At 41.7% G+C, this 57,671-nt stretch carries 51 protein-coding genes, 1 other RNA gene and 1 other annotated feature (1 of these 53 running past the window's edge); of the genes, 44 read left to right on the forward strand and 8 right to left on the reverse strand.

Translation table 11 applies throughout. The features are described 5' to 3' along the window. From ACQKMH_RS03555 to yajC, 10 genes are all read left to right on the forward strand, one after another. Positions 1-2,117 (forward strand): hypothetical protein (locus ACQKMH_RS03555; RefSeq protein WP_427586106.1); only part of this gene is annotated, 2,117 nt, incomplete at its 5' end. Further along, positions 2,107-3,054: a phosphotransferase gene (locus ACQKMH_RS03560; protein WP_427586107.1), complete on the forward strand. Its 948-nt coding sequence runs from the start codon at positions 2,107-2,109 to the stop codon at positions 3,052-3,054. The genes ACQKMH_RS03555 and ACQKMH_RS03560, both read left to right, overlap by 11 nt. Positions 3,055-3,156: 102 nt before the next feature. Further along, the gene (locus ACQKMH_RS03565; RefSeq protein ID WP_427586108.1) at positions 3,157-3,765 is read left to right on the forward strand and encodes a YhcN/YlaJ family sporulation lipoprotein; all 609 of its coding nucleotides are present in this window, start codon (positions 3,157-3,159) and stop codon (positions 3,763-3,765) included. Between the two features lie 111 nt (positions 3,766-3,876). Continuing rightward, entirely contained in the window at positions 3,877-4,377 is a 501-nt protein-coding gene (locus tag ACQKMH_RS03570) for a BofC C-terminal domain-containing protein (RefSeq protein ID WP_427586109.1), read from the forward strand. 363 nt (positions 4,378-4,740) lie between these two features. Further along, positions 4,741-5,355, forward strand: coding sequence for a Holliday junction branch migration protein RuvA (gene ruvA / locus ACQKMH_RS03575; RefSeq protein ID WP_427586110.1), 615 nt, complete (start codon positions 4,741-4,743; stop codon positions 5,353-5,355). Positions 5,356-5,366: 11 nt separating this feature from the next. Continuing rightward, positions 5,367-6,365: a Holliday junction branch migration DNA helicase RuvB gene (gene ruvB, locus ACQKMH_RS03580; RefSeq protein ID WP_427586111.1), complete on the forward strand. Its 999-nt coding sequence runs from the start codon at positions 5,367-5,369 to the stop codon at positions 6,363-6,365. After that, entirely contained in the window at positions 6,362-6,568 is a 207-nt protein-coding gene (locus tag ACQKMH_RS03585; RefSeq protein ID WP_034308809.1) for a DUF2905 domain-containing protein, read from the forward strand. The genes ruvB and ACQKMH_RS03585 overlap by 4 nt, the downstream gene beginning before the upstream one ends. Before the next feature lie 38 nt (positions 6,569-6,606). Next, a complete protein-coding gene (queA, locus tag ACQKMH_RS03590; RefSeq protein ID WP_427586112.1) occupies positions 6,607-7,635 on the forward strand; it encodes a tRNA preQ1(34) S-adenosylmethionine ribosyltransferase-isomerase QueA in 1,029 nt (342 codons plus the stop codon). Positions 7,636-7,671: 36 nt separating this feature from the next. Further along, positions 7,672-8,811 carry a tRNA guanosine(34) transglycosylase Tgt gene (tgt, locus tag ACQKMH_RS03595; RefSeq protein ID WP_427586113.1) on the forward strand — a complete coding sequence of 380 codons (1,140 nt, stop codon included), beginning with the start codon at positions 7,672-7,674 and terminating at the stop codon, positions 8,809-8,811. Between the two features lie 41 nt (positions 8,812-8,852). Further along, positions 8,853-9,137, forward strand: a complete 285-nt coding sequence (gene yajC, locus ACQKMH_RS03600) for a preprotein translocase subunit YajC (protein WP_427586114.1) — start codon at positions 8,853-8,855, stop codon at positions 9,135-9,137. A gap of 46 nt (positions 9,138-9,183) precedes the next feature. On the opposite strand, the gene ACQKMH_RS03605 is transcribed toward yajC, so the two are convergent. Then, positions 9,184-9,555, reverse strand: a complete 372-nt coding sequence (locus ACQKMH_RS03605; RefSeq protein WP_427586115.1) for a TIGR04086 family membrane protein — start codon at positions 9,553-9,555, stop codon at positions 9,184-9,186. Positions 9,556-9,723: 168 nt separating this feature from the next. Between ACQKMH_RS03605 and ACQKMH_RS03610 the strand changes: the two genes are divergently transcribed. After that, the gene (locus tag ACQKMH_RS03610) at positions 9,724-10,395 is read left to right on the forward strand and encodes a DUF421 domain-containing protein (RefSeq protein WP_427586116.1); all 672 of its coding nucleotides are present in this window, start codon (positions 9,724-9,726) and stop codon (positions 10,393-10,395) included. Between the two features lie 41 nt (positions 10,396-10,436). Here the strand turns inward: ACQKMH_RS03610 and spoVB are convergent, their stop codons facing one another. After that, positions 10,437-11,999, reverse strand: a complete 1,563-nt coding sequence (gene spoVB, locus ACQKMH_RS03615; protein ID WP_427586117.1) for a stage V sporulation protein B — start codon at positions 11,997-11,999, stop codon at positions 10,437-10,439. A gap of 164 nt (positions 12,000-12,163) precedes the next feature. Here spoVB and ACQKMH_RS03620 point away from each other — a divergent pair, with 164 nt between their 5' ends. The 6 genes from ACQKMH_RS03620 to dtd all read left to right on the forward strand — a co-directional run bounded on the left by ACQKMH_RS03620 (position 12,164) and on the right by dtd (position 20,924). Continuing rightward, the gene (locus ACQKMH_RS03620; RefSeq protein ID WP_427586118.1) at positions 12,164-12,469 is read left to right on the forward strand and encodes a post-transcriptional regulator; all 306 of its coding nucleotides are present in this window, start codon (positions 12,164-12,166) and stop codon (positions 12,467-12,469) included. Between the two features lie 197 nt (positions 12,470-12,666). Then, positions 12,667-14,928 (forward strand): protein translocase subunit SecDF, encoded by a 2,262-nt coding sequence (secDF, locus tag ACQKMH_RS03625; RefSeq protein ID WP_427586119.1) that lies wholly within the window; start codon positions 12,667-12,669, stop codon positions 14,926-14,928. Positions 14,929-15,072: 144 nt separating this feature from the next. Then, a complete protein-coding gene (recJ, locus tag ACQKMH_RS03630; RefSeq protein ID WP_427586120.1) occupies positions 15,073-17,448 on the forward strand; it encodes a single-stranded-DNA-specific exonuclease RecJ in 2,376 nt (791 codons plus the stop codon). Then, positions 17,439-17,951, forward strand: coding sequence for an adenine phosphoribosyltransferase (locus ACQKMH_RS03635; RefSeq protein ID WP_230155007.1), 513 nt, complete (start codon positions 17,439-17,441; stop codon positions 17,949-17,951). The genes recJ and ACQKMH_RS03635 overlap by 10 nt, the downstream gene beginning before the upstream one ends. Positions 17,952-18,266: 315 nt before the next feature. Further along, on the forward strand, positions 18,267-20,465 hold the full coding sequence (locus tag ACQKMH_RS03640; RefSeq protein WP_427586122.1) for a RelA/SpoT family protein: 2,199 nt from the start codon (positions 18,267-18,269) through the stop codon (positions 20,463-20,465). A 15-nt stretch (positions 20,466-20,480) separates the two neighbouring features. Next, positions 20,481-20,924, forward strand: coding sequence for a D-aminoacyl-tRNA deacylase (dtd, locus tag ACQKMH_RS03645; RefSeq protein WP_427586123.1), 444 nt, complete (start codon positions 20,481-20,483; stop codon positions 20,922-20,924). 70 nt (positions 20,925-20,994) lie between these two features. On the opposite strand, the gene ACQKMH_RS03650 is transcribed toward dtd, so the two are convergent. Continuing rightward, positions 20,995-22,764 (reverse strand): SH3 domain-containing protein, encoded by a 1,770-nt coding sequence (locus tag ACQKMH_RS03650; protein WP_427586124.1) that lies wholly within the window; start codon positions 22,762-22,764, stop codon positions 20,995-20,997. Between the two features lie 128 nt (positions 22,765-22,892). Between ACQKMH_RS03650 and ACQKMH_RS03655 the strand changes: the two genes are divergently transcribed. From ACQKMH_RS03655 to ssrS, 4 genes are all read left to right on the forward strand, one after another. Continuing rightward, on the forward strand, positions 22,893-23,066 hold the full coding sequence (locus ACQKMH_RS03655) for a hypothetical protein (RefSeq protein WP_427586125.1): 174 nt from the start codon (positions 22,893-22,895) through the stop codon (positions 23,064-23,066). A 79-nt stretch (positions 23,067-23,145) separates the two neighbouring features. Then, positions 23,146-23,382 (forward strand) — a binding site (T-box leader). A gap of 96 nt (positions 23,383-23,478) precedes the next feature. Continuing rightward, positions 23,479-24,750: a histidine--tRNA ligase gene (hisS, locus tag ACQKMH_RS03660; RefSeq protein ID WP_427586126.1), complete on the forward strand. Its 1,272-nt coding sequence runs from the start codon at positions 23,479-23,481 to the stop codon at positions 24,748-24,750. A 12-nt stretch (positions 24,751-24,762) separates the two neighbouring features. Further along, on the forward strand, positions 24,763-26,532 hold the full coding sequence (aspS, locus tag ACQKMH_RS03665; RefSeq protein WP_427586127.1) for an aspartate--tRNA ligase: 1,770 nt from the start codon (positions 24,763-24,765) through the stop codon (positions 26,530-26,532). A gap of 86 nt (positions 26,533-26,618) precedes the next feature. After that, positions 26,619-26,804: non-coding RNA, 6S RNA (gene ssrS, locus ACQKMH_RS03670), on the forward strand. 409 nt (positions 26,805-27,213) lie between these two features. Here the strand turns inward: ssrS and ACQKMH_RS03675 are convergent. Next, the gene (locus ACQKMH_RS03675; RefSeq protein ID WP_427586128.1) at positions 27,214-28,128 is read right to left on the reverse strand and encodes a TauD/TfdA dioxygenase family protein; all 915 of its coding nucleotides are present in this window, start codon (positions 28,126-28,128) and stop codon (positions 27,214-27,216) included. A 617-nt stretch (positions 28,129-28,745) separates the two neighbouring features. On the opposite strand from ACQKMH_RS03675, the gene ACQKMH_RS03680 reads away from it, so the two are divergent. From ACQKMH_RS03680 to ACQKMH_RS03775, 20 genes are all read left to right on the forward strand, one after another. Next, a complete protein-coding gene (locus ACQKMH_RS03680; RefSeq protein ID WP_427586129.1) occupies positions 28,746-29,789 on the forward strand; it encodes an ABC transporter substrate-binding protein in 1,044 nt (347 codons plus the stop codon). Between the two features lie 12 nt (positions 29,790-29,801). After that, positions 29,802-30,629, forward strand: coding sequence for an ABC transporter ATP-binding protein (locus ACQKMH_RS03685; protein WP_427586130.1), 828 nt, complete (start codon positions 29,802-29,804; stop codon positions 30,627-30,629). A 34-nt stretch (positions 30,630-30,663) separates the two neighbouring features. Continuing rightward, positions 30,664-31,494 carry an ABC transporter permease gene (locus tag ACQKMH_RS03690; protein WP_427586131.1) on the forward strand — a complete coding sequence of 277 codons (831 nt, stop codon included), beginning with the start codon at positions 30,664-30,666 and terminating at the stop codon, positions 31,492-31,494. Between the two features lie 18 nt (positions 31,495-31,512). Continuing rightward, the gene (locus tag ACQKMH_RS03695; protein ID WP_427586132.1) at positions 31,513-32,868 is read left to right on the forward strand and encodes an LLM class flavin-dependent oxidoreductase; all 1,356 of its coding nucleotides are present in this window, start codon (positions 31,513-31,515) and stop codon (positions 32,866-32,868) included. A gap of 118 nt (positions 32,869-32,986) precedes the next feature. Next, positions 32,987-33,601 (forward strand): nitroreductase family protein, encoded by a 615-nt coding sequence (locus tag ACQKMH_RS03700; RefSeq protein ID WP_427586133.1) that lies wholly within the window; start codon positions 32,987-32,989, stop codon positions 33,599-33,601. 202 nt (positions 33,602-33,803) lie between these two features. After that, positions 33,804-34,082 carry a DUF2325 domain-containing protein gene (locus ACQKMH_RS03705; RefSeq protein WP_427586134.1) on the forward strand — a complete coding sequence of 93 codons (279 nt, stop codon included), beginning with the start codon at positions 33,804-33,806 and terminating at the stop codon, positions 34,080-34,082. A gap of 78 nt (positions 34,083-34,160) precedes the next feature. Then, on the forward strand, positions 34,161-34,925 hold the full coding sequence (locus ACQKMH_RS03710) for an alpha/beta hydrolase (protein ID WP_427586135.1): 765 nt from the start codon (positions 34,161-34,163) through the stop codon (positions 34,923-34,925). A gap of 326 nt (positions 34,926-35,251) precedes the next feature. Next, entirely contained in the window at positions 35,252-36,400 is a 1,149-nt protein-coding gene (locus ACQKMH_RS03715) for a M20 family metallopeptidase (RefSeq protein WP_427586136.1), read from the forward strand. A gap of 111 nt (positions 36,401-36,511) precedes the next feature. Then, on the forward strand, positions 36,512-37,273 hold the full coding sequence (locus ACQKMH_RS03720) for a tRNA threonylcarbamoyladenosine dehydratase (protein ID WP_427586137.1): 762 nt from the start codon (positions 36,512-36,514) through the stop codon (positions 37,271-37,273). 189 nt (positions 37,274-37,462) lie between these two features. Beyond that, positions 37,463-38,650: an ABC transporter substrate-binding protein gene (locus ACQKMH_RS03725; RefSeq protein WP_427586138.1), complete on the forward strand. Its 1,188-nt coding sequence runs from the start codon at positions 37,463-37,465 to the stop codon at positions 38,648-38,650. A gap of 76 nt (positions 38,651-38,726) precedes the next feature. After that, positions 38,727-39,605, forward strand: coding sequence for a branched-chain amino acid ABC transporter permease (locus ACQKMH_RS03730; RefSeq protein ID WP_427586139.1), 879 nt, complete (start codon positions 38,727-38,729; stop codon positions 39,603-39,605). A gap of 13 nt (positions 39,606-39,618) precedes the next feature. Beyond that, entirely contained in the window at positions 39,619-40,590 is a 972-nt protein-coding gene (locus ACQKMH_RS03735; RefSeq protein ID WP_427586140.1) for a branched-chain amino acid ABC transporter permease, read from the forward strand. Then, complete coding sequence (locus tag ACQKMH_RS03740) at positions 40,565-41,344, forward strand: ABC transporter ATP-binding protein (RefSeq protein WP_427586141.1); 780 nt, start codon at positions 40,565-40,567, stop codon at positions 41,342-41,344. The genes ACQKMH_RS03735 and ACQKMH_RS03740 overlap by 26 nt, the downstream gene beginning before the upstream one ends. After that, entirely contained in the window at positions 41,344-42,051 is a 708-nt protein-coding gene (locus tag ACQKMH_RS03745) for an ABC transporter ATP-binding protein (protein WP_427587499.1), read from the forward strand. The genes ACQKMH_RS03740 and ACQKMH_RS03745 overlap by 1 nt, the downstream gene beginning before the upstream one ends. Positions 42,052-42,608: 557 nt before the next feature. Beyond that, positions 42,609-43,787 carry an ABC transporter substrate-binding protein gene (locus tag ACQKMH_RS03750; RefSeq protein ID WP_427586142.1) on the forward strand — a complete coding sequence of 393 codons (1,179 nt, stop codon included), beginning with the start codon at positions 42,609-42,611 and terminating at the stop codon, positions 43,785-43,787. A gap of 165 nt (positions 43,788-43,952) precedes the next feature. Beyond that, positions 43,953-44,831 carry a branched-chain amino acid ABC transporter permease gene (locus ACQKMH_RS03755; protein ID WP_427586143.1) on the forward strand — a complete coding sequence of 293 codons (879 nt, stop codon included), beginning with the start codon at positions 43,953-43,955 and terminating at the stop codon, positions 44,829-44,831. Positions 44,832-44,844: 13 nt separating this feature from the next. After that, complete coding sequence (locus ACQKMH_RS03760) at positions 44,845-45,807, forward strand: branched-chain amino acid ABC transporter permease (RefSeq protein ID WP_427586144.1); 963 nt, start codon at positions 44,845-44,847, stop codon at positions 45,805-45,807. After that, the gene (locus ACQKMH_RS03765) at positions 45,782-46,561 is read left to right on the forward strand and encodes an ABC transporter ATP-binding protein (RefSeq protein WP_427586145.1); all 780 of its coding nucleotides are present in this window, start codon (positions 45,782-45,784) and stop codon (positions 46,559-46,561) included. Before ACQKMH_RS03760 ends, ACQKMH_RS03765 begins: the two co-directional genes overlap by 26 nt. Next, positions 46,561-47,268 (forward strand): ABC transporter ATP-binding protein, encoded by a 708-nt coding sequence (locus ACQKMH_RS03770; RefSeq protein ID WP_230155035.1) that lies wholly within the window; start codon positions 46,561-46,563, stop codon positions 47,266-47,268. The genes ACQKMH_RS03765 and ACQKMH_RS03770 overlap by 1 nt, the downstream gene beginning before the upstream one ends. Positions 47,269-47,680: 412 nt before the next feature. Next, positions 47,681-49,564 (forward strand): S8 family serine peptidase, encoded by a 1,884-nt coding sequence (locus ACQKMH_RS03775; RefSeq protein WP_427586146.1) that lies wholly within the window; start codon positions 47,681-47,683, stop codon positions 49,562-49,564. Between the two features lie 99 nt (positions 49,565-49,663). On the opposite strand, the gene ACQKMH_RS03780 is transcribed toward ACQKMH_RS03775, so the two are convergent. Next, a complete protein-coding gene (locus ACQKMH_RS03780; protein ID WP_427586147.1) occupies positions 49,664-50,473 on the reverse strand; it encodes a hypothetical protein in 810 nt (269 codons plus the stop codon). 594 nt (positions 50,474-51,067) lie between these two features. Here ACQKMH_RS03780 and ACQKMH_RS03785 point away from each other — a divergent pair. From ACQKMH_RS03785 to ACQKMH_RS03795, 3 genes are read left to right on the forward strand one after another with little or no spacing between them, the layout of a single operon-like run. Continuing rightward, complete coding sequence (locus ACQKMH_RS03785; protein WP_427586148.1) at positions 51,068-52,933, forward strand: BglG family transcription antiterminator; 1,866 nt, start codon at positions 51,068-51,070, stop codon at positions 52,931-52,933. 17 nt (positions 52,934-52,950) lie between these two features. Next, the gene (locus ACQKMH_RS03790; protein WP_427586149.1) at positions 52,951-53,829 is read left to right on the forward strand and encodes a ketose-bisphosphate aldolase; all 879 of its coding nucleotides are present in this window, start codon (positions 52,951-52,953) and stop codon (positions 53,827-53,829) included. Between the two features lie 14 nt (positions 53,830-53,843). Further along, a complete protein-coding gene (locus tag ACQKMH_RS03795) occupies positions 53,844-55,772 on the forward strand; it encodes a PTS fructose transporter subunit IIABC (RefSeq protein WP_427586150.1) in 1,929 nt (642 codons plus the stop codon). Positions 55,773-56,218: 446 nt separating this feature from the next. On the opposite strand, the gene ACQKMH_RS03800 is transcribed toward ACQKMH_RS03795, so the two are convergent. The 3 genes from ACQKMH_RS03800 to ACQKMH_RS03810 form a co-directional block, all read right to left on the reverse strand. Continuing rightward, positions 56,219-56,338 (reverse strand): VOC family protein, encoded by a 120-nt coding sequence (locus tag ACQKMH_RS03800; RefSeq protein ID WP_427586151.1) that lies wholly within the window; start codon positions 56,336-56,338, stop codon positions 56,219-56,221. A 163-nt stretch (positions 56,339-56,501) separates the two neighbouring features. Continuing rightward, entirely contained in the window at positions 56,502-56,693 is a 192-nt protein-coding gene (locus tag ACQKMH_RS03805; RefSeq protein ID WP_230155041.1) for a hypothetical protein, read from the reverse strand. A gap of 226 nt (positions 56,694-56,919) precedes the next feature. Then, on the reverse strand, positions 56,920-57,671 hold the 3' portion of the coding sequence (locus ACQKMH_RS03810; protein ID WP_427586152.1) for an MFS transporter. Its footprint extends 427 nt past the window's final position; 752 of the gene's 1,179 nt are visible here — the last part of the coding sequence; the start codon falls outside the window, past its right edge; the stop codon is at positions 56,920-56,922.

Genomic DNA, 57,671 nt, shown 5'->3' on the forward strand with positions numbered 1-57,671 from the left:
AGCAGCCGAAATATCAGCAACCAGTAAAAGAGCAGCCGAAATATCAGCAACCAGTAAAAGAGCAGCCGAAATATCAGCAACCAGTAAAAGAGCAGCCGAAATATCAGCAACCAGTAAAAGAGCAGCCAAAATATCAGCAACCAGTAAAAGAGCAGCCAGTTAAGAAAGAGCAGCCGATCGTAAAGCAAAAGCCAATTATTAAAGAAAAGCAAATAATCGTTCCAAAGGAAGTTCAAGTACCAAAGCCGGTGATTCCGGAAATCGATATCAATAATTATTATATGGTCAACATGACCAATATGAGTGTGCAAAAGCCCCCTGCACCACCACCTTTACCCAAGAAAAAAGAAGAGGCGGCAGTCACTAAGAAGAAGAAAAAGCCGGCTGTTCAGCCAGTTCAGGAATATGAGGAGCCGGTAGATGATTGTATCCCGGTAACGCCAATCCTGCCTGGAAGCGGTTATTGTATTCAGCCGCCACCGTGGGCGCACATGCACATGCACGGGATGCAAGTCCCTTATCAAGGTGTTCCAGGCTATCAGGATGCACAAGGCTATCAAATGATGGACGAAAGCTCTGAATTGTGGGAAGAATCTTTTGATATGCAAACGATGGGTCAAGATTTCGTTCAAGGGGCAAGTATGAATCCATACAGCCAGCAACAATATCCATATCAAGCATCTGCACCGGTCCCGCACCATTTTTATGGGGGGATGAATCAACAACCTCAAGTAGAAGGTTCATACATGCAACAAAATAATGAGTCACCAAACGAATCGCCAGCTTCATACAATTACCAAAACTACCCTCAGCAGTATACACAGCCTGCCGCTGAAGATGAGGAAGATTGCGGCTGTAATAAGGGGTTGCTTGGAACTTATGGCCCGGAAGTGAAGGGGCAGTATCAGAATTCCAATGCACAACCCCAACCTAATTATCATCAATATCCATCCGTACAACCACAACAGAATCATGAACAGAATCCAGGCGAGTATCCAAAAGAGCATCAGATGGGACAACAAATGCAATATGAATTTGAAGAAGAGTCAGGAGAATCAGCTCAACAAATTGAAGGGTTCATGAATATGGGCGGCAGCCAAAATGGAGGTCAGCCAGGCATGATGATGGGCGGCCAAAATGGAGGTCAGCCAGGCATGATGATGGGCGGCCAAAATGGAGGTCAGCCAGGCATGATGATGGGCGGCCAAAATGGAGGTCAGCCGGGCATGATGATGGGCGGTCAAAATGGAGGTCAGCCGGGAATGGCGATGTGGGGCCAAAATGGAGGTCAGCCGGGAATGGCGATGTGGGGCCAAAATGGAGGTCAGCCAGGCATGATGATGGGCGGCCAAAATGGAGGTCAGCCACCAGGCATGATGGGCGGCCAAAATGGAGGTCAACCACCGGGCATGATGATGGGCGGTCAGAATGGAGGTCAGCCACCAGGCATGATGGGCGGCCAAAATGGAGGTCAGCCACCAGGCATGATGATGGGCGGTCAAAATGGAGGTCAGCCACCAGGCATGATGGGCGGTCAAAATGGAGGTCAGCCACCGGGCATGATGATGGGCGGTCAAAATGGAGGCCCACCACCAGGCATGATGATGGGCGGTCAAAATGGAGGTCAACCACCGGGCATGATGATGGGCGGTCAAAATGGAGGTCAACCACCGGGCATGATGATGGGCGGTCAAAATGGAGGTCAGCCACCAGGCATGATGATGGGCGGTCAAAATGGAGGTCAGCCACCGGGCATGATGATGGGCGGCCAAAATGGAGGTCAGCCAGGCATGATGATGGGCGGTCAAAATGGAGGCCCACCACCAGGCATGATGATGGGCGGTCAAAATGGAGGTCAGCCACCGGGCATGATGATGGGCGGTCAAAATGGAGGCCCACCACCAGGCATGATGATGGGCGGCCAAAACGGCGGTCAACCTGGTATGATGCCAGGTCAATTCGGGGGCCAGCCGGGAATGATGCGTGGTCAGCTTGGAGGTCAGCCGGAAGCTATGTTACCTGGACAAATGGGAGGCCAGCCAGGCCAATTCGGGGGCGTTCGTGCGCCTGAAACATTTGGGATACCGACTTATGTAGATGAAAGCGATGACTACTAATTATCAAGGAGACAGTGTTTTTAACACTCGTCTCCTCTCTTATTTAAATCGTAAGCCAAAGAATATACACCATCTTCAAAGCAGTGTCTATTTAATAACTTTTGAAAAGGGTCTCAAATTGACTCTTAAAGGATTCGACAGTTTTGAAAAGTGGGATCGGCAAAGAGAATTGACTTCTTTGTTAAAACAAAAGGGATTTCATCAAACCTATTATATTCATCAGAATTTAATGCCTTTTCAATTTAAAGGGAAATGGTATGGCAGTATGGACTATGTTCCACCGAGTAAGAAAAAATTTAAATATTCCAATCATATGGACCGTTTAGAGGGAATTCAATTACTAGAAAGCTTCCATGATGTCTCGGAACATCTCTCCATTAAAGCGCCTGTTTTCGATCAATCAAAAAAATGGAAAGACCGGTTAGCTTTATTTAAAAAGAACTTTTCATATGTTCGCCAATATGTTTCCGAAGATATTATTAAAGAATGGATTAGATGGGGTGAGTGGTCACTAGAGGGTTTTGAAAAAAATCAGTCTTTATGGAATAAGGAAAAGAAAGTCATCATTCATGGTGATTGTGCACATCATAATTTTTTGCGGAGAGCAGATGGCACTTTGACCTTAATCGATTTTGACTTAATAGCACATGCTCCTAGGTGCATTGATTATTTACAATATGCAAATCGAATATCCCACCATTTAAATGACGCGGCGACGAAGCTGTGGGAAGTGCCGCAACTGAGTAGGTATCAATCAGACTTGGCCTTTTTATATGCATTAACTTATCCAACGGATATTTTCCGTGAATGGAATCGACTTAATAAAAGTTCATCCCAACTTCATTCCGTATGGAAAATGACGGTGGAAGGTTTTCCGGAGCGTATGAAAATGAATGAAAAACTTGCGAAAAAAATTTCCTCCCTCAATAGGAAATAAAAACGGTTTTTGGGCGTAACTTACAGAGTACAATTCCCGTTCGACACCCATGCTAATTATGAGCGAATTATAGCTCATTCTATTGCAATGGGAGGGTTATTGGTGCGGAAAAAAAAATGGACACTTCCGATTTATACGGTTTTTTTAGCTGCCTTCAGTTTGGTTGGATGCGCTAATAATAATACAGCGGAAAACGAGAATATCACGGATGAAACTGGATACCATTCCACTGAAAAAGATGTTTTAGTACGCAACATCAATTATCAGAATATGGTGCAAGGCCTCTATGATAAAGATGATGCGTACAGTGAGCGGGATCGAAACTACCATGGTCATGAAAGTAAACCGCTTAAGGCCAAATCCTCTTATTATAATTCTTATGAAGGCTCTTTAGCCGACCAAGTTAATGGGGTTGCAAATAGCGTGGATCCGGTTATTGATTCAAGGACAATCATTATGAAAAACGAAATGCTGGTTGCATTGTTGCTAGATGACTACAGCCAAGCAAAAGATGTTAAAGAAAAAGTCAAGAAGGAAATCGGACCGCTAACTAATGGCCGGACCCTTTATGTTACCACCGATGAAGGTGTTTATTACAGGACGATGACACTGGATAATAATCTTCGTGATGGTGATACGAGGGAAATGATCATTCAGGATGCCAATGACATGTTCGATAATCTTAACATTCATGAAAATCACTTAAAATAATACCAAGGCTGACCCCGATTCTTGGGGCAGCCGTTTTTGATTTTTTCTGGTTAATAAACCTTATTTGGGGTCAAACTACTTAAAAAGTAAACGCCTTAAGAGGTGAGTATATTGACTAATCAACTAAAAATCCAATTTTTCATGACACTTTTCATTCTGCCCTTTTGCTTAACCGTTTTTGCAGAGGAATCTATGCAAAAGGAAAATGATCCAATTGAAAGGAAGGTCATTCTTCAGCGTATGTATATGGATGGTGAGTTAAGTGAGGAGAAATTGACAGAAACAATTTGGTCGATGGAAGACTTTTGGGCAAAATACCAAGGGTGGAAGGTGGTCGATCAAAATGAAGAACAGATTGTCCTTAAGAAAATCGAAAATGACATATCTCCGCTCTTAAAAGCGAATGGTTACCTCGGAATGAGGGAAGATGGAACGTTATCCATTTTTATTGGAAGGCCTGAGCACGCCAAGATCATCCATACTTTCTACCAAATAGACGTTGGTAAACTTGAAGTATACAAGCAGGAGGAACTGCAAAAAGGAATACCTATCATGAATAAAGACCAATATAAACAGCTCATTAAAGAATATGAACCTTATTCGGTAAACTAGGGTGGGATGATATCCCATCCTTCAGACTGTAGACAAACTCGATAATAATGGAGTTTGCCTACAGTTTTTTTTGAGGGTTGTAAAATTCATACGTTTCTTTCCACTATGCATAAAAACTAAAATAGAATGAGCGATCGTCCACAATTTTGGAGGGTTTGACATTGACCGTTGATTTTCACTGCAGGCACTCGCATTCCCACTGGAGGCTCGCACCTTCCGTTCCAATCCACTTTGTTTTATGGATGATAGTAACACCAGGAAATCTTGTGAAAGACTTTGCTGATTATAAAATAACTTTTAATGAACAACCCTCCCTTTTTATGATAAAATGAGAGGTACAGCAAAATCAGGGAGAGAATTAATTTGTATGATTATATAAAAGGCAAGGTCGATTATATTGGACCTGAATACATAGTTGTGGAAAATGGGGGGATCGGGTATCAAGTGATGGCGCCGAATCCTTTTATTTTTTCCGCTCAATACCAGAAAGAAATCCAAGTTTTTTTGTATCATTATGTTCGTGAGGATATGGCCGCATTATACGGATTTCAGACTCGTCAAGAAAAGGCGTTATTCACAAAATTATTGAATGTAACCGGAATCGGGCCGAAGGGTGCTCTAGCCATATTGGCATCAGGCCAGGTTGATCAGGTGGTGCAGGCAATCGAAAATGAAGATGAATCGTTTTTGGTGAAATTCCCGGGAGTCGGAAAGAAAACGGCACGGCAAATGATTCTTGATTTAAAAGGGAAACTTGAGAATATTATTCCGGATGCGTTCCCAAGCTTGTTTAACGAAGGCGTCACGGCTGCACTCAGTCCAAATGGTTATACGGAGGAATTGGATGAAGCCATTCTTGCCTTGAAGGCTCTTGGTTATTCTGAAAAGGAAATCCAAAAGGTTGCCAAGAAATTGCAGGCTGAAGATATGACGACCGAGCAATATATTAAGAAAGCATTGCAAATGATGTTAAGATAAGGAGTGGCGCAATGGAGGAGAGACTATTCAATCAGGAAGCCGATTTGAACGAACTATCCTTTGAACAAAGCCTGCGGCCGCAAAACTTAAAGCAATATATAGGACAGGATAAAGTGAAAGCCAATTTGAGTGTATACATCGAAGCGGCAAGGATGCGGGAAGAAACGCTGGATCATGTTCTTTTATATGGACCACCTGGTCTAGGGAAGACAACACTTGCTGTCATCATCGCCAACGAAATGGGTGTCAATATCCGCACGACTTCTGGACCCGCCATTGAGCGGCCTGGAGATCTGGCGGCCATTTTGAGTGCGCTTGAACCAGGAGATGTGTTATTCATTGATGAGATACACCGTCTGCCGCGTGTTGTCGAAGAAGTATTATATCCGGCTATGGAGGACTTTTGTCTTGATATTGTAGTGGGTAAGGGGCCGGAAGCTCGTTCGATCAGAATTGACCTGCCACCGTTCACTCTTGTTGGGGCGACGACTCGTGCTGGCTCACTGTCTGCACCGCTAAGGGACCGATTTGGCGTTTTGAGCCGTCTTGAATATTATACAGAACATCATTTGACTGATATCATCATCCGTACCGGAAGAATCATGGATACGGAAATGGATGATCAAGCAGCGAGTGAGCTTGCCAGAAGGTCAAGGGGCACCCCAAGAATTGCGAATCGGCTTTTACGGAGAGTCAGGGATTTCGCCCAAGTGCGCGGAGATGGTACGATAACGGCTGAACTTGCCGATTATGCACTTGAATTAATGCAGGTTGACCGTTTAGGACTCGATCATATTGACCATAAATTACTTAAAGGGATCATTGAAAAATTCCGTGGTGGACCAGTTGGTCTGGAAACGATTGCTGCAACCATCGGCGAAGAAGCACATACGATTGAAGATGTGTATGAGCCATATCTGTTACAGGTCGGCTTTCTTCAGCGGACCCCAAGAGGGCGGATGGCAACGCAGCTGGTATACGAGCATTTCGATTTGGAGATGCCAGAATGATGAATATACCTAAAATGGTCATGATACTTGGCGTGATTATATTCGTGATTGGTTTTGCGATGAAATATATTCATCTCGGCAGGCTGCCGGGAGATATTTTTCTCAAAAAGGGGAATACGACGTTTTACTTTCCTATCGTGACATCAATCATCGTCAGTGTTGTGTTGTCCGCTATTTTTTATTTGATCGGCCGTTTTAAATAATCATTACAGCATGATAGACACGTTAGGAAGTGGAACAGATGAAATTGGATATGTTTGATTTTCATTTACCGGAGGAATTGATTGCCCAAGTTCCTCTTGAAGATAGGGAAGCAAGTAGATTGATGGTGTTGGACAAAGAAACGGGTAAGCTCCAGCATGACGTATTCAGTCATATCACGGAATATGTCAAACCCGGGGATTGTTTGGTGCTGAATGATACGAAAGTGCTGCCGGCGCGACTATACGGCAGTAAAGAAGAAACAGGTGCAAAAATAGAAGTTTTGCTTCTTAAACAAGAGCACGATGATGTATGGGAAACACTTGTGAAGCCAGCCAAACGAATTAAAGAAGGCTCGACAATCATCTTTGGCGATGGTAAGCTGAGTGCCGTCTGTACAGGTGTACTTGAGCATGGCGGCCGAATCCTTGAATTTCACTATGAAGGTATTTTTTATGAAATATTAGAGAAACTTGGCGAAATGCCGTTACCTCCATATATCAAGGAACAGCTTGACGACCAGGACCGTTATCAAACGGTATATGCGCGTGAACGTGGATCTGCAGCGGCACCAACCGCAGGACTGCACTTTACGGATCATTTGCTTGAGAAACTTAAAGGGATGGGTGTCCATATCGCTTTCATCACGCTTCATGTTGGACTTGGTACATTCCGTCCAGTCAGTGTGGACGATATTGACAGCCACGAAATGCATTCGGAATTTTATCAAATGACGGAAGGCACAGCTAGATTACTGAATGAAGTGAAAGAAAAAGGCGGGAAAATCATCACGGTCGGAACTACGTCCACAAGGACATTGGAAACGATTGCGTCCCGTCATGATGGAGTTTTCAAGGAAGAGAATGGCTGGACGAGCATCTTCATTTATCCTGGTTATGAGTTCAAAGGGATCGATGCGATGATTACGAACTTCCATTTACCGAAGTCAACTTTAATCATGCTTATTTCTGCACTTGCAGGCAGGGAGCATGTCCTTCATGCCTATGAAACGGCAGTGGAAGAAAAATACAGGTTCTTTAGTTTTGGCGATGCGATGTTAATTAAGTAATATAAGAGTGATAAGCTCTTGAAGGGAGTTATTGCGTTGACTGCAATACGATATGAGTTAATCAAAACATGTAAACAGACAGGGGCTCGGTTAGGCCGGGTTCACACGCCGCATGGTTCTTTTGAAACGCCGGCATTTATGCCGGTTGGAACGATGGCTACTGTCAAAACGATGTCCCCGGAAGATTTGAAACAAATGGGGGCAGGCATCATCCTGAGCAATACGTACCACTTATGGCTGCGTCCGGGGCATGAAATCATCAAGGAAGCTGGCGGATTGCATAAGTTCATGAACTGGGATCGGCCGATTTTGACGGACTCCGGCGGCTTTCAAGTCTTCAGTTTGAGCGAGTTCCGCAAAATTGAAGAAGAGGGCGTACATTTCAGAAACCATCTGAATGGTGATAAATTATTTTTATCTCCGGAAAAAGCGATGGAAATACAAAATGCACTTGGCTCGGATATTATGATGGCATTCGATGAATGTCCGCCATTTCCGGCAACTGAAGAGTATATGAAGAAGTCGGTTGAACGGACATCACGCTGGGCTGAACGCTGTTTAAATGCCCATGAGCGTCCAAATGACCAAGGGTTGTTCGGGATCGTTCAAGGCGGGGAGTTTGAAAACCTTCGTAAACAAAGTGCAAAAGACCTTGTTTCCCTTGATTTTCCGGGTTATGCTATTGGAGGACTATCCGTTGGGGAACCGAAAGATATCATGAACCGCGTCCTTGAGTTTACAAGTCCGCTATTGCCAACCAACAAACCGCGTTACCTGATGGGGGTCGGTTCTCCGGACTCATTGATCGACGGTGCAATCCGCGGTGTCGATATGTTTGACTGTGTACTGCCGACACGTATTGCGCGTAATGGTACATTGATGACGAGCAATGGGCGGCTGGTTGTGAAAAATGCGAAGTATGCACGCGATTTCGGGCCAATCGATGAAAATTGCGATTGCCATGTTTGCAAGAATTATAGCCGCGCATATATCCGCCATTTGATTAAATGTGAAGAAACCTTTGGGATACGTCTTACGACTTATCATAACCTTCATTTTCTGTTAAACTTGATGGAACAGGTCAGACAAGCTATTCGAGAAGATCGTCTTGGAGACTTTAGGGAAGAGTTTTTTGAGCAATATGGTTTCAATGAACCAAATGCGAGAAACTTCTAATTCCATAAATATTTTAATGAACGAAAGGAGTGAATATAAAAATGGGTTCTTTAACACAAATACTTCCGTTGATCTTAATGTTCGTATTGTTCTATTTCTTATTGATCCGCCCGCAGCAAAAACGTGCAAAGGCTACGCAAAGCATGCAAAGCAGTTTGAAAAAGGGCGATAAGATTGCTACTATAGGCGGCATGCACGGAACAATCGATGCAATTGATGAATTGCAAATCGTCGTTAAGTCACCAGACGGTACAAGACTGACATTCGACCGTGCTGCAATCCGTGAAATTACGGAAAGCGCACCAAATAAAGAAGTATCTTTATAAGACAAACGAAAACCGGGCCATATGCCCGGTTTTTTGCTGTGTTTTTTTAATTGGTGCGTGACTCAGAACTCATATTGACCCCAAGCACGCCACCCATCATGGCCGTTATGACAAAACAGCCATAATAGATCCATTGCTTGATGGTGAATAGTGCATCATGACCCAAATATTGAAAAAGGAACACGACCAACAGATAAAGCAAACCAGTACTTCCGCCTAAAAATAGTCCTTGCTTTTTCCCTTTACCTCCTGAAATGAAACCACCAATGAACAACGATAAGAAGGACACGATCATGATGACGTATGTCAGGGATGATTCCGTCAGTGTAGTAAAACGAAGAAGAATGGAAACGATCAAGCTTGCAATCATCGCTATGGCAAAGATGGAGCCAACGCCATAAATTACGGCGACACTCATTTTTTTAGTTTCGATGGGTATTCCTCCTTTTTAAAAGGCTGTTACGTTTAGCCTGTTTATGTGTTTGTACAAGCATATTCCTCGTATGGAACCTTTAGACCAGGTTTAAGAAGCTTCGGTGAAATTCGGAAAGATTATTGAGTAATTTTTCAATTCCCAAGCCATGCTATGGATGAAGGAAGTGTAATTGACTTGGATATCTATCTTGGTATTGTTTTTAGAACGACGGTAATCTATCTAGTCATCTGGTTTCTTTTTCGAATGATGGGGAAGCGGGAAGTAGGGGAACTAAGCGTCCTTGATTTAGTGGTATCTATCATGATAGGGGATATTGCCGTGCTATCCTTTGAAGATTTGGAAAAACCGTTTGTCCGACAGACTATCCCAATGTTTGTCCTCGCGTTACTCCAAATTACATTGGCATTCATCGCTTTGAAAAGTGTCAGGTTTCGCTATTTCATGGACGGTAAGCCGCAGATCATCATCAATCAGGGGAAAATAGATGAAAAAGCGATGCGCAGACAACGATATAATTTTGATGACTTATTGACCCAACTTCGTGAACAAGGTATTAATGATTTAAACCTTGTTAAATTTGCCATCCTTGAAACTTCAGGTAAGCTCTCGGTGATAGAAAATAAGCAAGAAGAAAAGTCGGAAAGTGTAGAAATACCCTTTCCTCTGATAGTCGACGGCGAGATACAGGAAGAGAATCTTGAGAAAATTGGAAAAAATCATTTTTGGCTTATGCATCAGTTAAAAAAGCAAGGGGAAACAAAGGTCAAAGAGATTTCGATTTGCAGCTACATAGATGGCGAATTTTACATCGACAAAAAATGAAACGAAGAAATGACCGAAGCCGTTAAATGCTTCGGTTCATTTTATTTCCAAGCAAACTTTGATAAAACCCCGCCCACAAAAGGAATCCGGATCAGATCCGCCTTTTTTATGCCGCCGGTCATGAGCATGAAAAATGTGAACAACAGAATCACGACGGTCACGGAAATCAGCAGTCGTGCCCCAAGAGGCTGTGATGAGAGCGGGACTTGATAAAGATAAAAACCGCCCCAGCCAGAGATCAAAGCAAGGACTAAAGCTGACATATAACTGCGGAAATGAAGCGTGAAAGGAACGACCTTTAGCACGGTTGAAAAATGCAGAAAGGTAACGAGCATCGTACCGACAGCTATTCCGATCGCGGCACCCATGATCCCGAAACTTTCCTTTGATGCCAGCAGCCAGATTACGCCGATTTTAAGGATGTTGCCAGCAAGACTGTTGAACATGGCGGCTTTTGCAAGGTCCAGTGCTTGTAACATGGACTGAAGCGGGTATTGAAAATAATAAAGGATAAAAAAAGGTGCCAGGAATTTAATGAAAACGGCAGCGTGTGAAGAGCCATACATGACCTGTAAAATCGGTTCGGCAAAGATGAACAATATGACGATAGCTAAACAGCCAGTGATAAACGTGATTTTCAGGGCCTGCTGCAGCCGATGTTCAACGAGTAAAAAATTTCCGGTCGTCCGGGCTTCACTCACTGCCGGGACAAGCGCCGTCGCCAACGATGACGTAACGAAAGAGGGAAGCATGAGCAATGGCAGTGCATACCCTGTTAACTCCCCGTATTGACTCGTGGCTGCTGCGGCTGTGACTCCGGCAATAGCCAAACTCTGAGCGACCACTATCGGTTCGAAAAACCACGAGATGGATCCTATCATCCTGCTCCCAGTAGAAGGCAGGGCGATCCCCATCAATTCAGTGAACGTTCCTTTTCCGGATTTCACATTCTTGAAGAAACCTTTCCGGAACTTAAAATGTTTCTTTAGTTTAAAGCTGGTCAATAGGTAGATGAGAGATACAAGCTCACCGATGATTGAAGCTAACATCGCCCCGGCTGCTGCATATTCAATTCCATATGGCAAAAAGGCCTTCGTCAGGACGGCTATGAAGGTGATTCGCGCCACCTGTTCGATGACTTGTGAGAAAGCGAAGGGCTTCATATTTTGCTTGCCTTGGAAATATCCGCGAAGTACGGATGAAATGGCGATGATCGGCACGATCGGGGCAATCGCCATGAGCGGCCATAATGTCCGCTCATCAGTGAAAAGGTATTCTGAGAGAACCGGCGCAAAAACCAGCATCGCGGGAGTGAAAATCATCGATAGAGTAAAGGTGCAGGCCAAAGAGACAACAAGGATTTTCTTAATTTTCCGTTCATCACCTCTGGCATTGGCCTCAGCTACGTATTTGGATATGGCGATGGGCAGGCCCAACTGGGTAATGTTGACGACGAGAAATAGGGTCGGTAAAGCCATCATATATAAACCAACGCCTTCTTCGCCGATGAAGCGGGCGATGACAATGCGGTTAATGAACCCAAGAACCCTCGTAATCAGGCTTGCGATTAATAAAATCAGCGTCCCTTTTAAAAATTTGGACATTGTACTCCCTCCCTGCCTTCTCAAAAAAGCGGTTATGCTATACAATTATCTATATGCTTGTACTCGGACAAAGCATGACAAAAGTGTTTGAATGCGTTCTAACAAATGATCGAGCCCTTACATGAAAATGCACAAGAGAATCATTTTTACTGGAGGCAAAAGTGATGGCGAAAAAGAATCATCCCTATCAAAGGTACTATATTAAGGTACGTCCATTTTTGAAGAGCAAGCGTGAGGAATTCCAAATGGTCGGATTGAATGCCGTTACAGAGGAAGACATATGGGGAACATTAACCAAAAATAAATGGAAGCGTCCGCAGGAAAACATTCACCTTCACGAACTTGTCGCAGATATCCTGACTTTTTCGAGCAACCAGTTCATGACCTTCCAAATGGTCGAAGCATATAAATCACCTAACCTATTTGAGCCGCTTTCCGAAGAGGAACTGAAAGAACTTTTGAAAGAATAACACAAAGATATACTTAAATTGACAGCTGTTTATAAATGACTCATAATAGATATGGTTATGCTTTTTTTTGGAAAAAAGCATGGGAAGCTGTGTCTATTTTCTTGAAAAAGCGAATGGATGCAGGTATTTTTTAAACAAAAAATGTTGTTTTTTTAACTTCAGGAACAGGCGTATTATAGAAAGGGGCCTACTACATAATGGTAAAAAGAAGCAGGATCGTTGCGTTTTTTCTAATCGCACTTTTGATTTTCGCAGCGATGGGAACGACTTCAAAAGGAATCCTTAAGGATATCAAGCTTGGTCTTGATCTTCAAGGCGGTTTTGAAGTGTTATATGAAGTAAAACCGTTATCCGGGGAAAAAATCACACCGGAAGTTTTAAGGGCTACAGTAAGCTCACTTGAGCGGCGTGTCAATGTTTTGGGTGTTAGTGAACCTAACATTCAAATTGAAGGGAAAGACCGGATCCGCGTTCAACTGGCTGGTGTTAAAGACCAAAACAACGCTCGGGAAATCCTTTCGACACAAGCTAAGTTATCCTTCCGTGATTACAACGATAAGGAAATGATGACGGGTGCTGACCTGAAAGAAGGCGGCTCGAAACAAACGTTCCAGGATAATAAACCGGTTGTTGAAGTCACATTGAAAGATGTGAATAAATTTAAAGATATCACGCAAAAAATATCCTCGATGGAAAGTCCGACAAATGTACTTGCAATCTGGCTGGACTTCGAAGAAGGAAAAGATTCCATTAAGAACAAAGCCTCACAAGACAATATGATATCCGCTCCATATGTCAGTGAAGTTTTCAATACGAATAAGGTATACATCACAGGACAGTTTACGGTGGAAGAAGCAAAAGAGCTTGCAGACCTTCTCGATGCTGGTGCCCTGCCAGTCGATTTGAAGGAAAAATACTCTACTTCAGTAGGAGCGCAATTTGGTGAAGGTGCACTGAACGATACGATTTTTGCCGGCATCATCGGAATTGCACTCATTTTCATCTTCATGCTTGTGTATTACCGCTTTCCGGGATTCATTGCAGTCGTCACTTTAAGCATATACATTTTCTTGACGCTATTAGTGTTTGATTGGATGAATGCGGTCCTTACGCTGCCTGGTATTGCGGCATTGGTACTAGGGGTCGGGATGGCTGTCGACGCCAATATCATAACCTACGAGCGAATCAGGGATGAATTGAAACTCGGTAGATCTGTTAAAGCGGCTTATAAAGAAGGTACGAAAAATTCACTTTCTACAATTACGGATGCGAACTTAACGACCTTACTAGCTGCGGCCGTTCTGTTCTATTATGGAACTAGCTCGGTTAAAGGGTTTGCCACCACTTTGATTATTTCGATTTTAATGAGTTTCATAACAGCCGTCTATGGTACACGCCTTTTCATGAGCCTATGGGTGAATAGCGGGTTCCTTGACAAACGTACAACATGGTTTGGCGTGAAGAAGAAATACATTCACGATTTATCCGAGAAAATTAATTTAATGTCATTGCCAACACGCTTTGATAAAATCGATTTCGTCAAACATCGGAAAGTCTTTTATGGCATTTCAATCGGTGTCACCATTATCGGGATCATTTTCCTGTTGGTCTTCAGATTGAACCTTGGAATTGATTTCACGAGCGGTACCCGCATTGAGATCGCTTCTAAAGATGCCTTAACGACCCAACAAGTCAAAACCGAAATGGGCAAGGCCGGTATTGACATAGATGATATTAAGGATGTCAGACTTGCTGGAAAAGATGATAAAAATGCTGTCGTTCGTACAGTGGGTGTCCTTGATAAACAGGAAATCGCTGTGTTGAAGGACCATTTCAAGAACGATTACGGGGCAGAACCGAATGTCAGCACCGTTTCGCCGACAGTCGGAAAAGAACTTGCAAAAAATGCCATGTTTGCGTTAGCGATTGCATCCATCGGTATCATTTTGTATGTATCGATACGATTTGAATGGCGAATGGCTGTACCCGCCGTCGTTGCGCTAATACATGATGCTTTCTTCATCATTACGATTTTTAGCTTACTTCGGCTCGAAGTGGACATCACCTTCATTGCTGCGGTTCTGACGATCGTCGGTTATTCCATCAATGATACGATCGTTACTTTTGACCGAATTCGTGAAAATTTACGTTTCAGTCGTAAGGTCAAAACTGTCCAAGAGCTTGAAGACATTGTAAACATTAGTATCAGGCAAACTTTGACGAGATCAATCAACACGGTCCTGACCGTCCTTGTTACGGTAATCGCATTGACGATCTTCGGTAGTGAGGCTATCCGAAACTTCTCCATTGCCTTGTTCATCGGATTAATATGTGGCGTGTATTCATCACTATTGATCGCTTCACAATTCTGGCTTGATTTGAAAATCAGGGAATTGAAGAAGAAAGGACCGCTAAATACGGCAAAAGAAAAGAAACAAAGTCTTGAAGGACAAGTTTAATAGGTGAGAGGGGGCTGGCATGATGCCAGCCTTCTTTTCTTTTTTATGGACAAGCAAATGTAAATCACAGCATTTTCTGAGTTTAAAATAAAATTGAAACCGGAATCACCGTTTTGTATAATAAGTAAGTTGAGGGGTGAATTCATGTTAAAGCCAAAAACCCGGTGGAACTTACGAACTGCCGATGAAAACAAAGTTGCTGTACTAGCTGAAGAGCTTCATATCACACCTTTGGTTGCAGCCCTACTTGTGAATCGAGGCCTGGATACGATTGAAAGTGCCCGATCATTTTTATTTGTAAAAAATCAAACTTTCCATGATCCATTTTTATTGAAAGATATGGATAAAGCAGTATATAGAATAAGAGAAGCCATTCAAAATGGAGAAAAAATAAGGATATTCGGTGATTATGACGCGGATGGCGTGACATCGACCACTGTGATGATGACGGCGCTCATGAGATTAGGGGCCGAAGTGGATTTTTATATCCCAAATCGCTTTACAGAGGGATATGGCCCGAATCCGATGGCGTTCCGACTTGCAGCTGAGCAAGGAGTGAAGGTATTAATAACGGTTGATACTGGAATTTCGGCGGTCGAAGAAGCGAAACTTGCCGGAGAGCTTGGCATGGACTATATTTTGACCGATCACCATGAACCGGGACCGGAACTGCCCGAGGCACTGGCAATCATCCATCCTAAACTTGAGGATAGTTCCTACCCATTTAAAGACCTTGCCGGTGTAGGGGTCGCTTTTAAGCTGGCACACGCATTGCTTGGGGAACTACCAGAGGATTTGCTTGAAATAGCGGCAATCGGTACCATTGCGGATTTAGTGCCATTAAAAGGGGAAAACCGCCTCATTGCTGCGAAGGGAATCGAGCAGTTACGTTTGACTCGTCGCCCGGGACTGGTTGCCTTAATGAAAGTGGCGAATGTTCAGCAGGAAGCATTGAATGAAGAATCGATAGGCTTTGCGATGGCACCGCGGATCAATGCTGTCGGGCGCCTTGGAGATGCCGATCCCGCTGTCGATTTATTGATGTCCACCAGCCTCGAAGAAGCGATGGAACTCGCCAATGAAATCAATGATATTAATAAAGAGCGGCAGGAAATGGTTGCAGCAATGGCAGCGGAAGCGATTGCTGAAGTCGAGGAAAACTTCCCGCCGGAGTCAAATGGTGTCCTCATCATCGGGAGGGAAGGCTGGAACGCAGGAGTTGTGGGTATTGTGGCATCTAAACTTGTTGAACGCTTTTACCGGCCCACAATCGTATTGAGCTTTGACCGGGAAAAGGGGTACGCTAAAGGTTCTGCACGGAGCATTGCCGGTTTCGATCTTTTCGAAAGTCTTTCCACCTGCCGTGAATTACTGCCGCATTTTGGCGGACATCCAATGGCTGCTGGAATGACATTGAAAATTGAAGATGTTCAGGAGCTTAGGGACCGCATGAACTTGATTGCGAGGGAACAACTTAGCGAAGAAGACTTCACACCCATTACCAATTTGGACGGGTCTACGACTTTAGCTGAAGTTTCCATTCAAACGATTCAGGAGATGAGCTTGCTGGCGCCATTTGGGGTGACGAATCCCAAACCGAAGATCTTGATAGATTCGGTACAACTTTCAAGTGTCCGCAAAATTGGTGCCAACCAAAATCACTTGAAGGTCCAGCTTGAAGATGGTGAAAATCATAAACTTGATGGTGTAGGCTTCGGTCTCGGTCATTTTGTCGATGAAATAGCTCCGCACGCTGAAGTCTCGGTGATCGGAGAGCTTTCTATCAATGAGTGGAATAATATGAAAAAACCTCAGATCTTTGTCCAGGATGTCGCGGTAAACCATTGGCAGTTATTCGATTACCGCGGGAAAGGTCAAACTGAGAAGTGGCTTGCCGACATTCCTGCACAAAACCGGAAAATCGTCATTTTCTCGGAAGGTATTTATAGCAGGTATCCATTTTTACAAAACCATCCAGATCTCGTTCATATCAAGAATGAACTGGATGCAGAACAGCTCGACTGCTTCGAAGGTCATTTGGTATTTATGGACATGCCGCCGTCCAGGGAATATTTGAAACGGGTGATTGCCAATAAGAACCCTTCGCGTATCTACGCTCACCTTTCCCATGAACAGGACCATTTCCTAAGTACGATGCCAACGAGGGATCATTTTAAATGGTTTTATGCCTTCCTTGCGAAAAAGGGTCCGCTAGATGTGAAAAGATATGGTGATGACCTAGCCAAATACCGCGGCTGGTCAAGAGATACAGTGGATTTCATTTCAAAGGTGTTTTTTGAGCTTGATTTTGTTACAATAGAGAATGGGTTAATTATGCTCACAACCAATGCGAAAAAACGCGATCTTAGTGAATCTGAATCGTATACAAGAAAGAAAGAGCAATTTGAGCTTGAACAAGAGCTTGTTTATTCTTCCTATCAGCAATTATTCGATTGGTTCAATCATTATTTAGTTCATGAGGCAACAGACCTTGAGGAGGAAACAAAGCAATGGATTTAAAGCAATATGTAACAATTGTGCAAGACTGGCCAAAACCGGGTATTGTCTTCAAAGATATTACAACATTAATGGATAACGGCGCAGCTTATAAATACGCAACAGACCAAATCGTCGAGTACGCTCGTGATAAAAATATCGACTTGGTGGTCGGGCCGGAAGCACGCGGATTCATTATCGGATGTCCAGTCGCATACTCATTGGAAGTGGGCTTTGCGCCAGTGAGAAAAGAAGGAAAACTTCCACGTGAAACGATAAAAGTCGAATATGGATTAGAATATGGCAAGGATGTATTGACCATCCATAAAGATGCCATCAAACCTGGACAGCGTATCCTGATTACGGACGATTTACTTGCTACCGGGGGAACAATCGAAGCGACGATCAAATTGGTTGAAGAGCTTGGCGGAATAGTGGCCGGGATTGCATTCCTTATTGAATTAACTGACTTGGATGGTAAAGATAAATTAGAAGGCTATGATGTATTGACATTAATGAGCTTTTAATAAAGAGAGCACTCTGACCAGGGTGCTCTTTCTGTTTTACCCGATTTCACTGTATTTTGTCGAATTTCCAGTGAAAAAAAGCAGTAATCTTCATAAAATACACGTTTAACTCTTTACAACCTCCTCTTTTTTTTCGATAATAGTAATAATAAAGAGTTTTTCTGCTAATAAGTTTATTTGCACTTGTATCCGTTTAAGCGGATTTATTTTTTTTCGCAAAAATTGTCACGTTTTGCTGAATTAAGGGAAGTGCTACCAATCATACTCAATCCGGATCATATCCGGTGGCAGTTAAAGTGGGGTTAAGGTGATTAAATGGCTAATGATCAAATATTGACTGCCGAACAGGTTGTAGAACGGGCCAGCTTATATCTTCAGCCGGAAGAGGCTGAATTTATTCATAGAGCGTTTAAGTATGCAGAGTATGCTCATAGAGAACAATACCGTAAATCGGGAGAGCCTTATATTATTCATCCGATTCAAGTGGCCGGCATTCTAGCGGATCTTGAAATGGATCCTGCAACTATTGCAGCAGGTTTTTTACATGATGTTGTTGAAGACACGGAGGTCACCCTGAAGGATATTGAAGAAAATTTCAGTCCTGAAGTCGCCATGCTCGTAGATGGCGTGACCAAATTAGGGAAAATCAAGTATAAATCACAGCAAGAGCAACAGGCGGAAAACCATAGGAAAATGTTCGTGGCGATGGCCCAGGATATCCGGGTCATATTGATCAAGCTTGCCGACAGACTGCACAATATGCGGACATTAAAGCATCTGCCTCAGGAAAAGCAGAGAAGGATATCGAACGAGACGTTGGAAATCTTCGCACCGCTTGCTCATCGTCTTGGTATCAGTACGATTAAATGGGAACTTGAAGATACTGCATTAAGGTATTTGAATCCTCAGCAGTATTACCGAATCGTCAACCTGATGAAGAAAAAGCGTGCAGAACGTGAAAAATATTTAGAAGAAGTCGTTGATGAAGTGCGTAAAAACGTAGAGGAAGTCAACATTAAGGCTGATCTATCCGGAAGACCGAAACATATTTACAGCATTTATCGCAAAATGGCATTGCAGAATAAGCAGTTCAGCGAAATTTATGATTTGCTTGCGGTCCGTATCGTCGTCAATAGCATAAAAGATTGCTATGCCGTTTTAGGAATCATCCATACATGCTGGAAGCCGATGCCTGGCCGATTTAAAGACTATATCGCGATGCCGAAGACGAATATGTATCAATCGCTTCATACGACGGTGATTGGACCGAAAGGCGATCCGCTTGAAGTGCAGATCCGTACTTCAGAAATGCATCGCATTGCCGAGTTCGGGGTTGCTGCGCACTGGGCTTATAAAGAAGGAAAAGATGTTGGTGAACAGCCTTCATTAGAAGAAAAATTGACTTGGTTCCGCGAAATTCTGGAATTCCAGGATGACGCGACTAATGCCGAGGAATTCATGGAATCCCTTAAAATCGATCTTTTTTCTGATATGGTCTTCATTTTCACGCCAAAAGGCGATGTGATCGAGCTGCCATCAGGATCCAATCCGATTGACTTCGCTTACCGGATTCACTCGGAAATCGGAAACAAAACGATCGGTGCCAAAGTGAATGGTAAAATGGTGCCGCTGGATTATAAACTGAAGACTGGTGACATCATTGAAATTTTAACATCGAAGCATTCATATGGTCCAAGTCAGGACTGGCTTAAACTCACACAAACATCTCAAGCGAAAAATAAGATCCGTCAATATTTCAAAAAGCAGCGTCGAGAAGAAAACATCGAAAAAGGCAAAGAACTTGTTGAAAAAGAAATCAAGGAAATGGAATTCGATCTGAAGGAAATCCTGACTGCCGATAATATCAGGCGTGTTGCAGATAAATTCAACTTCCTCAATGAAGAAGATATGTATGCAGCGGTGGGATATAACGGAATAACAGCTCTTCAGGTAGCGAACCGCCTTACCGAGAAATGGCGTAAGCAGAAAGCGGTCGAGCAAGAGGCTGATATTTCAGAAGCAGTGGCCGATCTGAAAACCTTCTCCAATTCCTCTAAAAAACGCGACTCAGGTGTACAGGTTCCTGGTATTGATAATCTGCTTATCCGATTATCACGCTGTTGTAACCCAGTTCCCGGAGATGAAATCGTTGGTTATATAACCAAAGGCCGGGGAGTATCGGTCCATAGACAAGACTGCCCGAACCTGGATAGCGGGGATTGCGAACATCGCCTTGTTCCTGTTGAATGGGAAAGTACCATTAACGAACGCAAGGAATACATCGTTGAAATTGAAATCAGCGGGTATGACCGTCGCGGTTTATTAAACGAAGTGCTGCAAGCAGTCAATGAAACGAAGACCAATATTTCAGCGGTATCAGGTAAATCCGACAGGAATAAAGTGGCGACAATTCACATGTCGATTTATATTCATAACATTGCACATTTACAAAAGGTAGTCGACCGTATAAAACAAATTTCAGATGTTTATTCCGTCAGAAGGATTATGAACTAAGGAGTTTTTATTACCATGCGTGTTGTTTTACAACGTTCCAAAGCAGCCAAAGTCGTTGTGGCAGACCAAATAATCGGGCAAATCGAAAGTGGGCTCGTTCTTTTGGTTGGTGTCACCCATGGGGATACCATCGATGACGCTGCCTATTTGGCCGAAAAGATTGTCAATCTCAGAATATTTGAAGATGAAAATGAAAAGATGAACCACTCACTACTGGATGTAGGTGGTTCGATTTTATCCGTTTCACAATTCACCCTATACGGAGATTGCCGTAAAGGCCGTCGACCGAACTTCATGGACGCCGCCCGTCCTGAAGAGGCAAATGATATTTATGAAGCATTTAACGAGGAACTCCGCAAAAAAGGCGTCCATACGGAAACAGGTCAATTTGGTGCCATGATGGACGTTCAGCTTACGAATGATGGACCCGTTACATTAATACTGGACAGTAAAAAATAACCTGCTGCGGCAGGTTTTTTGTTTGGGCAAAAATCATTAAAAGCCAGCTTCGAAGGAAGCTGGCTCGTCTTTATTTAAAATACCGTGCCAATCCATTATAGATGGCGGAAGTGATTTTTTCTTGATACTCATTCGTTGTTAACGTCAATTCTTCCACTGGATTACTTAAATAACCTAATTCAATAAGTGTAGCCACCCGTTTGTTTTCACGGATAACATGAAAATTTCCGTAACGGGACCCGCGGTTGGGCACCTGCATGGTGGAACCGAGTGAATTCGCCAGTGTAGAGGCCAAACCTTGTTGATAGCCATGATAGTAGTAGGTTGTTATCCCGCTGGTAATCTGGTCCTTGGTGCTATCGTAATGGAGGCTGATGAAAGCATCCGCATTGTGGATATGTGAGGTGCCGACCCGGGAAGGAAGTGGAACATATGTATTCCCGCTTCTGGTCAGGATCACCTTTGCTCCTGCGGCCTGAAGTTTGTCCCGCAGCAACTCAGCCGTTCGGATCGTCAGGTTTTTCTCAAGAGTGCCACCGACCCCTACTGTACCGCTATCCCTGCCGCCATGGCCGGGATCGATCACGATGGTTTTATCCGCTAAATATTTTTCAACGCCCGGTCGTTGGATCTGCTCGGTATTCCCCTCTATCGTCACGATCCATCCGGCAACATAAGCGGTTTTCCCGCTCTTTAGTTTAATGGAATACCAGTCGCCATCCATACCTATGGCTTGGAACGTTTCACCTGCATTTGCCTGCTCTACGATCTCCGAGTTGCCATCGGGCTCACTTCTAAATATCGTTCCATCATGAATGATGGTAATCTCGTGTCCTTTTACATCCATCTTCTTTTTCTTTGGCGTTTGTTCAACATTCTCTTTTTCTAAGTACCAACTCACGACCCAGCCCTTTTTTGAACCGGAAAGCTGGATCTGCGTCATTTTTCCTTTTGTCTGCAAGACAGAGTATGTCTCGTCCTTATTCACCGAACCGATGACCTTACTGTTTAGGGAGGCGTCCTTCCGTACATGTAAACCTGATGCAGTCACTCTTGCAGTGGCATCTGACTTATTCACTTTCGGTAGATTTTTATCATCGCTTACTTGTATGTACGTTTCAGCTACCCAACCATGGGCACCTTGGAAATCAATTTCAGCCCATTCATTTTCAATGCGATAAACGGTCACTGACGTATTTTTATTCAGCTTTCCGAGAGAGGCACTGCTTTTTGAAGGTTCCGAACGAACATTGAGCCGGTCGACCAAGGTGACGCCGGTTTTTACGGCTTGGTTTGCATCTTCTTTTTTCTTGGATGAATCTTTTTTCACTGCATTTTTCTCGGAAGCTGGAGGAAGATTAAGGTAGTCAGAAGATACCCAACCACGAATTTCCGTTGTTTTAATCTCTATCCAATTTTCATTCTTGTCAATAATGTCAACAGCTGTTCCTTTCGTTAAGGAGCCAACTGTTTGAAATGTAGTGCCCGGACCTGTACGGACACGGACGGAGCTGCCGGTGATTACTCCCTGGCCGGATTCGTTCTTGACCTGTTTTGTATCTGATTTTTTCTCTACAAGCCAATTGGCAACCCATCCCGTTTTACCTGCAGCTATCTGTATTTCAATCCAGTCGCCATCTTCTTTTAGAATAGGATACGATTCCCCTTTTGCCAGTTTTTTTACGATAGGGAAACTGAGTCCAGCGCCTTCGCGGACATTGACCACTTTTGTCTTCACGATTATTTCCCCTTCATCTTTTCCAAATGCGTGATTGACCGGGAAAATAGCTGCCATTATCAGCAATAGGATCAGGCCGAATAGACCCGATTTCTTCTTCATAAGTTGTCTCTCCCTTTTTATGTCTATATGTATGTATTCTCGTTCAATAAAAATTTCCCTCTATCCCTATGTAAAAAACATTTTTTTAGGAAAGAATAAAACGTATAGAAGTATAGGAGGGAAACCACATGAAATTCAGCGAAAAAGATCAAACGAGCTTAAGCGGAGGCAATCAAGTATTAGGTGTCGATTTTCACGATTTTATCCAGAAGGAGCAAAGTGCAAATCTTGTTGAATTGGCGTCCGAGTTCGGAGTCAATGTCCGGACGATCAAAAACATGAAAAAACATTTGAACCAATAAAATGCGATAAAATCCTAAAGCCTATCTTGACATTTGATGTTAACGTCCGTATGATTATAAAATATCAGACTTATTACTGCAACAACCAATGATGGAGAAGAGTAATTAAGAAACACATGAAAAGAGAGGAAATGCCGGGGCTGAAAGCATTCCACATGATGACTTAATGAAAGAACCCTCCGTAGGCTTCACTCCGAACGGATTTTCTTAATAGGAGATGGACGTAAAACAGGCGTTAACTGTTTTTGAGCGGGGGCACAAATTTTTGTGCTTCAACTAGGGTGGCACCACGGGATATCCAACTCTCGTCCCTTGTAACGGATTAGTTACAAGGGGCGGGAGTTTTTTGTTTGAAAAAATCAGTATAGCGCCGTTTCAAAAAAGGCGCCTTGCTTTAAAGGGGGAAACATATATGTCCATTCAAATTCCTAGAGGTACACAGGATTTATTGCCTGGCCAGACGGAAATTTGGCAGTATATCGAAAAGACAGCGCGTGATATTTGTCACCGTTACCAATATAAAGAAATCCGCACACCGATTTTTGAGCACACGGAATTATTTTTACGTGGTGTAGGAGATACAACCGATATCGTACAAAAAGAGATGTATTCATTTCAAGACCGCGGTGAACGGAATTTGACCCTTCGTCCCGAAGGCACTGCATCAGTGGTCCGGTCATATATCGAGAACAAGATGTTTGGATGGGCTAATCAACCGGTCAAACTCTATTATATCGGGCCGATGTTCCGCTACGAACGTCCGCAGGCAGGCCGCTTCCGCCAGTTCGTTCAATTCGGCATCGAAGCTTTAGGAAGTAAAGATCCTGGAATCGATGCGGAAGTTTTATCACTTGCAATGAACCTTTACAAAGAACTTGGGTTGAAAAAGCTGAAACTTGTGATCAACAGCCTTGGTGATAAGGAAAGCCGGACAGCGCATCGGAATGCATTGATCAAACATTTTGAACCTCGTATTGGCGAGTTTTGCAGCGATTGCCAAAATCGTCTTGAAAAAAACCCACTGAGGATCCTCGATTGTAAAAAAGATCACGATCACGAATTGATGAAAACGGCGCCATCCATCATTGAATATCTAAATGATGACTCCCGTATTTATTTCGAAAAGGTGAAACAGCACTTGACGGATTTGGAGATTGAATTTGTAGAAGATCCGACACTTGTGCGGGGATTGGATTACTATAATCATACCGCCTTTGAAATCATGAGTGATGCGGAAGGCTTCGGGGCCATTACAACACTTTGCGGAGGCGGCCGATATAATGGGCTGTCTGAAGAACTTGGCGGACCAGAGACACCCGGAATTGGCTTTGCGCTAAGCATTGAACGCCTGATTGCAGCACTACAAGCGGAAAACATCGAGCTTCCAATCAAAAAGGGAATTGACTGCTACCTTGTTTCGTTAGGTGAAAATGCCAAGGATTATACAGTCAAACTCGCCCATCAACTGCGGAATGCCGGTTTTACTGTCGAAAAGGACTATCAAAACCGTAAAGTGAAAGCTCAATTCAAATCGGCCGACCGCCTGGAAGCAAGATATGTGGCGACACTCGGAGATGATGAATTGGAGAATAATAAAATCAATGTAAAGTTCATGGAAACCGGTGAACAAGTCCAGATGGATCTTGCTACATTCGTTGAACAATTCAAAAAGCTACAGGCTTAAGGGGGAAATACCATGTTTGGCAGAACATACTTCAATGGGGAAGTAACAGAAGCAGCTATTGGTGAAAAAGTAACATTAAAAGGTTGGGTACAAAAACGTCGGGATTTGGGCGGGGTCATCTTTATCGACCTACGTGATAGAAGCGGAGTCGTACAAGTCGTTTTCAATCCGGATATTTCAGCAGAAGCCTTGGCCACTGCCGAAAAGATCCGTAATGAATATGTCCTTGATATCCAAGGGACAGTCATCAAACGTGATGAAGCCAACTTCAACCCGAATGTAACAACAGGGACCGTCGAAGTTCAAGCCGAAAACGTTACAATTTTAAACGAAGCAAAAACTCCTCCTTTCATCATTGATGAAAGAACGGATGTTTCAGAAGATATCCGCCTGAAATACCGTTACTTGGACTTGCGTCGTCCGGCAATGTTCGAAACGTTGAAAATGCGTAACCAAACAACAAAAGCAATCCGTGACTACTTGGACGGTGAAGGCTTCCTTGATATTGAAACACCGATCCTAACGAAAAGTACACCTGAAGGAGCACGTGATTATCTAGTGCCTAGCCGTGTACACGAAGGGGAATTCTATGCACTTCCACAGTCACCGCAAATCTTCAAGCAGCTATTGATGGTATCCGGTTTTGAACGTTATTATCAAATTGCCCGCTGTTTCCGTGATGAAGATTTACGTGCTGACAGACAGCCTGAATTCACGCAAATCGATATTGAAACAAGCTTCATGAGCCAGGAAGATATCATTCAAACGGCAGAAAACATGATGGCTAAAGTGATGAAAGATGTTAAAGGACTGGACGTAACACTGCCATTCCCTAGAATGACTTACTTTGAAGCGATGAGCCGTTATGGTTCCGACAAACCCGATACACGTTTCGGAATGGAACTTAAAGATGTTTCGGAAATCGTCAAAGACAGTGATTTCAAAGTGTTCACTGGCGCCGTTGCAAATGGTGGACAAGTTAAAGCGATTGTCGTGAAGGGCGGAAATGCGGATTATTCCCGTAAAGATATTGATGGATTGGCTGAATTTGCAGCGATTTACGGTGCAAAAGGTCTTGCGTGGTTGAAAGTGGAAGAAGACGGTGTAAAAGGTCCAATCGCTAAATTCTTTGCTGAAGATCAACAGCAATTAGTATCTGTATTGGAAGCAGAAGTGGGCGATCTAATCTTATTCGTAGCGGATAAGAAAGGCATAGTTGCTGATGCACTTGGAGCACTCCGCATCAAACTTGGTAAAGAAAGAGGCTTGATCGATCAAAGCAAATTCAACTTCCTATGGGTAACGGACTGGCCATTACTTGAATATGACGAAGAAGAAGGACGCTATTATGCCGCACACCATCCATTCACAATGCCATTCCGTGAAGACATGGACAAACTGGAATCAGATCCAGCAAGTGTCCGTGCACAAGCGTATGACCTTGTCTTGAATGGTTACGAACTTGGCGGTGGATCACTGCGTATTTTCGAACGCGACGTTCAGGAAAAAATGTTCAAAGTACTTGGATTCACAGAAGAAGAAGCAAACGCACAATTCGGCTTCTTAATGGATGCATTCGAATACGGAACACCTCCACACGGCGGAATCGCCCTTGGACTGGACCGTATGGTCATGCTGCTTGCAGGCCGCACGAACCTTCGCGATACCATCGCGTTCCCGAAAACAGCAAGCGCAAGCGACCTGCTGGTTGACGCACCGAGTACTGTAAGCGACAAGCAATTGGCCGAACTTAGCCTAAGACTTGCTGCACTAAAAAAATAATAAATCTGGGAAAAATATGAAAAAATACCTAGGTGCTTTCTCTTGAAACGGAGTAAAGCATTATGATATGATGTTTTCAATAAGTAAGAGTCCTGATGTGTTCGTTCTTTAACCTATAAGTTTTGACCGAACACTTATAGTTACCGGGAGCACTAGTTTCCTGGCCGCGTAAATGCCTCCCTCGAAGAGGACTTACAAACGCGAGGAACCGAGCACCCACCTGCGGAGAGCGGGTTCAAAACAAAGGCGTAAACGGCACAATTGGGACTCTTATACCTTACAAAGCAACTCATGTTACTAAACATGGGTTTTTTTGTGCGTAAAAATAAGTGAAGAATGGAAAATCACGAGTCACACTATTTTTCAGATACCTTCGGGTCCGGTTTTTCTTGCATGAAAGATGGATCCGTTAATTGATGCACTTCACTAATGATTTAGCTGAGAGTGCTACTTCAATAACTTCTTTCATTGCTTCTAGTGGTTACATTATTTCAAATACTTCCCATCTCTACTATTTGAGTCAGAGTTAGAGAGCTTGTGGAGGTTGTTGGAATTACTGGGGGAAGTTCTCGCGGTACATAAAAAAACGCCATGCTTTCCATCATATAATAGAAAGAATAGCGTCCTTTTCATTTTTGGGTTAAGGATTTGTTTTAGCTTGATGGAATGAGGTGATGCTTGCTATTGATTATTTTTAACTTTCGTTCTTGTGAAGCTACGACGACCATCTAAACTAATAGGTGCCTCCCCGTCAATTGTAATTCTTCGAACAACTCTTTGTGCATTATCATAGTCATTTACTGCATAATGCTGAGTTGCACGGTTATCCCAGATGACGACATCTCCAGTATTCCAGCGCCAGCGAACGGTATTTTCTAATTGTGTAACATGTCCTTGGAGGACGGAGAACAATTGGGCTGAATCGAAGGAAGAAAGACCGACAAATTTTTTCACAAAATGACCGAGTAAAAGATGGCGTTCTCCGGTTTCAGGATGTACATGGACAACTGGATGTTCGGTTTCGTATAGAGTGGAAGTAAATACGTCTTTATAGTGACTATCAGCCTTTGAAGATACATTTGCGCGCTTTGCAGCATAATCAAAGTCATTTGTATGGATTGCCCATAATTGATCAGAAAGATTTCGTAATTCTGCTGGCAGGTTTTCATAAGCAGCGGTTGTATTCGCCCAAACGGTATCACCACCTACTTCAGGTATCACAACTCCCCGTAAAATGGAGTATTTCGGGTATGCGGCTTCAAACGTAACATCTGTATGCCATGAGTTTGCTCTACCACCACCATGATCAGAATTCAATTCCAATATATAATTTGAGCCATTCTTTACTGGAACAGTTGGATGAACAACTGGATTTCCAAGTAGTCTTGCAAAAGCTTCTTGTCCCTTATCATCTAGATGATCCTGATTACGGAAGAAAACAACTTTATGCTTTAAGATTGCCTCGCGGATTGATGTAACTGAGTTAGCATCCAGATCTTCAGAAAGTTTAACACCAGATATCTCCGCACCAATACGTGCAGCAACTGGGTTTACAACGATTGTTGATGAATTTTGAACTTGTTTGATATTACTCATTTTATTGCCTCCTTGTTTTTAGACCGCATAGCGGGCATTTAGGGTAAACCGATAATACAAAAGAAAGCCAGAGCATAAGAGCTCTGGCTTCCAGGTGACTGGTCAGCAATACGAATCCGAAATAATATAATTCCTATCGGTTTGATAAAATATTAAACTGGTAGGATAAGTATGTCAATTATTATTTTTGAATTTTTTGTTAATTAGGAAATGGCAAATTTGTTGTTTCAAATTGAAATGGATTCGTTGATTAAGATAACTTCCCAAAAAGAAATGAACATCCTTTATTAAAAGAGCTTCTCAGTTTTAGGGAACAGTCTTATGAATAGTTCAATCGATAATGGTACAGGAGATTGATAAATTTAGAATTATCTGAATTTAAGGTTGACTATTGGCAATTGACTTGTTAGTATAAGGGAAATAAATACATAGTATTTCAATGGGAATTATTAATTCATTGACCGGACAACCGGAGACTTCTCTTTAATTTAAAGTGATGTCTCCGGTTTTTTTGGTAGATGAACTAGCCGACTAGTCTTCTGGAGGCCTTTACAACGAGCGTTATTCGTTTGTGGTAAAGGTTTTTTCTATTGGAGGGAAGATGGAGGGAAAGGGAATTGCAGATTTTGAAGAGTTGGCGAGCAACAGGAATTTTATTAATAGCACTATTATCAGTCGTTTTATCGGTTGGATGTCAGGAGGAGAAAACGGTAGCGGAAAGTGAAGGGGAGTATGAAACTCTTAGTTTAAAATATGAGGGCTCTGTTGGTACTGTTACTTATCCAGAGTTAGCACAAGATTTAGGATATCTAAATCCAATTAAATTGGAATGGATAGGAAATACAACTAGTGGACCATCGTCTATTCAAAATGCAGCGACGGGTGAAACGGATTTTGGCGGTGCTTTTAACGGTGCGATTGCCAAATTGATAGCAAGCGGGGCACCCATTAAATCGGTCATTGGGTATTACGGCAGTGATAAAGATACATTTAGTGGTTATTATGTATTGGATGGCAGCCCGATTAAAAACGCTCGAGATTTAATTGGTAAAAAAGTCGGTATGAACACTATGGGAGCACATTCTGAATTCATTTTAAAAGAATATTTAAAACAAAATGGGCTAACGAATGAGGAAATTAAGCAAGTTACTTTAGTTGTTGTGCCACCAGTGAATACAGAACAATCGCTTCGACAAAAGCAAATTGATGTAGCGGTTTTAGGTGGAATGTTGCGTGATCGAGCATTAGAAAAAGGAGGAATCAGAAAGGTCTTTAGTGATTATGATTTGTTTGGCTCCTTTACAGCAGGAAGCATTGTCTTCAAAGAGGCATTTATTAAAGAAAATCCGAACACGGTGAAAAAGTTTGTAGAAGCAACAGCAAAAGCCATTGAATGGACACGAACAACGCCTCGAGAAGAAGTCATTGCTCGTTTTGAATCGATTATTGAGAAAAGGGGGCGTAAGGAAGATACAGAAACGATTCAATATTGGAAGAGCCCAGGTATAGCGGAGAAAGGCGGCTTTATTCAGGAACCAGAATTCCAAGTGTGGGTAGACTGGCTGGAGAAAAGTGGTGAGTTTAAAGAAGGTCAAGTAAAATTGGATGATTTATATACGAATGAATTTAATCCTTATAAAGATGAGTTGAAAAAAAAATAATGAGGTGATGGTATGATAGACAAAATTCAGTTTGAATATGTAAGTAAAGTTTTTAAAATAAGAGATTCAGATCAAAGAAAGGGAGCGGTTAAAGAGTTTACGGCCATTAAAAATGTTCATTTTTCCGTGAAAAGTGGAGAGTTTCTTACATTAGTAGGGCCATCAGGATGCGGAAAGTCGACGTTGCTTGATCTTCTAGGTGGTTTAACAAAGCCCACTTCGGGACAGATTTTGCTGGATGGAAAACCGATTGAGGGGCCTGGTTTAGATCGTGGGATTGTCTTTCAGCAGTATGCGTTGTTTCCTTGGAAAACAGCGAAAGGGAATATTGAATTTGGCTTAGAGTCAAAAGGAGTTCCAAAGAAGGAGCGGACAGAAATTGCCCGGCACTTTTTGTCACTAGTCGGATTATCAGGATTCGAAAATCGTTATCCTCACGAACTTTCAGGTGGAATGAAGCAACGTGTTGCCATAGCTCGGAGTTTGGCTTTTGACCCGGAAGTTTTATTGATGGATGAGCCATTCGCCGCACTGGATGCTCAAACACGGGAAACGTTGCAAACCGAATTGCTTCGAATCTGGGAGCAAACAAAGAAGACTATTGTTTTCATTACACATGGGATCGATGAGGCGGTATATTTAGGACAGCGTGTCGCAGTGATGACTTCTCGACCAGGAACCATTAAACAAATTATAGATAATCCTCTCCATTCAAGCAGTCAGGTAGAAGATTTACGCTCTACCACAGAATTTGCAAAGGCCCGTCACCAAATTTGGGATTTGCTTCGTGAAGAAGTGAGTAAAGCCCAAACATTTGAGAAAAAAGATCAATCTGCTTAATAAAAGCTGACATTTTATAGAAGAGGTGAAAAAATTGACTAGTTTTAATAAATCATTAACGGCTCCCATTCATACTTCGCAACGAATTCGTTTTTCTTTTAATTGGACTCGAAAGTTTGTGAAACAAACGGTAGCCATTTTTCTTTTACTTGTACTGTGGGAGGTAGCTCCCCGAATTGGTTTAGTTGATTCTACTTTCTTTCCGCCTTTTTCAAAAGTGGCAGAAGGTTGGTGGGGCTTGGTGATTTCAGGTGACTTATATGCCCACTTTCAAGCAAGTATTCGCCGTTCGTTTTTCGGATTTGGATTGGCCATACTCATTGCGATCCCTTTGGGTCTCATCATTGGATGGTATCCGTTAGCCAATGAACTGTTAAACCCGGTCTTAGAGTTGTTCCGTAATACAGCTGCATTAGCTCTATTGCCTGTCTTTATTTTACTGCTTGGTATTGGGGAAACATCCAAAGTTACAATTGTGTTATTTGCTTGTACTTTTCCGATTTTATTAAATACGATTAACGCTGTTCGAAATGTCGATCCGTTACTGATTAAATCAGCCAAATCAATGGGGTTACCATCCTACAAGTTGTTTTATAAAGTCATTTTGCCTGCTTCAATTCCGACTATTTTTACAGGAATACGTATGGCCGGGACAGCCTCTATTCTTGTTTTAATTGCCGCCGAAATGGTTGGAGCCAAGGAAGGATTAGGCTATTTAATTAATTATGCTCAGATGAATTTCCAAATCCCTCAAATGTATGCTGGTATTATTACCATTTCTCTGCTCGGTTTTATACTAAATTATCTTTTAGTGTCATTAGAGAGAAAGTTCTCAAGCTGGAAGACAAATCCAAATGAAAAATAAAAGAAAGAAGGAAATAGGATGACTAATTATAAGCAGGAAATGAAATTAGGCGCATTTTTCATGATACCGGGGCATCATGTCGCAGCTTGGCGGCATCCGGAAGCAGAAGCTCATCATGTGATGACTTTTGATTTTATAAAAAGGATGGCTCAAACAGCAGAGCGTGGAAAGTTTGATATGATTTTTCTTGCGGATGGGTATGCAGTAAGAGCCAAAAATCAAAAGGTAGTAGGGCAAACGGTGAATACTCTTTTTGAACCGTTCACGCTGTTATCCGCACTTTCTGCGGTCACAAAGCATGTCGGACTTGCAGGGACGGTATCGACTACCTATAATGAGCCATTTAATGTGGCGCGAAAGTTTGCATCTCTTGATCATCTGAGCGATGGCCGTGCTGCGTGGAATGTAGTGACATCAAATACGGAAGCAGAGGCGCGCAACTTTAACCAAGACCATCACTTACAGCATTCAAAGCGTTATGAACGTGCTGAAGAATTTGTCGATGTTGTCACGAAACTTTGGGATAGTTGGGAGGATGAAGCTCTAGTTTTTGATAAAGAATCGGCGGAATTTGCGGATTCTTCCAAAATACATTCGATTAATCATAAAGGAGAATGGTTTTCCGTTGAAGGACCATTGAATGTTTCCCGTCCAGTGCAAGGGCACCCTGTTGTCATCCAGGCTGGTTCTTCCGAAAACGGGAAGGAGCTTGCGGCACGCACTGCAGAAGTAATTTTCACAGCTTGGCAAACACTTGAAGAAGCTCAAGCATTTTATTCCGACGTTAAAGGAAGAATGGCGAAATATGGGCGATCTCCAGATGAGTTAAAAATCATGCCTGGCATCTTCCCGGTCATCGGCAGAACGGAAGAAGAAGCGGAAAAGAATAAAGCACTGCTCGAGGAACTCATTCCAGAGGATGCGGGGATTGCTCTTTTGTCTGGTATGATAAGTGTTGATTTATCAGGCTACCCAGTGGATGGGCCGTTGCCGGATCTACCTGAATTGGATCAGGTAAACGGTGGGAAAAGTCGTTTTAAGTTATTGAAGGACCTTGCTGATCGCGAAGGGCTGACGATTCGCAAACTGTATCAACGGATTGCCGGTGCCCGCGGACATAGAGAAATAAAGGGTACGCCTGAGCAAATTGCGGATCAAATGCAGGAATGGTTTGAAAATGGGGCAGCAGATGGATTCAATATAATGCCTCCTTATTTACCAGGCGGCCTGGATGATTTCGTCAACCAAGTCATTCCTGTGCTACAAAAACGCGGATTGTTCCGTACAGAGTACACAGGTAGTACTTTAAGGGAGAATTTAGGATTGAAACGACCAGCGAACACTCTGATTGCTAAAGTAAAAGAACCGATATAACGGATGTTAGGAGGAGACGTGAACTTTGTTCTTTTCTGTTTCTATAGGTTTTCTTGACTGGAGATGAAAATCATAAATGGAAACAAAAATAATTCTATAGGAAATGAGGATGGATATAATGAGTTTACCTAATGAAAATGTTGAGCAACTTTCAAGTGAGGTTAAAGAATATCGTAAAGCTGAGCACTCTGTTAGTCCCTTGTTTTTAAATCGCTGGTCTCCTCGTGCTTATTCTGATCGGAAGATTTCTGACGATGATTTGTATAGTGTTCTTGAAGCTGCACAATGGGCACCTTCATCTTTCAATGATCAGCCTTGGCGCTTTATTGTAGCTAAAACAGAACCACAACTAAAGATTTTTCATGAGTTCTTAATTCCTTTTAATCGGGCTTGGGCAGAAAAAGCCCCTGTTCTTGTTCTAGTAGCATCAAGTACACGTAGAGAGAATGGCGATCCAAACGGAGCACATGCGTTTGACGCCGGAACTGCTTGGGGTTACTTAGCGATTCAGGCAACTTTACTGGGACTTAGCACACATGCAATTGGAGGATTTGATAAAGATAAAGCCCGAAACTTGTTGAATGTGCCAGATGATTTTGATCTTCATGCAGTCATTACCATTGGCTATCGTGGTGAAAAAGAAGCACTCGAAAAGAATTTGCAAGATCGAGAGAATCCAAGCACCAGAAAGCCATTAAAAGAAGTTGTTTTTGAAGGAGCAATAAATTCGTAAACTAAAATATATTTCTAGTAATAATCGGAGCAGACTAGGAGATCTCTGTTGTTTACGGTGACCAAAATCAAAAGTTGCTGAATAGAGTCATTAGCTTATAACATGGATTTTATCGTCGATCAGTCTACTAGAGACTTTAACCCTAAGGAGTTTTTAAGCCTAAGAGTTAAAGTCTTTTCTATCTAGAGGGGAGGTGTAGGATATGCAATCATTGTTGGTTGTTGGTGGAGATAAACTCGGTAACATCACCAAAAAGCTAGAGCAGGAAGGGTATAAGGAAGTGATTCATTTAAACGGAAGAAACACACGGATGACTCGAAAGGAAATACCAAGGAAAATAGATTTAATCTTAGTTTTGACTGACTATATTAATCATAATCTTTCAATAGTTATTAAAAGAAAAGCCCAAAAACAGGAGATTCCCATTCGTTTTTCTAAACGTTCCTGGTGCTCCATATATACTGAATTGAAAAAAACATGATTCATAGCTAATCTAGGTGAAAATCAAATAAGTTATGGGTAAGAAAAAGACTGAGAACGCAAAAGGAGGAAGCTGAAGATGGAAGAGAAATTTCCAGTAATAAAGGGCGCAGAATCGTTTGATTTTAAGGGAAACGAAATTGGTATTTTGATTTCACATGGATTTATAGGCACTCCACAAAGCGTACGATTTCTAGGTGAAAGACTTGCTCAATATGGATATACCGTTATAGCTCCGAGGTTAAAAGGGCACGGTACCCATTACTATGATTTAGAAAAGTGTACCCAGGAAGAATGGTTTTCCTCACTGGAAAAAGGATACCAAGAGTTAAAAAAACGGTGCACAAGTATTTTTGTTATGGGCCAGTCCATGGGAGGAACATTGACACTTTGGCTTGCTCGTAAGTATCGTGATATTAATGGCATTATCTTGATTAATTTAGCCTTAACAGTTCCAGCATACGAGTATTTAATGGGAGAATCAAATCCGAGGTTTATTGACGAAGGTAATCCTGATACTAAAGCAAAAAATGTTTATGAAATCGCTTACCGAAAAGTACCTTTAAAAGCGATCCATGAACTGCAAAAGCTAATGGAAAAAACCTCTGCTATACTGTCACATATTCATTGTCCGGTTTTAGGTGTTAAATCAGCGGTGGACCATGTCGTACCTCCTGAGAATACGGATTATATTCTCGAAAACATAGGATCAAAAACTAAGGAAAGGGTCGTTCTGCAAAATTCTTACCATGTGGCATCTATGGATCATGACAAAGACCAAATTGTGAAGGAATGCCACCGTTTTGTTCAGCAACAAGTTGGTCACGGTGTTGTTTATCAATAATCAGAAAAAAATTTTTATTTTAATTCATACTTAGCATATGTGTTTAATGTATTTTAAATATCTAGAAAAATTTGAGTAGGTAAAGGATCTCCATTCAAGATAAGGGTATCTTGAATGGAGATCCTTTTTTGCAATACATTGAAAACTAACCAAAGGGTGAGAAGTAAACGAGGATAGAATGTATTAGAAAAGATCCCAAACTAAGGAGTAAACCTCATTTAACTCTCGATTATGATTTAAATATCCTCATATAAGTAACATTCCACAATCTAGAATCGTAAATTAAAGTAAGGTTGAAAATAATAATCAGCCAAGGATGGAAAGTAGTGAGGGCTTTGAAGGATTTATTGTATGCAAAGAGGAAAGAGATGCTTCAATTGTTGGAGCAGCTAGTGAATATAGATAGTGGTTCTCGTACAAAAAAGGGTATTGATGAAATTGGTTCGATTTTAAAAGCGAAATTTGAAAGTCTTGATTTTATCGTGAACGTCGTTGAGCAAAAGCATTATGGAAATCAGCTGGTCATTCAGCATCGTGACGCAAATCAACCGCATATTCTTGTAGTCGCACATATGGATACGGTATTTCCGGAGGGGACAGCGCAAAAACGTCCTTTTAAAGTAAAAGGGAATCGGGCATTCGGACCTGGTGTAGCAGATATGAAGTCTAGCTTGGTTGAACTTTTTTATGCGATCCTTTGCTTGAAACAGACGGGGCAGACAGGCTATAAGCATATCCAGATCATTCTCAATAGTGATGAAGAAATCGGATCTCCGTCGTCCGCTTCACTCATCTCGGAAAAAGCGGTCAATAAAAAGTTCGCGTTAATTCTTGAACCGGCAAGGACGGATGGTTCACTAGTCACGGCAAGAAGGGGCTGCGGTCAATTTAAAGTGGATATTGTTGGGGTGGCCGCCCACTCGGGGATCGAACCGGAAAAGGGCCGAAGTGCCGTTGAAGAATTGGCTCATAAGATCATCGCTTTACATCAATTGAATGATAAAAAGGAAGGAATCAGCGTTAATGTCGGCATGATTGAAGGTGGTTCCGCAGTCAATATGATCGCTTCCCATGCGGCTGCCTTTGTGGATGTGCGGATCTCTGAAAAAAAGCAGGAAGATATCATCCTCAAACAAATGAAAAAAATCTGTGCCGAAACGTATATTCCAGGAACGAAAACGACATTAAGCGGGAAAATGGACCGGTCTCCCATGGAAAAGAATGAGAAATCGAGCCTGCTATTAGAGACGATCCGTCAAGCGGGGAAAGAAATCGGAATCCCCATCACCGATACGGCCACGGGTGGAGGTTCGGATGCCTCCATTACCTCTGAATTGGGAATAGCGACGGTAGATGGACTCGGACCCATTGGAGGGAATGCACATGGTGAAGGTGAGTATTTGGAAATTCCAAGCCTGACGGAACGGACACTTCTATTGGCCACTGTCCTTCAAAAATTATCAAAAATGACCTAGTATACTAATTCCGATTAGACTGCTCATATTTCGCTTGTCATAAATGATGTTTATGATATATTGTTAATTGGGAAGCTAAATAAGAACAGAATTTATTGGAGTTGAACATATATGCTGCATCAGTTTTCACGAAATGAATTAGCAATTGGCAAGGAAGGCATCGAAATATTGAAAAACACGACCGTCGCTGTCCTAGGGGTAGGCGGCGTAGGTTCTTTTTCAGCTGAAGCTTTGGCACGTACGGGGGTCGGCCGCATTATTCTTGTCGATAAAGACGATGTCGACATCACAAATGTAAACAGACAGATTCATGCTCTTTTATCAACAGTCGGCCAACCGAAGGCGGAATTGATGAAAAATCGAATTCAAGACATCAATCCCGATTGCGAAGTGATCGCTCTTAAAATGTTCTATACAGAAGAAACGTTTGAAGAATTCTTCAGTTATGGCCTGGACTATGTCATAGATGCATCCGATACGGTGATTTATAAGATGCATGTGATGAAGGAGTGCTTGAAACGGAATATCAAGGTGATTTCAAGTATGGGGGCAGCTAATAAAATGGACCCAACCCGTTTTCAAATTGCCGATATCTCCAAAACGCACACAGATCCGCTAGCTAAGGTCATTCGTACTAGATTACGAAAAGAGGGCATTACAAAGGGAATCCCCGTTGTCTTCTCCGACGAAAGCCCGATTGTCATTCGTGAGGATGTCCGAAAGGAAGTCGGCAATGACGAGGCAAAAATCCGTAAAGCCCAAATGCCGCCATCTTCGAATGCCTTCGTTCCATCTGTAGCTGGCTTAATTGCTGCAAGCTGGGTGATCAATGATATTTTAAAAGACATTGAAGTTCGCCGTGTAAACGATTGATAAACTGTTGACTGACTCTATACAGGGTCAGTTTTTTTGTTTGGAAATAGTAGATATTCCCTTTTAATAACTTTTTTATCCATATCATATAGACGGGGTCGAAAGAATGAGATACACTATTTTCAGAATATTATTTTTATTCAGATATTCTATTTGTTTAAAAGAACACACAAAACAAGGGGGTTTCAAATGAAGAAGAAAAAGCTAGCAGGAGTGTTTCTATCACTTTCATTGGTTGCAGGGGCGCTGGCAGGTTGTAATGGAGATTCGAAAACTAGCAGTTCAAGTGGGGGTTCATCCGATTCGGGTGACACAATTAAAATTGGGGCCAACCTTGAATTGTCTGGAGGTACGGCATCATTCGGCCAATCGGCTGCCGATGGTTTGAAACTGGCCATCGATGAAATTAATAAAGAAGGTATCAATGGTAAAAAATTAGAAATCGTTAAGGTTGATAATAAATCAGATGCAGCAGAAGCTACCAGCGGATCGATTAAGCTAGTAAGTCAGGACAAGGTTGTGGCTGTAGTCGGATCAGCTACAAGCACAAACACATTGGCACAGGTCCAGGTGGCGCAGGATAATAAAGTTCCTCTACTCACACCAACTGCAACAAATCCCGATATCACCAATAAAGCCGGAAAATTAAATGATTATGTGTTCAGAACATGCTTTATCGATCCATTCCAAGGAACGGTGGCCGCTAATTTCGCATCTGACGAAATAGGGGCGAAGACGGCAGCAATCTATGTGGATAGCGCAAGTGACTATTCTAAAGGATTGGCCGCTGCGTTTAAAGAAGCGTTTACTGCCAAGGGCGGTAAAATCGTCGCAGAAGAAGCATATGTTACAAAAGACACTGATTTCCGCTCTACATTGACACGCATCAAATCCGCAAAACCAGAATTCGTTTTCCTTCCTGGCTACTATGAAGAAGTCGGATTGATCTTAAAACAGGCGCGTGAAGACGGCATAGACCTTCCATTCATGGGTGGAGACGGCTGGGATTCCCCGAAAGTCGTTGAAATTGCCGGAGCGGAAGCGCTAAAAAATACTTATATCACCAATCACTATTCACCAGAAGATGAAGATGCAAAAATCCAGGATTTCGTTGCAGCCTTCAAAAAGGAATATAATAAAACACCGGATGCTTTTGCCGCACTTGGCTATGACACTGGGTACTACCTGGCTGATGCCATCAAAAGATCTGGGGATGCCTCTCCTGAAAAAATCAGACAAGCATTGGAAGAAGTCAAGGATCTTCAATTAGTTTCCGGAACGCTGAACCTTGATGAAAATCATGATCCTATCAAATCAGCCACCATCTTGGAATATGTAGATGGTAAACAAACATTCAAGACAAAAATCAATCCATAATACCTTATGTGGATAGGGGGCATATTCCCCCTATTCTATATTCACTTAAAAAACACCTTATCGGGGAGAGTGCAATATGGAACTGATTCAGCAATTGGTAAATGGCATTTCACTCGGCAGCATTTATGCGTTGATCGCTCTTGGTTATACGATGGTATACGGGATCGTCAAGCTCATAAATTTCGCCCATGGCGACGTATTCATGGTTGGTTCATTTGTAGGGTTTTATGCCATTACGGTAATGGACTTATCTTTCATCCCGGCTTTATTGATTTCGATGTTCACTTGTGCCATTTTTGGTGTGTTAATTGAACGAATTGCTTATAAACCTCTTCGTAATGCAACACGGATTGCGGCCTTGATAACGGCCATCGGTGTTTCCCTTCTAATAGAAAATGGGCTGATTTACATCCGGGGCGCCCAGCCGGAAGCCTATCCAAACAATGTCCTTCCGATGGATAAACTCGATATTTTGGGAGTTTCCATCAGCAGTCAATCGATATTGATCTTATCTGTATCCATCATATTAATGATCATCCTACAATTTGTTGTCCATAAAACCAAAATCGGCAAAGCGATGCGTGCCGTTTCATTCGATTCCGAAGCGGCAAAGCTTATGGGAATCAATGTGAATAATACGATTTCAGCTACATTCGCCATAGGTTCGGCCCTGGCAGGAGCAGCCGGTGTCATTTTTGGAATCTACTATATTAAAATCGAGCCGCTAATGGGTGTTCTTCCAGGCCTTAAAGCATTTGTTGCAGCCGTTTTGGGCGGCATCGGCATTATTCCGGGAGCGATGGTCGGCGGACTGTTGCTTGGAGTCATCGAGGCTTTGGTCAGTGCTGCCGGTTACTCATTATGGCGCGATGGTGTGGCTTTTATCGTTCTTATCTTGATTTTGATTTTCTTGCCGCAGGGACTATTCGGTAAAAATAAAAGAGAAAAAGTATAGGGGAGACAAGGCGATGACTACTTTAAAGAATTCAAAGGGTTTTTGGCTCTCGATCGTGCTCGCACTTATTTTTTTCGGAATCATGCAGTTCTCCATTTCAAGCGGTATGCTCAATCCATTTTATATCAATACACTCATGTTCATCGGGATCAATATCATGCTGGCGACGAGCCTTCATTTAATCATTGGAATAACCGGGCAATTCTCGATCGGACATGCAGGGTTTTTAGCGGTAGGGGCCTATGCTTCGGCCGTAATGACAATGAAGTTGGAATTGCCTTTCATCATAGCCATATTGGCTGGCGGCATCATCGCCGCTGCTGCCGGTATGATGATTGGGATACCAAGCTTACGTCTAAAGGGGGATTACTTGGCGATAGCAACACTCGGTTTTGGTGAAATTGTCCGGATCGTCCTATTGAATATTGAATATGTAGGCGGGGCAAGCGGAATGCAGGTATCCCATCTGACTACCTGGCCATGGGTATTTGCCTGTGTCATGATTACCGTTATCGTCATCCGGAATTTCACCAATTCGACTCACGGACGTGCATGCATATCCGTAAGAGAAGACGAAACGGCCGCAGATGCAATGGGTATCAATACCACCTATTACAAAGTGGCGGCTTTCGTCATCGGCGCATTTTTTGCCGGAGTTGCCGGATCGCTTTATGCCCATAATTTCTATATTATCCAGCCGTCAAATTTCGGTTTTCTAAAATCCTTCGATATTCTGATTTTCGTTGTTCTCGGCGGACTTGGAAGTCTGTCAGGTTCAGTCTTGGCGGCAATTTTACTGACAATCGTGACAACATTCCTTCAGGATTATCCGGAAACGAGGATGATCATTTACAGTCTTGTCCTGATCTTGATGATGATCTTCCGCCCGCAGGGTTTAATGGGGACAAGGGAAATCTCGACACTGTTCACCCATAAAAAGACGAAAGGGGGTCCAAAGGATGGAAGCCACAATACCGTTGCTTAAAGTAGATTCGGTGGGTATCCGTTTTGGTGGATTGAAAGCCGTATCGGATGTGAACGTAGAATTATTTCCAGGGGAACTTGTTGGACTGATCGGACCGAATGGAGCTGGGAAAACGACCTTTTTCAATTTGTTGACGGGCGTGTACGTCCCTACAGAAGGAACGATTGCCTTAAATGGGGAAAATCTAAAAAAACAACCTCCTTATAAAATTACGAGAAAAGGAATCTCGAGGACCTTTCAAAATATCCGCCTTTTCAGTGAGCTATCTGTGATCGATAACGTAAAGGTCGCTTACCACTCACTTGCCAAGCATGCGATTGTAAGCTCCGTATTCAGGTTGCCGGGACATTTTTCCGGGGAGAAGGATATGGATGAAAAGGCGTTGGAATTCTTGAGGATTTTCAACTTGGACCATTTTAAAGATGAAAAAGCGAAGAACCTTCCATACGGACAGCAAAGGCGGCTGGAAATTGCACGCGCTCTTGCCGCAAATCCGAAACTTCTTTTATTGGACGAACCTGCAGCCGGAATGAACCCGCATGAAACGAAAGAATTGATGAATCTCATTGCTTTTATCCGGAAGGAATTCAATCTTACTGTCTTACTGATCGAACATGATATGTCGTTGGTGATGGGGGTATGCGAACGGATTTACGTGCTTGATCATGGACAGCTTATCGCTCACGGAAAGCCGGAAGAAATTCGTAACGATCCAAAAGTTATCGAAGCGTATCTCGGCGAGGAGGTTTCATGATGCTGAAAATTGAGGACATCAATGTGTATTACGGGAACATCCAAGCGCTAAAAGGGGTTTCCATGGAAATTAACCAAGGGGAGATCGTCACTTTGATCGGAGCGAATGGAGCGGGGAAAAGCACGCTGCTCAAAACGATTTCCGGGCTGTTAAAACCTAAGCAGGGAAAGGTTTTATTCGAAGGCGATCCCATTGGAGGAAAAGCAGCACAGTCCATCGTTAAAATGGGCATATCCCATGTACCTGAAGGCCGCCGTGTCTTTGCCAATATGACCGTGGCTGAAAACCTGGAGCTTGGAGCCTATTTACGAAAAGACAAAGAGGGTATTAAAAAAGATATGGAAAAGGTTTATGAGTTGTTTCCGAGGCTGCTTGAGAGAATCAAACAACAGGCTGGCACACTATCAGGCGGTGAACAGCAGATGCTTGCAATGGGCCGCGCTTTAATGGCGAAACCACGTTTATTACTGCTTGATGAACCTTCCATGGGACTTGCACCGCTGCTGGTGAAGCAAATATTCAACATCATTCAGGAAATCAGTGAGATTGGTACAACCATCCTTTTAGTCGAGCAAAACGCCAACCTTGCTTTATCCATTGCCGATCGTGCTTATGTCGTTGAAACCGGAAGAATTGTCCTCTCGGGCAAAGCCGAGGACCTTACATCAAGTGAAGAAATAAAAATGGCTTATTTAGGAGGCCATTAAAACCGCCGTTCGGCGGTTTTTTTTGTGGAATCGATGATGGGATTATGCAAAATATATGAAATCGAATAAGAAAACCAAGAAGTTTCATGCAGCATTTTATACATTCAAGATAGTAAAATTCAATTTTGAAATAGGAATTAAGACTAAAAATAGAGAAATGAACTGGGTTTAATTCCCTATCGATGTGCTTGTATTTTGGTAAAAATGTTATAAAAAGGATGATAATAAAGTGAGAATGAATAAAATTTTTTGAGAAAAAAACAAGGGATTTACAATATTGATATAATTAAATTATCAGTTTTTTCTGATTTTATCCTTTATTCACGCAATATTTAAAATATATAGGTATAAAAATGACATCGTGCTATCTGTGAAAAATATCCCATTTAACGAAATTTTCTCATAATTATTGTATAGACGGAATGAAAATTATGCGGTAAACTATTTTTCGAAATATTAATTTAATTTAAAAAATTTCATCTAATCAATTTTTTCTGGGGCGTCTTGAATAAATATTCATGCATCAGAGCGATGATTACAAAATGGAGGGATTATTTATGAAGAAGAAAAAACTAGCAGGTGCATTCCTTTCTCTGACACTTGCTGCAGGTGTACTAGCAGGTTGTTCCGGCTCTGGATCATCAGAAAAATCAAGCGGGGATGGAGATACGATCAAGATTGGTGTCAACCTTGAATTATCAGGCGGCGTAGCATCATATGGTCAATCAATTGCGGAAGGCCTTGAACTTGCGACAGCAGAAATCAATAAAGAAGGCATTGACGGAAAAAAAATCAAACTAATAAAAGTAGATAATAAATCAGAAGCGTCTGAAGCAACAAGCGGGGCAATCAAGCTGACATCACAAGATCAGGTTGCAGCGATCGTAGGTGCAGCGACAAGTACGAACTCGATTGCACAAGTACAGATTGCACAAGATAATAAAGTGCCGGTCATCTCACCTTCTGGTACAAGCCCTGAAATCACTTTCAGCAAGGATAAATTGAACGATTACATTTTCAGGACAAGCTTCATCGATCCGTTCCAAGGAACGGTTGCAGCGAATTTTGCCACAAAAGAAATCAAAGCAAAAAGTGCAGCCATCTATATTGACAGCTCAAGTGATTATTCAAAAGGATTAGCGGCAGCCTTTAAAGAACAATTCGAAAAAAATGGCGGAAAGATCGTGGCTGAGGAAGCCTACATTGCGAAGGATACTGATTTCCGTTCCACATTGACTCGTCTGAAATCAGCAAAACCTGATTTCATCTTCCTTCCTGGTTACTATGAGGAAGCTGGTCTGATCGTGAAGCAAGCACGTGAAACTGGATTGGACGTTCCATTCATGGGCGGCGACGGCTGGGATTCTCCTAAGCTAGTTGAAATTGCCGGTGCAAAAGCGTTAAATAACACGTTCATCACGAACCATTATTCTTCAGGTGACCCTGATGAGAAAATTCAGAATTTTGTGTCTGCATTTAAAGCGAAGTACAAAGATAAATCCCCGGATGCATTTAATGCTCTAGGATACGACACAGGATATTTCCTTGCTGATGCAATCAAACGTGCTGGTTCAGCTGATTCAGAAAAAATTAAAGAAGCATTGGAAAAAACGAAAGACCTTGAGCTTGTAACAGGTACATTTACATTGGATGAAAAACATAATCCAATCAAATCCGCTACCATTCTTGAATTTAAAGAAGGAAAACAAGTATTCAACACTAAAATCAATCCTTAATTTCGGAGAACAAGTCCAAACCTTTCGCCGGCCCTTCTTCCATAAGAAGGTGCTGGCGAATTCTCATTTTTCAAGTATACCAGGTCACAGAAACTTCCCTTAAGTGGATGCAAAGAGTCTGGACTTATCACATTATAAAATTAGATTTTTCAAGGAGAGTCGAACATGGAATTGATACAACAGTTAATAAACGGGGTTTCACTAGGAAGTATTTATGCCCTTATCGCTCTCGGTTATACGATGGTTTACGGGATTGTTAAATTGATAAACTTTGCACATGGTGATGTTTTCATGGTCGGCTCATTCGTTGGATTTTACTCGATAACGGTGCTGGATCTATCATTCGTGCCAGCCCTATTAATCTCGATGACAGTCTGTGCGCTTTTTGGAGTATTGATCGAGCGTATTGCGTACAAGCCATTGCGTAACGCAACGCGTATTGCCGCCCTTATCACCGCTATCGGTGTTTCACTTTTGATCGAATACGGATTCATCTATGTTCGTGGTGCACAGCCGGAAGCTTATCCGAATGATGTATTGCCGACGGACAAGTTCAATATTTTCGGAGTTTCCATCAATAGTCAATCCATTTTGATTTTTGGAGTGGCTGTCGTTCTTATGATCATTCTTCAAATCATCGTTCATAAAACAAAAATAGGTAAAGCCATGCGTGCCGTTTCCTTCGATACAGATGCTGCTAAACTGATGGGAATAAATGTTGATAACACGATTTCTGCCACCTTTGCAATCGGTTCCGCACTAGCTGGGGCAGCAGGCGTCATTTTCGGTATTTATTATATCAAGATCGAGCCGCTTATGGGTGTGCTTCCAGGGTTGAAGGCTTTTGTTGCCGCCGTACTTGGAGGGATCGGGATTATACCGGGGGCGATGGTCGGTGGCTTGTTGCTTGGTGTCATCGAGGCTTTGGTCAGTGCAGCCGGTTACTCACTATGGCGTGATGCGGTAGCCTTCGTCGTACTGATTCTTATCTTGATCTTCATGCCACAAGGCTTATTCGGTAAAAATAAAAAAGAAAAAGTATAGGGGAGACAAAGCAATGACTACAATTAAGCGAGCAAAAGGTTTTTGGCTCTCGATTTCACTATCATTGATCTTTTTCGCCGTAGTTCAAGTGTTAATCGGCGGCGGATCGCTAAATCCTTTTTATCAAAATACGCTCATGTTCATCGGAATCAATATCATTCTGGCAGCGAGCCTTCACTTGATCATCGGGATAACCGGGCAGTTTTCCATTGGACATGCCGGATTTCTTGCAGTCGGCGCCTATGCTTCAGCCGTTATGACCATGAAGTTGGAAATGCCATTTGCTTTAGCATTGATAGTAGGCGGTTTGGTTGCAGCGTTGGCCGGGTTGATCATCGGTATCCCGAGCTTGCGTTTAAAGGGTGATTACCTGGCGATTGCGACCCTAGGTTTTGGGGAAATCGTCCGGATCATGCTTTTGAATATCGATTATGTCGGCGGGGCGAGCGGCATGCAGGTTTCCCATTTGACGACTTGGCCATGGGTGTTCGCTTCCGTAATCGTTACGCTCATCGTCATCAGGAACTTCACAAGCTCTACACATGGAAGAGCCTGCATATCGATCCGTGAGGACGAGACGGCTGCCGATTCGATGGGAATCAATACGACCTATTACAAAGTTGTCGCATTTGCGATCGGTGCTTTTTTCGCCGGTATCGCTGGAGGGCTATACGCTCATAATTTCTATATCATCCAACCATCGAACTTCGGCTTCCTGAAGTCATTCGATATCTTGATCTTAGTCGTACTTGGTGGTCTTGGAAGCCTGTCGGGAGCCGTATTGGCTGCCATATTGCTGACTGTTGTCACGACATTCCTTCAAGATTATCCTGAAACACGAATGATCATCTACAGTCTTGTGCTAATCGTCATGATGATTTATCGTCCACAAGGGTTAATGGGGACAAAAGAAATAACTTCCATGTTCAAACGTAAAGGAGGCAGCAGCCATGAAAACAAAAACACCGCTGCTTAAGGTCGATTCAGTCGGCATCCAATTCGGGGGGCTTAAAGCCGTTTCTGATGTTAACGTCGAGTTATATCCTGGGGAATTGGTTGGCTTGATTGGACCGAACGGCGCTGGGAAAACGACTTTTTTCAACTTGCTGACAGGGGTATACGTCCCGACGGAGGGCACGATTTCTTTAGAAGGCGAGGACTTGAGAAAAAAGCCGCCATATAAAATCACACAAAAGGGAATCAGCCGGACATTCCAGAACATTCGCTTGTTCAGTGAACTTTCCGTGATCGATAATGTTAAAGTTGCCTATCATTCCCTTTCGAAACATAGCATTTTAAGTTCGATCTTCCGTATGCCGATCCATTTTAAAGGGGAAAAAGAAATGGATGATAAGGCGATCGAGTTCCTGAAGATATTCAACCTGGATCAATATAAGGATGAAAAAGCGAAAAACCTGCCATATGGTAAACAAAGGCGTCTGGAAATCGCACGTGCACTTGCCGCTAATCCAAAACTGCTTTTACTGGATGAACCTGCAGCGGGTATGAACCCTCAGGAAACGCACGAACTGATGAACTTGATTGCCCTCATCCGGGAGAAATTCGATCTGACCGTATTATTGATCGAGCATGATATGCCGCTCGTCATGGGTGTATGCGAACGCATATATGTACTCGATCACGGACAACTGATCGCTCAAGGACAGCCAGAGGAAATCCGTAACAATCCAAAAGTCATCGAGGCCTATCTGGGCGAGGAGGTTTCATAATGTTAAATATTGAGGACATTAACGTCTATTACGGAAACATTCAAGCCTTGAAAGGGATCTCGCTTTCTATTAATGAAGGCGAAATCGTCACCTTGATCGGAGCGAACGGAGCCGGGAAGAGTACGATGCTGAAAACCATTTCCGGCCTATTAAAACCAAAACAGGGGAAAATCATCTATGAAGGGCAATCCATCGGCGGGAAAGCTGCACAATCCATTGTGAAAATGGGCATTTCCCACGTACCTGAAGGCAGAAGGGTCTTTGCTAACATGACCGTTGAAGAAAACCTTCAACTCGGTGCCTATTTACGGAAAGACAAGGCAGGCATCAAGCAGGATATGGAGAAAGTCTATGAATTATTCCCACGTTTGCTTGAGCGTTTGAAGCAGCAATCCGGAACCCTATCAGGCGGGGAACAACAAATGCTCGCAATGGGCAGGGCGCTCATGGCCAAGCCCCGGCTGCTATTATTGGACGAGCCATCGATGGGACTCGCCCCATTATTGGTGAAACAAATCTTTAATATCATTGAAGAAATCAATAAAACGGGTACAACCATCCTACTGGTCGAACAAAATGCCAACCTAGCCCTATCCATCGCAGACAGAGCCTATGTCGTCGAAACGGGCCGAATTGTTCTATCAGGCAAATCAGAAGAACTGACAGCAAGCGAAGAAATCAAGAATGCCTATTTAGGCGGACATTAAACTGCTTTATAGCACTGTAGGCAAACTCGGTAATAATTGAGTTTGCTTACAGTTTTTTTGGCTTATAATATTTGACCATTGATTTCCACTGCAGGCACTCGCCTTCCGCGGGCGGTCCGCCCTCGGCGCATTGCGCCTGCGGGGTCTCCCTTGGACGCGTATTCCCGCAGGAGTCTCGTACCTTCCGTTTCAATCAACTGTGTTTTAACAGTTAGATAGAACCACTTTTGACGACAAACTGATACCGCTTATAGCGGTTTTTTTCTTTTGCCAAATTAGCTATTTACTTGATAAAAATGTTAGTAAAACTACATCACACGGTATACAATCTAGTTAGGAATATTAGTAGAATGGGTTCATGATCTAACCTCATCCATAGCTATTCTTAATCATACTTTTTTGGAGTGATATCATGTACAAACTTATTGGGGCCATATTGCCGGTGTTGTTACTGTTTATGATTCTGCCAAACTATCAGCCAGATGCTGTATCTGCAGAAGAAACTCCACAATCCGATGGCGTCATCGTCAAATATAAAGAGATGAACGGTGAGCCGATCAACGATTTGATAGAAAAGGTAGAGGTACCTAAAGGGGAAACAACAGACAACCTTATCGAGGAACTGGAAGAACAGAAGAATGTAGAATATGCAGAGCCAAACTATCTTTTCAAGAAGATGGAAAGTCCGAACGATCCAGCCTACATAGACCAGTGGCATCATAAAAAGCTTGGAACAAATGCAGCATGGACAAAAACCATGGGCTCCAAGGAAATGATCGTGGCCATCATTGACGATGGGATCGATCGTGGCCATGGTGATTTAAAGGGGAAAATCGTCAATGCCTATGATACGATACGCAATCGGAAAAATATCGTACCAGCAGGGGAGCATGGAACACATATCGCAGGAATCATTGCCGGTTCTGCGAACAATGGCATAGGTGGAGCGGGTGTAGCACCGAATGTAAAGCTTATGCCGATCAACGTTTTTGATGGCGAGTATGCCGATACGGCCGATATCATAGATGCCATTCATTATGCCGTTCAGAATAAAGCAAACATCATTAATATGAGTCTTGGAGACACCAGTTATTCGGAAGCATTGAATAAAGCCGTCCAAGAAGCCTATAAAAAAGGGATCCTGATCGTCGCAGCTGCCGGTAATGAAGGGGATATGGGGAAAAATGTACAGCGCGTGTATCCTGCTGCATTCAGCAATGTCATTTCCGTTGCCGCCACTGACAATAGGGACAAGCGTCCTAGTTATTCCAACTACCATTCAACAGTCGATATTGCAGCGCCTGGAGATGATATCCTTTCAACCTTACCCAATGGTAAATATGGCTGGATGAGCGGAACATCGATGGCGACGCCAATGGTGACGGGTGTAGCGGCACTGATTTGGTCCAATGAGCCCAAACTCAACAAAACGGAGGTCGAATACCGCCTCTATGATTCTGCTATAGACCTAGGTACAAAAGGGAAAGACATCTACTATGGAAATGGGCGGGTCAACGCCAAAAAAGCCTTGGAAATGAAGACGCTGACCAAACCGGCCGTGACCGCGATTTCCGATAAGGACACAAAGGTCACAGGAAAAGTCCCAGCTGATTTCAAAACGGGGACGGTCTCCATTTATACCGATAAGAAACAACTCGCCGAAGTGAAGATTAACGGCGAAAAAACGTTTACGGCGACTATCGCAAAACAAACAGCCGGCACGACAATCTTTACAAGAGTCATCGATAAATCGGGAAATAAAAGTGTACCCGTATCATGTAAAGTACAAGATAAAACGGCCCCTGCAAAACCGTCCGTCAATACTGTAGGTGACAATACTGTCAAAGTAACGGGCAAAGCGGAAGCGAGCACTAACGTCACTATCAAAACGGGCAGTACGGTTCTTGGCAAAGCAAATGCCAATAGCGCAGGGAAATTTACCGTAACGATATCAAAAAAACAAAAAGCCGGAAAAGTCCTTTTCGCTACGGCCACCGATAAAGCAGGAAATACAAGCTCGATCACTAAAGTGACCGTCGTGGACAAAACAGCACCAAGTAAACCGTCCGTCAACACAGTCAACACAAAAACGACAATTGTGACAGGCAAGGCAGAAGCCAACTCCACTGTATCCATCAAGCAATCAGGAAAAGTGATCGGCTCTGCCGCAGCAACGACTAAAGCTACCTTCTCGGTTAGAATTCCTAAGCAAAAAGCCGGAAAGAACCTATATATCTATGCCAAGGACAAAGCGAAAAATGTAAGTGAAGCAAGGAAAGTCACGGTTAAAAAGTGATAAAAAATGACGGTCCCCAATATTCGATTTGGGGGCTGTTTAATAATAATAGCCCCTAGTATTTGAACTAGGGGCTATTATCTATGGATTAGGCACCGGCTAATCAGCTGTAGTATTTGTTTCTAATGATTTTGAGGGTGAATTAGTAAATGAATTTGAAGATGTATCCACGTTCTTTCTAAATTCTATAGTTTTTCCATTTAGAACTATTGGGGAACCTAATGTATCTATGAATTCATTATTGTGTATTTCAAACTTAGAAATCACCAATGCTCCCTTTGAGTGTTTATCCTTTCCATTCTTCGTATAGTAATAGTTACCTAGACTATCAATCTGAATTCCTTGTACACATTCTTTGAAATGATTTTCTTTTATAAGAACGTCTTGCCAATTATGTCCTCGTATAGCTGCATATGTCATTTTTTCAAAGGTATTGTCTATAATTTGAATGTTTATGTATGGTTTATTATGGGACGCTGAATGACTGCCTATGCCACCCCCCCACGGATTCATATTTCTTACGTGCGAATTCCCAAAATAGTTATGTTCAATCCTAACGCTTTTAGTTACAGTAAAGTCTACACTCCCAAATCGTCGAAATGCTTTATCAGATATCATCCCATCAATTTGAATGGCTTCTGTGTAGTCATCATTACTCGAACGAGATCCTAAAAACTTACTATTTCGTATGAAAACATTTTTATTACCTGCTAAATCTATTGCATGGCCACCTACTATGTTCTTTAACACAGTATCCTGGATAAGGATATTATGACCATGAGCAAAACCAAACACAGAAGGAGTTCGTAGTTTTATGTCGGCTCCCCCAGCGTCCCAAATCCCACCATCAATAATAATGTTGAAATTTCCTTCATAACCGTGGTAAGTAGCTTTAAAATCTCCATTCAACAACATAATATCTTTATTTGAGTCAGCTTTTCGCAGAATTGTCTTAGAAGGAATTTTAAGCCATGTATTACTATAAATGTGTAATGATTTTTTCAGTGTGTATTTTCCTTTAGGTAATATTACTTTAATAGGTGTATCCGAATCTCTTGCTAGTTGTACATTAAACCACCATTGAATAGCGAGCGAATTCGATTTTCCTCACTAGAGAAGAATTCCTTTTGTGTGTATTGAGTTGCCATGGCTGAAAGCGATCGGGATATAGTAAATTGGATATCATTGAAATCCAATAGTTGTTTTACGGTCCAAACAGCTTTTTTATGTAAAAGTCTTTTCTACATCTATATTAGAAGGAGCTATGACAGACACACCATGCTAATCTACAGAAATATATAAAGTTTTGCGACGTTGGCTTCTCGTGAATGTATACGGTAACGTTTTATTTCCAAATTGGATAGAGTTCTTCGACCATCTTCCCTTCGTTGGTCTATTATAACATCATCCTAATATTTAAAAACTTCCTAACTATTAGGAAAATGTATAGGCTTGGTGAAAGTGAAACGCTTACATTAATATAAGTATGAGGAGGAAATACTAATGAAAAAACGTTACATTGAGTTATTAGAACATTTAGAACAATATGATAACGACTTTGTAAGTGGAAGCGAACTTGCTAATCTATTTAATGTAACGACAAGAACAATTAGAAATGACATTAGGGAAATAAATGAAAATTTTTTAGATAAAGTAATAATTACTGGTAATACTCAAAAAGGATATAAATTAGTTGGGGATTTATCAAATATTCAGCAAAATGAAGATGATTACGAAGAACGAGCTTTTCATATAATAAAAACACTTTTATCTGAAACTGATTTTATAACTTATGATGAACTGGCAAAAAAACTTTATTTTTCTACTCAAACAATTAGGAAAGACGTACAAAGATTATTTCAAATAATCCAAGCCGAAAAATGGAACATTGAGGTTGAAGCAATTATCTTCCAAGGAGTAAGGCTTAAGGGAAGTGAAGTAGAGAAACGTCTATTACTAAAAAAATTAGTAACAACAAATTGTTTAAAGAGAATGTCGCTTGATGAAGCGCTGCAATACTATTTTGGTGATTGGTATAGTCAGTCCTCCATTCAATTAGTATATTCTTGTATTGAAGAAGAAGTCACTAAGTACAATTTGTTACTAAGCTCTGAAGAACTATTCTCAATATGTGTGAACATAATTATTAGTTTAAAACGAGTCGGCCTTCATCAAAAAATTGCTGAAAAAGACATGAGGTTAGATAATACTTGCTTTGAAGAATTAAAAATAGCAAAGTTAATCCTTAGTCGTTTAGCTAAGGAAATGAATGTACCGTTTGACGAATATGAATATCAGTATTTATGCTATCTGTTAATTACTTTACAGATATTACCAAAGAAAAATGAAGCAACTGTGAATGAACACTCAGATGAAATAGAGGAAAAAGTAAAAGCGGTTATAAAAAATGTTGGGGATCGATATGGTTTTTCAAGCCGAAAGAATGAAAAGTTATTTAATCGCCTATTGGTACATATTACAAAGTCATTATATCCATTAAAATATTACTTTCCTTTAGAGAATCCATTTATTTCTCAAATAAAGTCGGAATATATGAATGCTTATAATATTGCTGTGGTTTTAGCAAAAGAATTACAATTTTGCTTAAATATAAAGATACCAGAAAATGAAATCGGTTACTTGACACTGCATATTATGAATATTATTGAAAATTCCCAAGAAGCAAGGAAAAGAATTGCAATTATTTATGGGAAAAATCCGTTAGTAGGTAAGCTAATAGAAAGAAAAATAAATTTATACTTCCCAAATATTAAAATTGATGGTTTATTTGCAAATCATGAAATCCATTTAATTCCTGAAGAGATAGAAACTATAGTAACTACTAGTGTAATCCTTGAGGAGCAACACCTAAATGTAAAAAATTGTATTCGTGTTAGTGAAATGATTACAAATGAAGATATGAAGACCATTTCTAATCAATTGAACCGTGGCTTACTAAAGTACTATTTATCTCCGAATGATCTTTATTTCTTAGATGAAGAGAATCAAATAGATTTATTAAAAACCCTTACGCAGTTTGGAGATATTCAACATCTGTATACAAGTATTAATGAAAGAGAAAAGATGTCGAGTACCAATATTGGTAATTTAGTGGCCATGCCGCATCCATTTGATTGTGGAAATAACAATAAATTAAGAGTGTTAGTAGCAATAAATAAACAAAAAATTTTGTGGGGAGACAAAATGGCTCAAATTATCTTTCTATTTATCCCTCCAAAAAATCAAAAGGTAAATAATACAAAGTTTTTTGAAGAGATTCATGATGTGTTTAAGCAAACAAAAATGACAGAAAAACTATTAAATGTAACCAATTATGATGAGTTTTTGGAAGTTTGGTCTTCCAAATAATATTAGGAGGAATAGAAATGTTAATGAATATGAAAGATTTACTTTTAGTAGCTTATGAGAATAAATTTGCAGTCGGGTCATTTAATGTAGCAAATAGCGAATTTGTCAAAGTTGTAGTAAGTGCTGCAGAGGAGCAAAAATCTCCTGCTATACTTCAAATTCACCCGAATGAAATTAATTTAGTGACTGATGAATTTGTGGCATATGTACGAGAGGCTGCGTCAAAGTCTAAAGTTCCTTTTGTTATTCATTTAGACCACGGGGCAACAATCGAAGATATTACTCGATCTATTAGAAATGGCTATACGTCTGTGATGATGGATGCGTCACATTTACCATTTGAAGAAAATATGGCATTAACAAAAAAAGCAGTAGAACTTGCTCATATGGTAGGTGTGTCTGTAGAGGGTGAACTAGGCACTATTGGAAGTAATGAGGGGAGTTCAGAAGGCGGAGCAGATGAGATTTTATATACGAATCCTGATGAAGCAGCCATTTTTGTTGAAACAACAGGAATTGATACGCTTGCTGTTGCTGTTGGAACTTCACATGGCTTATACCCAAAAACGAAAGATCACTCTATTAAAATTGATCGATTAATGAAGATTCATGAAAAAGTAAATATTCCTTTAGTTCTCCACGGTGGATCAGACAACCCAGATGAAGAAATAAGACAAGCTGTGAAACATGGTATTGCCAAAATTAATTTATCAACAGATATGAAGAGAGCGTTTTATAACCAATTAAGAGCTACGCTGGATGAAAATCCAAATGCATACGAACCAGATATATTAATGCCTGAAGCAACGAAGGCAGCTATTGAATTAGTAAAGAAAAAAATGGATCTATTTGGTTCAACTGGAAAAGCATCACTCTATAAATTAGGAGAAATTTAAGAGGAGGGATATATATGATGACTTCTAGTGTCTTAAGGCCGGAAAACATAATATTAGATTTAGTTGCTGAAACGAAAGAGGACTTAATTAATGAGCTTGCAGAAAAATTAAATAAAAACGGCTATTTACATGATCTTAAACAATTTAAACAGGATATTTGGGCTCGTGAAGATCAGGTTCCAACTGAAGTAGGGTTTGGTATTGCTATTCCACATGCAAAATCTGCCGGAGTTAAATCGCCTGCTATTATTATGGGAAGATCTTTAAGTGGAATTAAGTATAGTTCAGAAACATGTAATTTATTTTTCATGATAGCAGCCGGCAAAGATTCTTCAACTGAGCACTTAAATACTTTATCTAAAATCTCCACTTTTCTAATGGATGAAACCTTTAGAGCTAAGCTTATTCTTGCCAAAGATAGTCATGAAGTTGTCCAGCTATTTGCAAATGCTGAAGAAAGAATGCTACAAGTAGATACGAATGATAAGAAGTATTTTGGTAAGAAATTGGTCGGAGTTACTGGATGCCCTACTGGAATAGCACATACATTTATGGCAGCAGAAGCATTAAAAAATGCTGCAGATGAGCTTGGCGTTCAAATAAAAGTTCAAACCAATGGATCGACGGGAATACAGAACAGATTAACTCAAGAAGATATTGATGAAGCAGATGGCATAATTGTTGCTGCAGATGTTAAAGTGGACATGGATGTCTTCGGTGATCGTAAGGTTATTAAAACGTCTGTTAAAAATGGGATACATCATGCTAAGGATTTAATTGAAGATGCTGTTTCTGGAAAAGGTACGGTTTTAAATCAGGGGAACAACAAGTTAAAGGAAGCAAAAGAAAAAACACGATTAAAACAACCTAAAATATACAGCCATATAATGAATGGGGTATCTTTTATGATTCCATTTGTTGTTGCTGGCGGTATATTAATCGCAATCTCCTTTATGTTTGGCATTCATGCTTCAGACCCGAATAGTTCAGAATATAATGCATTCGCTGCTTTTCTAGGTACAGCAGGTGGCAGCGCAGCCTTTGCACTAATGGTTCCAGTCCTAGCAGGATATATTGCATATAGTATTGCAGATCGTCCAGGTTTAGCACCAGGTATGATTGGTGGTATGATGGCAACACTTGGTGGTTCAGGATTTTTAGGTGGTATGATTGCAGGTTTTATTGCTGGTTATACAATCTTAGGATTGAAAAAAATACTAAAAGGCATTCCAGATTCATTACAAAGTCTTTCACCGGTACTTATACTTCCTTTATTGGCTACGTTTGTAACAGCCTTTATTATGCACTTTGTAGTAAATAGTCCGATGGCGTGGATTAATGAGTCGTTACAAGGTTGGTTAAATGGTTTAACTGGTTCGAATGCAATTTTATTAGGAGCGCTTTTGGCAGGAATGATGGCATCTGATATGGGCGGTCCTATCAATAAAACTGCATCAGCATTTGGCTTAGCGATGTTTGCAAATCATATTTACGAACCATCTGCTGCACTAATGGTTGGAGGAATGGTTCCTCCATTAGGGATTGCATTAGCAACAACACTATTTAAAAATAAATTCTCACTTGAAGACCGCAACGCAGGAAAAGCTGCTTATATTATGGGGGCATCTTTTATTACTGAGGCAGCCATTCCGTTTGCTGCAAATGATCCATTAAGAATAATTCCAGCAAATATTGTTGGTTCAGCAATTGGTGGAGGGATTTGTATGGCATTAGGAATTTCATTACAGGCTCCTCATGGTGGAATCTTTGTAATTCCTATTGCTGCAAGCAGTCCATTGTTATACATTGTATGTATTTTAATTGGTTCAATTATTACAGCTTGTATAATTGGAGTATTAAAAAAACCTGTTTACAGAACACAAGATAATACTAGTGAGAAGTCAGGAAATAAAACAGTAGCAATTGAAATTAAAGCAATATAATTTATACGAGTGCATATGACATTGGTACTGTTCAAATCTACGGAAAGTCTTTGCACAAAACTAAAGGTAGAACCCTTGAAAATCCCCAAGAGATTCTGTCATTAGATATGAATATCGTTTTTAAATAAGCTAAGGCGGACTCTGAATCACGAATTCCATCCGAGTGCAATCCTGCATTCTGATCAAGGCTTCACATGTACTAATTTAACGGATGTGAAGGAAGAAGTTGTTCGAGTTATTGAAGAATACAATGAGTGTTGTTTTCAATAGGGACTAAAGAAAATGGCCCCGGTACAATACCGGGACCACTTATTATTTTCATAGCTACTTTTTTATACTGTCCGAAAAATGGGGCACAGTTCATTTTTGAAAGTTTTTTATTTTAAGCTCTGTTAACAAGTGTTGTTGCTTTTCTTTATGAACTCACTCAGTTAATTAAGTACTTCTTACGAATGCTCGCTTACTCGCAGGGTTACACCAAACTTGAATCCCAACACCTGCTCGTACCACTTAATTGCAGCATCCAAATCAGGTACAGATAAACCAATGTGAGTAATTGCTGTCATATGTAGCCCCCCTAATAATAAAAATACCCTTTTAAGGCGGGGGACAATCGATCAAAAGAGGGACTATTGTTTTGGGGACAAAAAAAAGAAGCAATAGCGAATATTGCTTCTTTGATCTTCTGTTGTAACATCTACGTCGCAATATCGTCCTTCACGGAATCCTTTAAATTTCACCCTCTTCAACCCTCCTCCAATACTCCACTTTACTTATTAATCCTTTTGCATTACAGGTAAGACAATCCGTATAAATATCGTAGGCACCCGTTCCGGCACAAACATGGCATTTCACGTGAGTTTCTGGTATTTCCTTCTGAATGATTGAAAAAAGTTTTGCAATAAACTTCTTAAAATTCATGTCCAAAACTCCTTTTTTTTTATCATACAACGAAAAAAGAAGAAACAAACAGGAAATCCGATAATATTACTTAAATCACATAAAACCATTACATACTTTACATGGGGTTAAAATAAAATTAACTTGCTATGGATTCATGGTTTAGTGTGCTCTTACACTTCGAAGAATCGACTGATTTCTATGCTAATAAAAAAGAACACCCATAAGGTGTCCCATTCATGTGTAATTACTTCATTTTTCTCAAAATCCATAAGTAAGTCAAAATAGAAATCCCCACAGAGACAGCGGCCATGATGTAAATGCTTCTATACCCAAACAGATAGCCGATTTGTCCAAAGACAATGGCGCCGAAACCGATACCAAGATCGAAGAAGGAGTAGAAGGTCGCATTGGCCATGCCTTTGCGATTTCGGGCAGCGTGTTCAAGAGACCAGGCTTGAAGAGCCGGTTGGACAGCACCGAATCCAATGCCGTAAAATATTGCGGCAAGAAACAATATCGTGTTACTTGGCATCCAGGCAAGCAGCAGCATGGCGGCTACGATAAAAAGAGTAGATGGAATGAAGACAGCTTGATGTCCCTTTTGATCATAGATTTTTCCAGCAAACATTCGTGTGAAAATAAGAGCTAAAGCGTAAAGAAAAAAGTAACCTTGAATACCTGTCAAACCTTTTTCGATGGTATAGAGCGGTAAGAAGGTAGCAATCCCGCCAAAAGTTACCGTAATGAAAAAAACAAGAACGGACGGAGCAACAGCGCTTTTTTCATAGATATCAAACCCATTCGTTTTAGCGCTATCAGAAGGCTTATCTACTTTTTTATATGTAATGGTTGACGCCATGATCCAAGCGGCTAGAGTTAATGCACCGCAAAACAGGAACAACTGTTGAAACGATAAAACATCCGCTAAGAAAAGTCCAAGGGACGGACCAAAAGCCATCGCCAAATTACCCGATAAAGTGAAGTAGCCCATTCCTT

The organism is Peribacillus sp. NPDC097895 (genome assembly GCF_050277555.1).
Classification (GTDB): Bacteria; Bacillota; Bacilli; order Bacillales; family DSM-1321; genus Peribacillus.

Excerpts from the sequence above, each read along its gene's own strand:
- ACQKMH_RS03770 (WP_230155035.1), top strand. The coding sequence starts at position 46,561 with ATGTTAAATATTGAGGACATTAACGTCTATTACGGAAACATTCAAGCC.
- ACQKMH_RS03765 (WP_427586145.1), top strand. The coding sequence starts at position 45,782 with ATGAAAACAAAAACACCGCTGCTTAAGGTCGATTCAGTCGGCATCCAA.
- yajC (WP_427586114.1), top strand. The coding sequence starts at position 8,853 with ATGGGTTCTTTAACACAAATACTTCCGTTGATCTTAATGTTCGTATTG.
- queA (WP_427586112.1), top strand. The coding sequence starts at position 6,607 with ATGAAATTGGATATGTTTGATTTTCATTTACCGGAGGAATTGATTGCC.
- ACQKMH_RS03685 (WP_427586130.1), top strand. The coding sequence starts at position 29,802 with ATGATAGACAAAATTCAGTTTGAATATGTAAGTAAAGTTTTTAAAATA.
- ACQKMH_RS03655 (WP_427586125.1), top strand. The coding sequence starts at position 22,893 with ATGAAATTCAGCGAAAAAGATCAAACGAGCTTAAGCGGAGGCAATCAA.
- ACQKMH_RS03800 (WP_427586151.1), bottom strand. The coding sequence starts at position 56,338 with ATGACAGCAATTACTCACATTGGTTTATCTGTACCTGATTTGGATGCT.
- ACQKMH_RS03700 (WP_427586133.1), top strand. The coding sequence starts at position 32,987 with ATGAGTTTACCTAATGAAAATGTTGAGCAACTTTCAAGTGAGGTTAAA.
- dtd (WP_427586123.1), top strand. The coding sequence starts at position 20,481 with ATGCGTGTTGTTTTACAACGTTCCAAAGCAGCCAAAGTCGTTGTGGCA.
- ACQKMH_RS03725 (WP_427586138.1), top strand. The coding sequence starts at position 37,463 with ATGAAGAAGAAAAAGCTAGCAGGAGTGTTTCTATCACTTTCATTGGTT.
- ACQKMH_RS03610 (WP_427586116.1), top strand. The coding sequence starts at position 9,724 with ATGGATGAAGGAAGTGTAATTGACTTGGATATCTATCTTGGTATTGTT.
- ACQKMH_RS03760 (WP_427586144.1), top strand. The coding sequence starts at position 44,845 with ATGACTACAATTAAGCGAGCAAAAGGTTTTTGGCTCTCGATTTCACTA.
- ACQKMH_RS03785 (WP_427586148.1), top strand. The coding sequence starts at position 51,068 with ATGAAAAAACGTTACATTGAGTTATTAGAACATTTAGAACAATATGAT.
- ACQKMH_RS03710 (WP_427586135.1), top strand. The coding sequence starts at position 34,161 with ATGGAAGAGAAATTTCCAGTAATAAAGGGCGCAGAATCGTTTGATTTT.
- spoVB (WP_427586117.1), bottom strand. The coding sequence starts at position 11,999 with ATGTCCAAATTTTTAAAAGGGACGCTGATTTTATTAATCGCAAGCCTG.
- ACQKMH_RS03695 (WP_427586132.1), top strand. The coding sequence starts at position 31,513 with ATGACTAATTATAAGCAGGAAATGAAATTAGGCGCATTTTTCATGATA.
- ACQKMH_RS03790 (WP_427586149.1), top strand. The coding sequence starts at position 52,951 with ATGTTAATGAATATGAAAGATTTACTTTTAGTAGCTTATGAGAATAAA.
- ACQKMH_RS03745 (WP_427587499.1), top strand. The coding sequence starts at position 41,344 with ATGCTGAAAATTGAGGACATCAATGTGTATTACGGGAACATCCAAGCG.
- ACQKMH_RS03775 (WP_427586146.1), top strand. The coding sequence starts at position 47,681 with ATGTACAAACTTATTGGGGCCATATTGCCGGTGTTGTTACTGTTTATG.
- ACQKMH_RS03640 (WP_427586122.1), top strand. The coding sequence starts at position 18,267 with ATGGCTAATGATCAAATATTGACTGCCGAACAGGTTGTAGAACGGGCC.
- ACQKMH_RS03635 (WP_230155007.1), top strand. The coding sequence starts at position 17,439 with ATGGATTTAAAGCAATATGTAACAATTGTGCAAGACTGGCCAAAACCG.
- aspS (WP_427586127.1), top strand. The coding sequence starts at position 24,763 with ATGTTTGGCAGAACATACTTCAATGGGGAAGTAACAGAAGCAGCTATT.
- ACQKMH_RS03720 (WP_427586137.1), top strand. The coding sequence starts at position 36,512 with ATGCTGCATCAGTTTTCACGAAATGAATTAGCAATTGGCAAGGAAGGC.
- recJ (WP_427586120.1), top strand. The coding sequence starts at position 15,073 with ATGTTAAAGCCAAAAACCCGGTGGAACTTACGAACTGCCGATGAAAAC.
- ACQKMH_RS03650 (WP_427586124.1), bottom strand. The coding sequence starts at position 22,764 with ATGAAGAAGAAATCGGGTCTATTCGGCCTGATCCTATTGCTGATAATG.
- ruvB (WP_427586111.1), top strand. The coding sequence starts at position 5,367 with ATGGAGGAGAGACTATTCAATCAGGAAGCCGATTTGAACGAACTATCC.
- ACQKMH_RS03795 (WP_427586150.1), top strand. The coding sequence starts at position 53,844 with ATGATGACTTCTAGTGTCTTAAGGCCGGAAAACATAATATTAGATTTA.
- ACQKMH_RS03735 (WP_427586140.1), top strand. The coding sequence starts at position 39,619 with ATGACTACTTTAAAGAATTCAAAGGGTTTTTGGCTCTCGATCGTGCTC.
- ACQKMH_RS03805 (WP_230155041.1), bottom strand. The coding sequence starts at position 56,693 with ATGAATTTTAAGAAGTTTATTGCAAAACTTTTTTCAATCATTCAGAAG.
- ACQKMH_RS03585 (WP_034308809.1), top strand. The coding sequence starts at position 6,362 with ATGATGAATATACCTAAAATGGTCATGATACTTGGCGTGATTATATTC.
- ACQKMH_RS03675 (WP_427586128.1), bottom strand. The coding sequence starts at position 28,128 with ATGAGTAATATCAAACAAGTTCAAAATTCATCAACAATCGTTGTAAAC.
- ACQKMH_RS03705 (WP_427586134.1), top strand. The coding sequence starts at position 33,804 with ATGCAATCATTGTTGGTTGTTGGTGGAGATAAACTCGGTAACATCACC.
- ACQKMH_RS03605 (WP_427586115.1), bottom strand. The coding sequence starts at position 9,555 with ATGAGTGTCGCCGTAATTTATGGCGTTGGCTCCATCTTTGCCATAGCG.
- hisS (WP_427586126.1), top strand. The coding sequence starts at position 23,479 with ATGTCCATTCAAATTCCTAGAGGTACACAGGATTTATTGCCTGGCCAG.
- ACQKMH_RS03560 (WP_427586107.1), top strand. The coding sequence starts at position 2,107 with ATGACTACTAATTATCAAGGAGACAGTGTTTTTAACACTCGTCTCCTC.
- ACQKMH_RS03755 (WP_427586143.1), top strand. The coding sequence starts at position 43,953 with ATGGAATTGATACAACAGTTAATAAACGGGGTTTCACTAGGAAGTATT.
- ACQKMH_RS03620 (WP_427586118.1), top strand. The coding sequence starts at position 12,164 with ATGGCGAAAAAGAATCATCCCTATCAAAGGTACTATATTAAGGTACGT.
- ACQKMH_RS03740 (WP_427586141.1), top strand. The coding sequence starts at position 40,565 with ATGGAAGCCACAATACCGTTGCTTAAAGTAGATTCGGTGGGTATCCGT.
- ACQKMH_RS03730 (WP_427586139.1), top strand. The coding sequence starts at position 38,727 with ATGGAACTGATTCAGCAATTGGTAAATGGCATTTCACTCGGCAGCATT.
- secDF (WP_427586119.1), top strand. The coding sequence starts at position 12,667 with ATGGTAAAAAGAAGCAGGATCGTTGCGTTTTTTCTAATCGCACTTTTG.
- ACQKMH_RS03750 (WP_427586142.1), top strand. The coding sequence starts at position 42,609 with ATGAAGAAGAAAAAACTAGCAGGTGCATTCCTTTCTCTGACACTTGCT.